This is a genomic window from Pseudoxanthomonas composti (assembly GCF_004122095.1).
Lineage (GTDB): Bacteria > Pseudomonadota > Gammaproteobacteria > Xanthomonadales > Xanthomonadaceae > Pseudoxanthomonas_A > Pseudoxanthomonas_A composti.
The window spans coordinates 281884-338441 of sequence record NZ_SAWZ01000004.1; the positions used below are offsets into that span (position 1 = coordinate 281884).

General features: G+C 67.9%; 49 protein-coding genes (2 of these 49 only partly in view). 14 read left to right on the forward strand and 35 right to left on the reverse strand.

All coding sequences use genetic code 11. From position 1 onward, the window contains the following. From EPA99_RS09685 to EPA99_RS09710, 7 genes are all read right to left on the reverse strand, one after another. Positions 1 to 251, reverse strand: the 5' portion of a protein-coding gene (locus tag EPA99_RS09685) for a VOC family protein (protein WP_241688344.1). 202 nt of this gene lie to the left of the window's left edge; only the first 251 of its 453 coding nucleotides appear in the window; the start codon lies at positions 249 to 251; the stop codon falls past the left edge of the window. 522 nt (positions 252 to 773) lie between these two features. Next, positions 774 to 1112, reverse strand: coding sequence for a hypothetical protein (locus EPA99_RS09690; protein WP_129471011.1), 339 nt, complete (start codon positions 1110 to 1112; stop codon positions 774 to 776). A gap of 153 nt (positions 1113 to 1265) precedes the next feature. Continuing rightward, the gene (locus tag EPA99_RS19190) at positions 1266 to 1667 is read right to left on the reverse strand and encodes a YbbD-related protein (protein ID WP_484573023.1); all 402 of its coding nucleotides are present in this window, start codon (positions 1665 to 1667) and stop codon (positions 1266 to 1268) included. A 1016-nt stretch (positions 1668 to 2683) separates the two neighbouring features. Further along, positions 2684 to 3334, reverse strand: coding sequence for a hypothetical protein (locus EPA99_RS09695; RefSeq protein ID WP_129471012.1), 651 nt, complete (start codon positions 3332 to 3334; stop codon positions 2684 to 2686). Positions 3335 to 3832: 498 nt separating this feature from the next. After that, positions 3833 to 4240, reverse strand: coding sequence for a hypothetical protein (locus EPA99_RS09700; RefSeq protein ID WP_129471013.1), 408 nt, complete (start codon positions 4238 to 4240; stop codon positions 3833 to 3835). A gap of 1069 nt (positions 4241 to 5309) precedes the next feature. Next, a complete protein-coding gene (locus EPA99_RS09705; protein WP_129471014.1) occupies positions 5310 to 5672 on the reverse strand; it encodes a hypothetical protein in 363 nt (120 codons plus the stop codon). Between the two features lie 382 nt (positions 5673 to 6054). Further along, entirely contained in the window at positions 6055 to 6411 is a 357-nt protein-coding gene (locus EPA99_RS09710; RefSeq protein WP_129471015.1) for a hypothetical protein, read from the reverse strand. 76 nt (positions 6412 to 6487) lie between these two features. Between EPA99_RS09710 and EPA99_RS09715 the strand changes: the two genes are divergently transcribed. After that, on the forward strand, positions 6488 to 6760 hold the full coding sequence (locus EPA99_RS09715) for a hypothetical protein (RefSeq protein ID WP_129471016.1): 273 nt from the start codon (positions 6488 to 6490) through the stop codon (positions 6758 to 6760). A gap of 384 nt (positions 6761 to 7144) precedes the next feature. On the opposite strand, the gene EPA99_RS09720 is transcribed toward EPA99_RS09715, so the two are convergent. Continuing rightward, complete coding sequence (locus EPA99_RS09720) at positions 7145 to 7411, reverse strand: hypothetical protein (RefSeq protein WP_129471017.1); 267 nt, start codon at positions 7409 to 7411, stop codon at positions 7145 to 7147. Between the two features lie 442 nt (positions 7412 to 7853). Beyond that, positions 7854 to 8258: a hypothetical protein gene (locus EPA99_RS09725; protein ID WP_129471018.1), complete on the reverse strand. Its 405-nt coding sequence runs from the start codon at positions 8256 to 8258 to the stop codon at positions 7854 to 7856. A 1262-nt stretch (positions 8259 to 9520) separates the two neighbouring features. Between EPA99_RS09725 and EPA99_RS18960 the strand changes: the two genes are divergently transcribed. Further along, a complete protein-coding gene (locus EPA99_RS18960) occupies positions 9521 to 9856 on the forward strand; it encodes a tyrosine-type recombinase/integrase (protein WP_425479195.1) in 336 nt (111 codons plus the stop codon). A gap of 13 nt (positions 9857 to 9869) precedes the next feature. Here EPA99_RS18960 and EPA99_RS09735 read toward each other — a convergent pair whose 3' ends face one another. The 10 genes from EPA99_RS09735 to EPA99_RS09780 all read right to left on the reverse strand — a co-directional run bounded on the left by EPA99_RS09735 (position 9870) and on the right by EPA99_RS09780 (position 24738). Next, positions 9870 to 12593 (reverse strand): bifunctional acetate--CoA ligase family protein/GNAT family N-acetyltransferase, encoded by a 2724-nt coding sequence (locus EPA99_RS09735; RefSeq protein WP_129471020.1) that lies wholly within the window; start codon positions 12591 to 12593, stop codon positions 9870 to 9872. Between the two features lie 75 nt (positions 12594 to 12668). Continuing rightward, a complete protein-coding gene (gene aceK, locus EPA99_RS09740) occupies positions 12669 to 14408 on the reverse strand; it encodes a bifunctional isocitrate dehydrogenase kinase/phosphatase (protein ID WP_129471021.1) in 1740 nt (579 codons plus the stop codon). Between the two features lie 132 nt (positions 14409 to 14540). Further along, positions 14541 to 15509: a hypothetical protein gene (locus tag EPA99_RS09745; protein ID WP_129471022.1), complete on the reverse strand. Its 969-nt coding sequence runs from the start codon at positions 15507 to 15509 to the stop codon at positions 14541 to 14543. Positions 15510 to 15711: 202 nt separating this feature from the next. Beyond that, complete coding sequence (locus EPA99_RS09750; RefSeq protein ID WP_129471023.1) at positions 15712 to 16053, reverse strand: gamma-glutamylcyclotransferase family protein; 342 nt, start codon at positions 16051 to 16053, stop codon at positions 15712 to 15714. Positions 16054 to 16238: 185 nt separating this feature from the next. Then, positions 16239 to 18470 (reverse strand): NADP-dependent isocitrate dehydrogenase, encoded by a 2232-nt coding sequence (locus tag EPA99_RS09755; RefSeq protein WP_129471024.1) that lies wholly within the window; start codon positions 18468 to 18470, stop codon positions 16239 to 16241. Positions 18471 to 18956: 486 nt separating this feature from the next. Beyond that, entirely contained in the window at positions 18957 to 19781 is an 825-nt protein-coding gene (queF, locus tag EPA99_RS09760; protein ID WP_129471025.1) for an NADPH-dependent 7-cyano-7-deazaguanine reductase QueF, read from the reverse strand. Positions 19782 to 19834: 53 nt separating this feature from the next. Next, positions 19835 to 21151 carry a M20 family metallopeptidase gene (locus EPA99_RS09765; protein ID WP_129471026.1) on the reverse strand — a complete coding sequence of 439 codons (1317 nt, stop codon included), beginning with the start codon at positions 21149 to 21151 and terminating at the stop codon, positions 19835 to 19837. A gap of 363 nt (positions 21152 to 21514) precedes the next feature. Further along, positions 21515 to 22510 carry an aldo/keto reductase gene (locus tag EPA99_RS09770; RefSeq protein ID WP_129471027.1) on the reverse strand — a complete coding sequence of 332 codons (996 nt, stop codon included), beginning with the start codon at positions 22508 to 22510 and terminating at the stop codon, positions 21515 to 21517. Between the two features lie 148 nt (positions 22511 to 22658). Next, positions 22659 to 23654 carry an aldo/keto reductase gene (locus EPA99_RS09775; protein WP_129471028.1) on the reverse strand — a complete coding sequence of 332 codons (996 nt, stop codon included), beginning with the start codon at positions 23652 to 23654 and terminating at the stop codon, positions 22659 to 22661. A gap of 22 nt (positions 23655 to 23676) precedes the next feature. After that, a complete protein-coding gene (locus EPA99_RS09780; protein ID WP_129471029.1) occupies positions 23677 to 24738 on the reverse strand; it encodes an aldo/keto reductase in 1062 nt (353 codons plus the stop codon). Between the two features lie 202 nt (positions 24739 to 24940). Between EPA99_RS09780 and EPA99_RS09785 the strand changes: the two genes are divergently transcribed. Then, entirely contained in the window at positions 24941 to 25831 is an 891-nt protein-coding gene (locus EPA99_RS09785) for a LysR family transcriptional regulator (RefSeq protein ID WP_129471030.1), read from the forward strand. Here the strand turns inward: EPA99_RS09785 and EPA99_RS09790 are convergent. Next, the gene (locus EPA99_RS09790; RefSeq protein ID WP_129471031.1) at positions 25828 to 26733 is read right to left on the reverse strand and encodes a LysR family transcriptional regulator; all 906 of its coding nucleotides are present in this window, start codon (positions 26731 to 26733) and stop codon (positions 25828 to 25830) included. The genes EPA99_RS09785 and EPA99_RS09790 overlap by 4 nt on opposite strands. A 122-nt stretch (positions 26734 to 26855) precedes the next feature. Here EPA99_RS09790 and EPA99_RS09795 point away from each other — a divergent pair, with 122 nt between their 5' ends. The 3 genes from EPA99_RS09795 (at position 26856) to EPA99_RS09805 (ending at position 28875) form a co-directional block, all read left to right on the forward strand. Further along, positions 26856 to 27596 carry an SDR family oxidoreductase gene (locus EPA99_RS09795; protein WP_129471032.1) on the forward strand — a complete coding sequence of 247 codons (741 nt, stop codon included), beginning with the start codon at positions 26856 to 26858 and terminating at the stop codon, positions 27594 to 27596. Between the two features lie 106 nt (positions 27597 to 27702). After that, positions 27703 to 28632 carry an SDR family NAD(P)-dependent oxidoreductase gene (locus EPA99_RS09800; RefSeq protein WP_129471033.1) on the forward strand — a complete coding sequence of 310 codons (930 nt, stop codon included), beginning with the start codon at positions 27703 to 27705 and terminating at the stop codon, positions 28630 to 28632. Between the two features lie 27 nt (positions 28633 to 28659). Further along, a complete protein-coding gene (locus EPA99_RS09805; protein WP_129471034.1) occupies positions 28660 to 28875 on the forward strand; it encodes a tautomerase family protein in 216 nt (71 codons plus the stop codon). Positions 28876 to 29232: 357 nt separating this feature from the next. Here the strand turns inward: EPA99_RS09805 and EPA99_RS09810 are convergent, their stop codons facing one another. Beyond that, on the reverse strand, positions 29233 to 29703 hold the full coding sequence (locus EPA99_RS09810) for an AtaL-like protein (RefSeq protein WP_129471035.1): 471 nt from the start codon (positions 29701 to 29703) through the stop codon (positions 29233 to 29235). Positions 29704 to 29741: 38 nt separating this feature from the next. Continuing rightward, the gene (locus EPA99_RS09815) at positions 29742 to 30611 is read right to left on the reverse strand and encodes an SDR family oxidoreductase (protein WP_129471036.1); all 870 of its coding nucleotides are present in this window, start codon (positions 30609 to 30611) and stop codon (positions 29742 to 29744) included. A gap of 98 nt (positions 30612 to 30709) precedes the next feature. Here EPA99_RS09815 and EPA99_RS09820 point away from each other — a divergent pair, with 98 nt between their 5' ends. Further along, positions 30710 to 31600: a LysR family transcriptional regulator gene (locus tag EPA99_RS09820; protein WP_129471037.1), complete on the forward strand. Its 891-nt coding sequence runs from the start codon at positions 30710 to 30712 to the stop codon at positions 31598 to 31600. A 438-nt stretch (positions 31601 to 32038) separates the two neighbouring features. Here the strand turns inward: EPA99_RS09820 and EPA99_RS09825 are convergent, their stop codons facing one another. Beyond that, positions 32039 to 32797 (reverse strand): glutathione S-transferase family protein, encoded by a 759-nt coding sequence (locus EPA99_RS09825; RefSeq protein WP_129471038.1) that lies wholly within the window; start codon positions 32795 to 32797, stop codon positions 32039 to 32041. A 458-nt stretch (positions 32798 to 33255) separates the two neighbouring features. Then, positions 33256 to 34107, reverse strand: coding sequence for a formyltetrahydrofolate deformylase (purU, locus tag EPA99_RS09830; protein WP_129471039.1), 852 nt, complete (start codon positions 34105 to 34107; stop codon positions 33256 to 33258). Between the two features lie 149 nt (positions 34108 to 34256). Between purU and EPA99_RS09835 the strand changes: the two genes are divergently transcribed. Further along, positions 34257 to 35594: a mechanosensitive ion channel family protein gene (locus tag EPA99_RS09835; RefSeq protein ID WP_129471040.1), complete on the forward strand. Its 1338-nt coding sequence runs from the start codon at positions 34257 to 34259 to the stop codon at positions 35592 to 35594. 407 nt (positions 35595 to 36001) lie between these two features. On the opposite strand, the gene EPA99_RS09840 is transcribed toward EPA99_RS09835, so the two are convergent. Then, positions 36002 to 36409 (reverse strand): XVIPCD domain-containing protein, encoded by a 408-nt coding sequence (locus EPA99_RS09840; protein WP_425479191.1) that lies wholly within the window; start codon positions 36407 to 36409, stop codon positions 36002 to 36004. Between the two features lie 142 nt (positions 36410 to 36551). Here EPA99_RS09840 and EPA99_RS09845 point away from each other — a divergent pair, with 142 nt between their 5' ends. Further along, on the forward strand, positions 36552 to 37460 hold the full coding sequence (locus tag EPA99_RS09845; protein ID WP_241688345.1) for an aspartyl/asparaginyl beta-hydroxylase domain-containing protein: 909 nt from the start codon (positions 36552 to 36554) through the stop codon (positions 37458 to 37460). Here the strand turns inward: EPA99_RS09845 and EPA99_RS09850 are convergent. From EPA99_RS09850 to EPA99_RS09880, 7 genes are all read right to left on the reverse strand, one after another. Continuing rightward, positions 37457 to 40645 carry an efflux RND transporter permease subunit gene (locus EPA99_RS09850; RefSeq protein WP_129471041.1) on the reverse strand — a complete coding sequence of 1063 codons (3189 nt, stop codon included), beginning with the start codon at positions 40643 to 40645 and terminating at the stop codon, positions 37457 to 37459. The two genes, EPA99_RS09845 and EPA99_RS09850, sit on opposite strands and share 4 nt — an antisense overlap. Before the next feature lie 38 nt (positions 40646 to 40683). Next, the gene (locus tag EPA99_RS09855; protein ID WP_129471125.1) at positions 40684 to 41670 is read right to left on the reverse strand and encodes an efflux RND transporter periplasmic adaptor subunit; all 987 of its coding nucleotides are present in this window, start codon (positions 41668 to 41670) and stop codon (positions 40684 to 40686) included. 2 nt (positions 41671 to 41672) lie between these two features. Further along, positions 41673 to 42944: a TolC family protein gene (locus EPA99_RS09860; protein ID WP_129471042.1), complete on the reverse strand. Its 1272-nt coding sequence runs from the start codon at positions 42942 to 42944 to the stop codon at positions 41673 to 41675. 57 nt (positions 42945 to 43001) lie between these two features. Beyond that, positions 43002 to 43388 (reverse strand): hypothetical protein, encoded by a 387-nt coding sequence (locus EPA99_RS09865; RefSeq protein WP_129471043.1) that lies wholly within the window; start codon positions 43386 to 43388, stop codon positions 43002 to 43004. 72 nt (positions 43389 to 43460) lie between these two features. Further along, complete coding sequence (locus tag EPA99_RS09870) at positions 43461 to 44336, reverse strand: NAD(P)-dependent oxidoreductase (RefSeq protein WP_129471044.1); 876 nt, start codon at positions 44334 to 44336, stop codon at positions 43461 to 43463. 79 nt (positions 44337 to 44415) lie between these two features. Then, the gene (locus EPA99_RS09875) at positions 44416 to 45516 is read right to left on the reverse strand and encodes an NADH:flavin oxidoreductase/NADH oxidase (RefSeq protein ID WP_129471045.1); all 1101 of its coding nucleotides are present in this window, start codon (positions 45514 to 45516) and stop codon (positions 44416 to 44418) included. Between the two features lie 77 nt (positions 45517 to 45593). Then, on the reverse strand, positions 45594 to 46433 hold the full coding sequence (locus tag EPA99_RS09880) for an oxidoreductase (RefSeq protein ID WP_129471046.1): 840 nt from the start codon (positions 46431 to 46433) through the stop codon (positions 45594 to 45596). 139 nt (positions 46434 to 46572) lie between these two features. On the opposite strand from EPA99_RS09880, the gene EPA99_RS09885 reads away from it, so the two are divergent. Further along, positions 46573 to 47469, forward strand: a complete 897-nt coding sequence (locus EPA99_RS09885; RefSeq protein ID WP_206733738.1) for an AraC family transcriptional regulator — start codon at positions 46573 to 46575, stop codon at positions 47467 to 47469. 405 nt (positions 47470 to 47874) lie between these two features. On the opposite strand, the gene EPA99_RS09890 is transcribed toward EPA99_RS09885, so the two are convergent. Both EPA99_RS09890 and EPA99_RS09895 read right to left on the reverse strand, forming a co-directional pair. After that, a complete protein-coding gene (locus tag EPA99_RS09890; protein ID WP_129471048.1) occupies positions 47875 to 48723 on the reverse strand; it encodes an NAD-dependent protein deacetylase in 849 nt (282 codons plus the stop codon). Then, on the reverse strand, positions 48720 to 49352 hold the full coding sequence (locus EPA99_RS09895) for a TetR/AcrR family transcriptional regulator (protein ID WP_129471049.1): 633 nt from the start codon (positions 49350 to 49352) through the stop codon (positions 48720 to 48722). Before EPA99_RS09895 ends, EPA99_RS09890 begins: the two co-directional genes overlap by 4 nt. Positions 49353 to 49424: 72 nt before the next feature. On the opposite strand from EPA99_RS09895, the gene EPA99_RS09900 reads away from it, so the two are divergent. Both EPA99_RS09900 and EPA99_RS09905 read left to right on the forward strand, forming a co-directional pair. Continuing rightward, a complete protein-coding gene (locus EPA99_RS09900) occupies positions 49425 to 50162 on the forward strand; it encodes an SDR family NAD(P)-dependent oxidoreductase (RefSeq protein WP_129471050.1) in 738 nt (245 codons plus the stop codon). A gap of 299 nt (positions 50163 to 50461) precedes the next feature. Then, positions 50462 to 51187, forward strand: coding sequence for a response regulator transcription factor (locus EPA99_RS09905; protein WP_241688347.1), 726 nt, complete (start codon positions 50462 to 50464; stop codon positions 51185 to 51187). Here the strand turns inward: EPA99_RS09905 and EPA99_RS09910 are convergent. Then, positions 51168 to 52580, reverse strand: coding sequence for a sensor histidine kinase (locus EPA99_RS09910; RefSeq protein WP_241688348.1), 1413 nt, complete (start codon positions 52578 to 52580; stop codon positions 51168 to 51170). The two genes, EPA99_RS09905 and EPA99_RS09910, sit on opposite strands and share 20 nt — an antisense overlap. A 129-nt stretch (positions 52581 to 52709) precedes the next feature. Here EPA99_RS09910 and EPA99_RS09915 point away from each other — a divergent pair, with 129 nt between their 5' ends. Both EPA99_RS09915 and EPA99_RS09920 read left to right on the forward strand, forming a co-directional pair. After that, entirely contained in the window at positions 52710 to 55142 is a 2433-nt protein-coding gene (locus tag EPA99_RS09915; protein ID WP_129471051.1) for a YadA family autotransporter adhesin, read from the forward strand. A gap of 97 nt (positions 55143 to 55239) precedes the next feature. Next, positions 55240 to 56558 carry the 5' portion of a S8 family peptidase gene (locus tag EPA99_RS09920; protein ID WP_129471052.1) on the forward strand. Its footprint extends 649 nt past the window's final position, so the window shows 1319 of its 1968 coding nt (coding positions 1-1319); it begins with the start codon at positions 55240 to 55242; its stop codon lies beyond the right edge, outside the window.

Below are 56558 nucleotides of genomic sequence, written 5' to 3' on the forward strand. Positions count from 1 at the left end.
GAAATAGAAGCCGCAATTGCCGGGGGGATAGCATGGAGCGTCAACTGGATGTCCGGAGAGTGCAGTACGACCAGATCGGATGCTGCATGGACCCGGGACATGCCCAGAAGCGACTCATAGAAACCCGCAAGGCGTGGCAAGTCCTTGGCGTATATGAAAAGGCCAGCTTGTGCGGGACCAGACATTGGGACTCCAGTATTTTCAGATGCCATCACCGTTACTACCACGAGCACGCCGCTTGATGATGACATGACCTACCACCGCCAAGTACATGAGGGCGGCAAGCAAAAAGAACCCAGCGTTGCCAAATACCCACACGCGTCCCGAGCCGCCCTGCGCGATCGCTATGAGAGCCGGCGAAGCGACCCATAGGAATAGCAAGAGCGCGAGTGCAGAGACAGCTGCCAGGGACCAGAACAAGAGCCACCCAACTCGACGTAGCGTGATACTTGACTTGACGAAACGCACAACTGCTGCCCCCTGTTCGTTAGCTCCACGCCCGCCGTAATCTGAAGCCGGCGTGTAACGTCTGAATTAATCAGAACTGCGAAGCGGCCTCGGCTTTGACGAATGGTTGAGCCGCTCGCGCCAGCCTGCTCCAGACATTCGCTGCGGCGCCGCTGACGCCACCAATGACACGCCGCCACTGACGCCAGCCACCCTGGCACCTACACCTGATGTTCTGGTGGGTCGGGCCCGCCGACCGGCCTTCGCAATCACCGCCTGACGCTCAAGCTTAGCGACGGGCGAAGGCCATCCGCTTGAGCGAACGATCAAGTTGTTCGCGAGAGCAGGTCTTCGAGAGCGCCTCTTAAATTGACCAGCTCCTTGGAGCGAAACATCGCAAAGCCGAGATTGATCGGCTTCCACTCTCGGCCATCGAGTAGCCTGACAGCCAAAAAAGGGTATTCAAGAAAGTCATCCGGATTTTCTTCTGTCGTTGGCTTGAACCAACGGCCGGGCTCTAGATTCCGTAGGACCTCTCCGGCGAACGCGCCAAACGCGTACATGGATTTGCCGATCTGATTGATGTCAGCGCCCGCGTGCCTCCACTCATTCAGAACGAAGTCCACCCGCTCAAGACTGGCTAGATCGTACTTGGATAGATCCATTCGGTACTGCTCAAGCGTTAATCGGACCGCATCTTCCGCGTATCCTTGGACAGTCTCTACACTCGGCTGGAAATGAAGGGGGATCACATGAGTCTCCTAAAGCCTGATGCTGGAGTTGAGCCGCGCCGGAGCGGCGTCCATCTGGATGAACTGCTAGTTGGCAAGCACACGCCAGTGAACGACGTGATGTGTGTCGCGCCGGATCGCCACGGTCTCATGCGTAGGTCTGGCTGGATCTGGCGCGCACCTAAAGACCTCGTACACCTTTATGAGCTCCTCCGGCGGAGGAAGCCACTGCCGGTTAAAGGCCGGGCCCGGGCGTCTAGCGTCTACATCTGGGCGGCAGTGAGCCGGTGGATCCCAAGCCTCCGGCGCTGTAAACGCGAGTGCACTTTGGTTGCTGTCCAAATCGTGGACCTCTTGAAGGTCCTTGGCATCGGGTGGGATCCACCCGGGAACCCACCCGCGCTGTACCGCCCCACCCATGACCGCGTCAGACATGCTTGCGTATGAGGAATCCACGACGTCAACAGTGCAGCTTGATGCCAAGAGCACAGCAAGTAGCAAGACCAATGTGCGCAAGAGCTCCTCCTTGCCCTCTAAGACCTAGTGAGTCGACACGCGAAGCGGCTCCGGCTTGGGTGAATCGTCAGACCCCGCACGTCTAGACAGACATGGCGACTGCAAGAAATCCTGAGCCAAACCAGATGAGAAAGCAAAGCCCCGCGCACGGCAGCACAAGCACGCGCGAACAAGCGCCCGCAGCTGCGACAACTGCGACCGCTAGGGTGGAACCCCAGAACATGGGGCGTGCTCCGGTGCCCCAAACAAGCCAGTACGGCGGGCCGATCAGCGAGGCGCCGAGGATCGAACCGGTAGGTAGCCAGTCCGGCTTATGCAATACCAATAGACAGAGCGCGACGTAACAGAGGACAAAGGCAAGCAATGCCGCCGTGGCCACGATGACGAGCAACCGGCTATCTGGTGATGTCGAAGGCCGTGTGGCCATAGTGATCTCTGCTACAGGATCTAGGAAAGGCTAAGTGGAGCGCGCTATGCGGCGGCGCCGGCGTCGATACATTTTGAGCCTATGGCGGGGGTGGAGGGCTGCCACGGCGCACGGCCTCGAGAACCGTGGCCGAACGGAAGACGCCAGACGGCTGGGTATTGATCGTCATCTCCAGTCCTTTTTCCCAAGAAGGCCTCTGCCACAGCCAATAGGTGCATCTGAACAGCGTAGGCGTCAGTTGGGCGCAACTGTCCACGCCTGGGAGCTTCAGGAGTTCGATCTTGCGGCCGGCATAGCGGCGATTGACTGCGCGCTCGACGGCTTCTGGCGCTAGCGCGGTAGACGCTCCAGGCAGCCTCAGCTCCTTCCGAAGTGCGTCGGCAGGACCGACGCAGCCGCAGGCGATGGGCGACCAGCCCACGCCGGCTGCAGCGATGGCAGCCATAGCCAAGGCGGTGAGGCTGACCCCAAACGCTAGTGAACCAGAGGGCATATATCTAACGCCTGGATTGAGCCGAGGCACGAAGGGACTGCGGCTTGAATGAGTCCTTGGCGCTCACCCCTACCACTCCACGGTGACATGCTGGATCTCTTCATCGTTGTAGGCAGCGACGACCGCACGGCCATGGCCGCCACACCATTGAATTGATTGCGTCGCGTAATTGTAACCGGGACCAAGCTGGTGACGCGCAAGCTCAATAGCCTTCTCGTTGGCGGTGCCATGTAGCGTCATCTTGAGCATCGCCGCCAGAAACACAACAAATCCAACGCCAAGGACAAAGGCGTGTCGTGGCGCCGTCGCACTGCGACCACTTGCAAGGAGCGCAGCGATCACTGGGGGAGAGCGCAGTCGCGCGTAAATCCAACCAAGCAGGACAAAGGCTGCAGCAGCCACAAGCCACGGCGTAACAAGCCGCGCTGGGTAGATCTTGGCCTGCGCGATGAGGAGGTCTAAGGGCTGCATGAAAGGGAAGAGTAAAAGGACTGCTCCTGCGAAACTGGCAAGCATGAAAGCTGAAAACCAAGTGACGAGGCGGGCGGCACCTAGACTGCCGCGCATGAGAAAAATGCCAGCCAAGACGGCGAAGATATTGAAGGTAGAGGAATAGCTCTGGCCCTGCGCGAGGCTGTAAATCATGAAGGCAATGTCGACAAGGCCGAATACGGTAAGGGCCAGTCCAGCGCGCTTGAGGATCTCTCGGTGATCTTCCATGAAGCTAACGCCTGAGTTAAGCCAACCAGCGATGGGTACGTCTAGAAGAAACTGCTAGCGCTCACGCCAGCCATTCGAAAAGTGCGTCGTTAGAAGAATGGCCAGTCAGGTCGAGCGGCTCGCCGGAGGCGGGATGCCCGTAAGCAAGTGCGAACTTACAGCATGCCTGATCGAATAGCAGGCAGTCCCCGATGCCCTCAGTATCGTAAGCGAGAAGCTTCATCCGATGAGGGGCAGAGCCCTGCCGTAGTCACGCTGGCCCCAGGCGTCAGCTTGGGCCAAGACATCGGAAGAGGCAACTAGCTGGGCACGAGCACTCGCGCGTTGCCGGGCGAGGTATCCCTCGCGATCTGGCGCACCGTGATCGGGAGTGGCCGACTCACCCGCGAGCGATGCTTCGAGCGCTTTCAATGCCGCTTCCATCCCCATCGGCGCTAACCTCTGAGCTTGGCGAATCCGCTGAGCGGGGTCGCGTTGAGACATTTGCTACTGCTCAACTCAGTAGTGCATGAAATCGAACTCGAACTTCTGTCTCCATGTGTCTTGCTGGCGGACGAACGCGATAAGGATGTTCTCCATCTCGTCTATCGTCTCGGGCGGGTCAATGATCACGGCTTCTGATCGGTTATGGCGATCCCTATACAGTGCGGAAAGCCCATGCCCTGGATCGAGGCTGCCGCTGACTTCCATGGAGATGCCTGGCGAAGTGACGACAACAACCTGATGAAATCCATTGATCCAATCAACGCTACGTAGTGCTGCGTGGATCGCATCGTTAGAGATTGTGGGGGATGAAACGGCAGGGTCATCCCCGAAGTTCGGAACGACGTGAATCCCTACCTCGGACTCCGCAGGGTCCGATCGCCACGCGTCAGTCTCGAGCTGAGAGCTGACCGGCAGAAGCATGAAAAAGAGACTGGCTAGAAGTAGCTTCATAGTGGACTTGACGCCAGATTGAGCGGAGCCATAAAGCAGGCTCGGCTTGGATGAGTTGCTATGTACTGCCGCGCGTGCTCATGATACCGAAGGAGTAGGCCTCGAAAGCAAAGTCCTCGCCAAGGGAATAGAACACTGCGCCACCTTGCTCCTTGAAGCAATAAAGTAGGTCAAGTGCTAGAGATGAAGCGAGGCAAAGTGCTTGAAACGAGCTCCGGCCATGAGCATCGCGAAGCCGACCGTGGAGTGGCGTTAGCGCCACCGGGCAAGCCCACTCATGCGGGTCGTCCCCAACTTGGTAAGGCGTGCCAATCTCGATGCAGATCTCGAATGCCTCCTCGCCAGCGCGCTGTCCCCATAGCCTTTCGCAGGCGATCCCCGGATTCACGAGTGGCGCCTACCACCAGACTCAAGCCGTCGGAGCGGGCTCGGCTTGAGCAAATTACCAGCGCCATGGCCGGACAAGTAGACGGGCGAGCCCAGAGACACGGCATACTGCTCCGCGGACTGAAACGGCCAGAACATCGCATCCCCATAGGAACTCAGTTGCCGATCATACCCACGGCCGGCACGGCCGAACGTAAGGGTGCTGCGGATCCGGAGCATGAAGAGAGCCGACATGGAATGAATTGGCCAACTATAGGGCAAGCCGGACTTCAGAAAGACGATACAACGAGCGTGTAGCTGTCGATGCTCAGGGGTGAGCTTACGTTTACCAGTTAGCCGATACTCACGGTGGTCCGAGTACAGCGGCCAAAAGCCGCGATGGAAAATCTCACTGATCGCCGGATCGTCAGATCTTGGCTGGCGTGCCTCAAATTGGTCGTTTGTGATGCAACCAGCGAGCAATGCACGAGCGGCTGGAGCTAACTGGGAGCGCGCTTGGTGGTCGATCATGCGTGTTAACGCCTAGGTTAAGCCGACTGGCGAATGGGTTCGGCCTGGATCAGTTGTTAGACCTCTCCGCCCGGGAGCCCATCCGCCACAAGCTTAAGTCATGTGACCGCCTCCGGGGGAGCCTAAGCAGCCTGCAGAGCGGTCAATTTCGTGCGCGGCAGAAGGCTAAAATCTTAATTAAGTCGGCCCTCAAGGCGGGCTGGGATTGAATGGATTGCCAGGGTTCAGTGGTTGAAGGGTCTCCCAGCGCAGTATCCCAAAGCACAAAGCCGTCTGTTTCAGGCGATCGCAGGAGAAGCAATGGCGCTATATCCACGTGCCAACGGCGAAAGATCACCAGAAGTTGCCGCACGGTCTCGGACTGCCCTGGAGAGCTGAGGGTCAAATGCACCGTGGTACCAATGCCGCGAATGGTCTGGCACTCAGGTAGCGAGCCAATCCAGCGAAAGAACTGGTCTTCGTCGGCTTGGGCAAAAAAGGTTGGACCTTCAAAGGAAATGATCACCGCGTCAAACACCTGAACTACGTGATCCGAGGGCAGCTTGCACTTGAATGAACTGCTAGTGTCTCCTCAAAGGAAGAGAAGAGGCCACAGTAGCGTAGTTGCCGCGAAGAACAAAAATGGAATCGCTGCCAGCTCTGACTTTGCGAAAGAAGCACAGCTCAAGAAGAATGACCCGAAGGCTAGTGGCACAATCAAGGCAAAGCCGAGGGGGGAGGATGCTAGGAAGATCAGCGCAGCGCAGGAAAGAAATGCGATACCGGAGAACGCAAATAGAAATTTGCGATACGAACGAATTCGTTCCACGAGTCCTTTCAGAGCGCGCATAGGCACCTAACGTCTGAGATGAGCGGAACCGCGAAGCGAGTCCAGCCTGGATGACCTGTTAGGGCCGCCAGACATTGAGACTACTGGCGCCGAGGAGCCAGTACCCAGCAGCTGCCGCCACCGCGGTGCACACGGCCATGAAGGACCAGTGCTTGGCGTGGACTGCGGCGCGACGCTTCGCGAGCTGATAGAGCCACAGGCCGGAAAGGAAAAGAACTGCCAATAGCGTCGAGAAGAGCAGGCCGGCTTCGATGCTCAGACTGATATGTCCGTCATCAGAGTAACCGGCGAACTTGTACCACTGCCAGATCGCAGCTAGCAGCCGCTCAGCTACCGGAATGCACAGGGCCAAGGCAGCTGCGAGGGTCACAAGAGACGTGACGGCGATTGCTTTGTTGAAGTTGTCGCCTTGCATGATGCGGACATGACGCCTGAGTTTGGCTGAGCAGCGAAGCGGCGCGGGCTTGAATGAACCGTTAGGTACGTGCCCGATGGGCTATCACCAGCCGGGTGAGCAGATTGAAACCGAACTCGGCAAGCTCAGCCTCCGACATGTCCTCCAGACGCTCAAGGTCTGCCTGATGGAAGTACTTCCAGGTAAACAGAGCCCTATGTTTCCATGGGCCCTTCCCGAGGCCGTTCGCATTCGTTACATCGTCCATGACGATGCGAAGCTTGCCGCTTGGCAAAGCGAGGACGCTGCAGGCAACCCCGACCGAGCCCCGCCTTTGGTGATCTGCTTCATTACTCAGCATGGCACCTAACGCCTGAATAAGCCGACCCGCGACGCGGCTTCGGCTTGGATGAACTGTTTGGCAGTGAGTAGCCGGAAAGGTTGGCTGGCGCAACCTTGCTCCCCAGCATGCCGCAGGGACCGAGTGTGCCACAGCTTGCGAGATGGAGCTCGTCCAGCGCTGCCGTACCCGTGATGCCAGCGAAGCCATATGTATTGAGTGCAGCGCGGCAACGACGTACTAGGGCGAGACCACGGCCTGCCGCAGTCCTGCTGCGGTGGTGAGTGCTGCCTGGAGCCGGCCGCATGCGCACCAGTGAATCCATCGAAGCGGCGGAAGTCCAAACACTGTGCTCCACCATCGCCTAACCTGAGTAACGACGCGCCACGAAGCGGCGCCGGCTTGAACGAATCGTCAGGCACCGCCCACAGGCACATCCATGCCGGGTTCAAGCGCCAACCCTTTGACCCGAAGATTTCCCGGAGCGCTGTACTCATCGACATAGATCTCGATGTCACCTATGCCTCCTTCTCCCGAGCAATCGGCAGAGATGTGGAAGTGCTGCTCTGGATCGTTGCGCAACTCATTGAGCAGAACGATCAGGCGATCGATCTCCTTGGCAGTAAGGCCGAGACTGATGCCGTACCACCCGTTGTTCCAATTCTCTATCTCACCGACCATGGACCTTGATCCGCCTGCCTAACACCAATGTTGAGGCGCGCCGCAACGCGGGTTCGGGTTGGATGAAGAGTCAAGTCGCACTACATGCCGCCCGTGTAAAAGAGAAGATAGCAGGGTAATGCAACTGTAGCTAACACGTAGATCGAGTATGAAATAGACCGAACCGCACGGTAGCGACTCACAAACCACGCGACAAAAACAAACAAAAATACCGAAAGAGGAAAGTATAGGTAGTAGGTTGTCCGCGCAGAAAGCATGTCAGCGGATATACCTTGCAGTTTGGCTTGCTGCGCAAAATCCAACCCGGAGAGTACGAGAAGTCCCCACGCTCCTGCGAGAGCGGCTGCAAGAAAATAAGAAAATCTCATTCGGCTTAACTCCGAAATCAAGCGGACTCCACCGCGGCAGCGGACAGTTAGGCTTGAATGTATTGTCAGCCACGTCACTCACTCCGGTGATAGAAGGAGACGCTTTTGACCGAAGGCGGAAGGTGCTTGAACGTGAATCGTGAGTTGAACTCACAGTAGCAGGCCGCAACTGCATCTGCCGCATAAAGCGTATAAGAGAGGGTGAGGTCGCTGCCATCGAGCTCGTAGCGTGGCTCTTTGACGGCTAGCCCGCACTCGCCAGGGTCTTGGACGAAGAACGATGGGCTGCCGCCCCGCTCGGTCTTGACGATTGCGACAATGGGCAGGTCGGCAGGCCAGTCTCCAGGGCAACCCAGGAACTCGAACGCCATGCCATAGGGGTCCTCTGGGTCGGGACGCGGCTTGTTGATCTGCCAAGCCAGCGTGGAAAACCCGATGGTGAGGAGAACCAGTCCTAGAAGTGGGAGCTTCTTGCTCATAGGCGCTAACTCTTGATTTGAGTCAACCTGCAAGGCGGGTCCGGCTCAATTGAATTGCTAGGTGCACGTTCACCACATCGAGGCATGAGCATGGAGCCACCAAATAGTCCCGGCAAGTGCAGCTAGGCCCGTGACCTCTACCAGGATGCTTGCCCAGAGTGCGGTCTCATCAATCTCTCGGATCCCAGTGTCCGGAAAGCGACCAAGAGTGAAGGCTCTCCAAATCAACCAGCCGATCGACCAACCGACAGTCCGAATCGCGAACTCATAACCTAGCCACCACAAGGCACGTGCAATCCACAATGCGGGTCGGAAAAGATCGATTAGATCGAGCACAAAAGCTCCTGGGTGCACCAAACACCTGAGCTAAACAGCGCGAGAAGCGGCGTCGGCATGAATGAGGAGTTAGGCCTGCGAGCGATGACGCATGGAGTGCAATGGCGCAATCTAGAGTGACAAAAATTGCAAGTACAGACGGCCGAACGGCGGCGACAACACCACGACGCACGGCTCCTCTACACCTAGAGCTATCATTTCGCCTTCAGTTACAACAAGCAATTCAACGGTTCCACGTGTCTGGCCATGCTCAAGCAGGACCGAGTCACCCACCTTGATTGGCTTTCCGTCTTGGTAAGTCAGCATCGATGCCCTTCTTGCGCCCCAACGCTTCAATTGAGCCGAGCCGCGAAGCGGCTCCGGCTTGAATGAACTGTTAGGGGCCAGGCTACCAAACTTGATCTTGCCAGCTCTTCTCTTGGATGTCTCGGTACGCACCGGAAAGGAAGTTGCCGCCAAAGAACGCCACAGAAAATGCTAAGGCCAACCAACAAAGAAGAAAGAGCGCGAAGCCAGCCCTGAATAGCAATGGCAGCTCATAGAGCTTTCCGACAGCAGCAAGCGGACCAGCCACAAGTAGCGCAGTCAAGCAAAAAACCCAAGCAACAACAAAGGATTTAGGTAAACGCCTGAACTTTAATGGCCCGTTATAAAACCTTCCCATGGCGCCTAACTACCACTAGTCCCCAAGCCAGGGCGTTGCGCCGATTGTTCAGGTGCGCGCTAAAGCCTGTCAAGTGATTTTCCTGCACGGCGACCAGGGCTTTCGGGACCTTGCGGCGATGTATCTTGCGGCAAGGATGGATTGTCAATCCGGCGCGATCTTTGATGCATGAAATATGGCTTGCAGGGTGCGGGCAAATGCGGCACCCATGGTCAGGAGAAAGCGACGCCCGTTGCTGGGAGAACTACACCGTCGGTGAATACTGAGGCATGACAGCCCGCGGACGCGGCAGGCATCTGTGGCCTGTGTACGACGCTTCGTGCAGGTCAACCGACCTCGCGGTCTTGGCGAGAAGGGCGCGGGGGAGGTAGAAGCGTTTCTCACCGCGCTGGCCAATGAAGGCCACGCCGTACCGGTGACTGCGCATACATTCCGTGACAGCTTTGCCACGCACCTGATCGAGGCGGGCGATGACATTCGCGCTGCCCAGGAACTGCCCGCCTACGAGGATGTCTCAGCCAAGCAGATCTACACGCGCGCGCTAGACCCCGGCCGCCATGGCGTGCTCAGCCCGCTGGACCGCTCACCGTCGCGCTAACGCTTGCCCGGTTTCAGCGCACCGGCGCGCTGGCCGCGCGTGCCTCCTGCACCGACAGCACCACGTTGGCCACGGTGGGCTCGTCCGGGTCGGTGCTGACCTTGAAGCCCAGGGTCTGGCACATGTCCAGCATGGTGCGGTTCTCGCGCAGGACCTGGCCTTCGACCACGTTGAGGCCGAGCCATCCTGCGTACTCGATCATGATCTGCATCAGCTTCCAGCCGATGCCGTGGCCCTTGAGGTCCGAGCGGATCAGGATGCCGTACTCGCCGCGGTCGTAGTCGGCGTCGGCGTGCAGACGCACCGCGCCGAGCATCTGGCCGCTGCGCGGGTCGATGGCCACCAGGGCGATGGAGCGGGCGTAGTCCAGCTGGGTCAGGCGCGCGATGAACTCATGACTGAAGTGCTTGACCGCCTGGAAGAAGCGCAGGCGCAGGTCCTCGTCGGTGACGCGGGCGAAGAAGGCGCGGAACAGCGCATCGTCCTCCGGCCGCACTGGCCGCACGAAGGCGGTGGTGCCATCGCTGAGGGGAATGTAGCGTTCCCACTCCTTCGGATACGGAAAGATCGACAGGCGCGGATGGCCGCGGCCCTTGTGCCCGCTCTCGGAAGGGGCCACGGCGATACGGGCATCGAGCGCGATGACGCCATCGCGGTCGGCCAGCAGCGGGTTGATGTCCAGTGCACGGATCTCGGGCAGATCGGTGGCCAGCTGCGCCAGCTTGACCAGCACCAGCGCCACGGCGCGCTCGTCGGCGGCGGGCACGTCGCCGTAGGCCTTGAGGATGCGCGAGACGCGGGTGCGGCCGATCAGCTCGTGGGCCAGCCGCAGGTCCAGCGGCGGCAGGGCCAGGGCCTTGTCGTCGATCACTTCCGTGGCCGTGCCGCCGCGCCCGAACACGATGACCGGGCCGAACGTGGCGTCGTCGGCGATGCCGGCGATGAGTTCGCGCGCCTTGGGCCGCAGCAGCGTGGGTTGCAGCACCACGCCGTCGATGCGCGCCTTGGGCCGCGCGGCGCGGGCCCGGCCGAGAATGCCATCGGCGGCCTCGCGCACGGCCTCCACGCTGGTCAGGTTGAGCCGCACGCCATCGATGTCGGACTTGTGCGGGATATCCGGCGAGAGGATCTTCACCGCCACGGCCGAGCCGGCCTGCAGCATCGTCGCGGCCAGGCGCGCGGCCTGCTCGGCATCGCCCGCCAACTGCAGAGGCGCGACCGGAATGCCGTAGGCCTCCAGCACCGCCTGCACCGCCAGCGGGTCCAGCCAACGTCGGCCGGCCTGCAGAGCGGCCTCCACATGCTGGCGCGCCGCAGCGCTGTCCACCACGAAGTCCTCCGGCAGGCTGGGCGGGGTTTCCATCAGCGCGGTCTGGGCCTGGCGGTAGCGCACCAGGTGCATGAAGCCATGGATGGCGTCGGACTCGGTGGCGTAGCTGGGAATCTGAGCGGCATTGAGCGTGCCGATGGCCGCATCGTCGTTGCCCAGCCACACGGCGAACACCGGCTTGCGCCGATAGCCCCCGCTGCGCGCGCCCAGGCTGCGGGTCAGCGCCTGGGCGGCGTCGGCCGAGGAAGTAAAGGCGGTAGGCACGTTGACCACCATCAGCGCGTCGTTGTCCGGATCGGCCAGCAGCGCCTCGATGGCCTGGGCGTAGCGCTCGCCGTCGGCATCGACCACGATGTCCACCGGGTTGGCGCGCGACCATTCCTGCGGGATCGCCTTGTCCAGCCTGGACACCGTATCGGCCGACAGCGTGGCCAGTGTGCCGCCCAGCGCGGCCAGCTGGTCGGTGGCCAGCTGGCCCACGCCGCCGCCGTTGCTGAGGATGGCCAGGCGATGGCCGGGAAAGGTGCCCAACCGGCCCAAGGTTTCGGCCGCGGCGAACAGCTCGTCCAGTGCGCCCACGCGCAGCAGGCCCGCGCGGCGGAACGCGGCGTCGTAGACCGCATCGGCGCTGGCCAATGCCCCGGTGTGGGTCTGCGCATCCCGCGCCGCCGACGCTGGCTGGCGGCCGGACTTCACCACCACGACCGGCTTGGAGCGCGCGGCGGCGCGCGCGGCGGACATGAACTTGCGCGCGTCCTGGATGTGCTCGACGTAAAGCAGGATCGCGCGGGTGCGGTAGTCGGTGGCGAAGTAATCCAGCAGGTCGCCGAAATCCACATCCAGCGTATCGCCCAGCGAGACCACCGCGGAAAAGCCCACCGAGCGCGCCACCCCCCATTCCACCAGGGCGGCGGCGATGGCGCTGGATTCGGAGATCAACGCCAGGTCGCCCGGCTGCGGGCAGTGCGCGGCGATGCTGGCGTTGAGCTTGGCGTGCGGGGCGATCACCCCCAGGCAGTGCGGCCCGAGGATGCGCAGGCCCTTGGCGCGCGCGGCCGATTCGGCGCGCGCGGCAGGCGATCCGGGCCCCTTGCCCAGTCCGGCGGTGAGGATGATGGCCGCCGCCACGCCCAGGCGCGCGGCCACGGCGACTACGCGCGGCACGATGCGCGCCGGGGCGGTGATCACGATCAGGTCCGGCACCCAGCCCAGGTCGCCGAGGTTGCGCACCGTTCGCACGCCATCGATCTCCGGATAGCGCCGGCTGACCCAGCCGAGCTTGCCGGGAAAGCCTGCGGCCTGCAGGTTGCGCACCACCGCGCGCCCGGCCGAGCGCTCGCGCGTGCTGCCGCCGACGATCGCGATGGATTGCGGCCGGAAGACGGACTTGAGGCGGTAGGTGCTCATGCGGTGGCCAGGGCTGGGCGTTACAAGGTCAGCGCGTACCTTACAGGCCCACCGCGAAAGCGCACGTCCCCCGGCTCAGGCCAATCGCAGCGCGGCCGGGTACGGTGGCGTGTCCGGGTAATCGCCCACCGCCAGGCGCTGTTGCAGCTCGCGCCACCACTGCGGGCGGAACAGCTGCCCATGCACGCGCCGGAGCGCTTCGAGCTGCGCGGCGGGCAAGCCCATGAACAACGGGAAGCGCTCGGGAAAGACATCGCGCGGGGCCACGTGGAACCAGGGCTCGTCGGCCATCTGTTCTTCCGGCGTGGTCGGCGTGGGCCAGTCGCGGAAGTTGCAGTCGGTCACCAGGCACAGCTCGTCGTAGTCGTAGAACACCGCGCGGCCCTGGCGCGAGACGCCGAAGTTCTTCAGCAGCATGTCGCCGGGGAAGATGTTGTTGCTGGCCATGTCGACGATGGCCTGGCCGTAGTCGATGGCCGCCGCCCGCGCCGCTTCCGGCGTCTGCTCGCGCAGGTACAGGTTCAACGGACGCAGCCGGCGCTGGACGTAGCACAGCGCGATGATCAGGTCCTCGCCCTCGATGCTCAGGCTGCCGGCGCAGCTGTCCTGCAGCTCGGCCAGCAGCGCCGGACTGAAGCGCGCGCGCGGGAAGCGCAGCGAGCGATAGGGCTGGGCATCGAGCAGGCGGCCGACGCGGTCCAGGTGGAACACCAGCGCGTACTTGCCCTCCACGTCCTTGCGGCTCATCTGCTTGGGCCAGGCGAAGCGGTCGCGGATCAGCTTGAACACCAGCGGATAGGAGGGCAGGGTGAACACCGCCATGACCATGCCGGGGGTGCCCTCGGCATGCACCAGCTGCTCGTCGGGCTGCTCGGCGAAGTGCCTGAAGAAGGTGCGGAAGCGCTCGGTCTTGCCCTGCTTGGCGCGGCCGAGCACGGTGTACAGCTCGTCCAGCGGCTTGTGCGGCAGCACGCTCTGCAGGAACACCACCGCATCGCCCACGGTCGGCAGGTCGGCCTGGAAATAGCTGCGCGAGATGCCGAACAGATGCGCCACATCCGCGCGCTGGCTCAGCACGGCTTCCACCTTGAGCCCCTGCGGGGTGTGCACCAGGGCGATCACGCACGGCGAGAAGCGGTGCTCGCCGAAGACGCGACCGACCAGGTAGGCGCGGCGCTCGCGATAGAACACGGTTTCCAGCAGTTCGATCTGCCGCAGCGGTTGCGGGCCCCAATGCGCCAGGTCGTCCTGCAGCCGCACCACCACCGCCGCCGCGCAGCGCAGGCGATGCGCGTAGGGCACGTCCAGGCGCACGTCCTGCAAGGCCTGGGCAAAGGCATCGGCCGGGCGCCGCTCGGACACGGCATAGGTATGGCGCGCCACCGGGTGGGTGATGGCGGCGGTGGGCTCGATGTCCAGCGCCACGAATTCCACCGTGGCATCCACCCCGCGCGTGCCGAAGAAGCGCCGGGTCAGCGTGTTGTAGAAGGTCTTGTACAGCTCCTGGTCGATCAGCCCTTCGATCCTGTGCGCAAAGCCGCCGCGGATGGCACGCCACAGCGCGCGATCGTGCGCGTGCCCCAGCAGCACTGCCTGCAGGCGCAGGCGGCATTCGGCGATGCACTGGTCGTACAGGGCGATGCGCTCGACCGCATCCTGGCGCGCGCCGGCCCAGTCGCGCTGCTCGAAGCGTCGCCGCGCGCGCCGGGTGATCTGGGCGAAGCGCGCGTGGTAGTCCTCGAAGGCTTCGAAGATCGCGCGGCTCACCGCCTGGGCGCGCTGCTGCTGGTCGGGGTCGAGGGGCGGGGCGGACATGGCCGCAGTCTAGTGACTGTGGCGGCCGACGCGGCTGCGCCAAACGTCCAACGTCATGGCCGCGCGGCCTGTGCCGTTCGTCTTGCTGGCGCGTTGGCGGCGTCCAGCCGCGCTGCGCCGCGCGGCGCTCCTTCAGCGCCCGATGCGCGTGCGCAGGTTGCGCCAGGTATCGGCCAACCGCTGCCCGGTGCCACCGGCAGCACCGCCACTGGCGGGATCGGATTCGGGCGTGGCCGCTTCCAGGTTGGCATAGCCGCTGAGGTAGGCGGCATTGAACAGCGCGAACACCGCCCCCGGGTCGATGCCCAGCCTGTGCGAGGCTTCGCGCGCGCGGCAGGCCTGCTCCAACAGCAGCGTGCACAGCCTGAAGTCGTCGTGGCGGTGCGCCAGCACGCGGAAATCCGGCCAGCGCCGCAGCTTGAGCACCGAGGACTCGTCCATCGGCGCCATCAGCGTCGGCTCCAGGTGCATGCGCAGGGCCGCCTGCCATAGCAGCGGCACCAGCGCGGTCTTCTGCTGCGCGCCCAGGGGGGTGTGTGCCGGGTCCAGTGGGCTCAGCACCACCGTCTGCGGGCTCTGGCCGATGGCCGCGCCCAGCAGTTGCGCGGGAATGGCATCGACCTGCAGCGGCGTGGCGGTGAGGCTGTCGAAGCCGAGCACGAACAGGTCCTTGCCATCGGCCCGGAGCAGCCAGCTGCCATCGCGCGCGGCCAGGTGCTGGCGGACCTGCACGCTGATCGGCACCGGTTCCGGCGCAGCGGCCGGCTGCGGCGCGCTGGCGCGCGCCGTTCCGGGCACCGACGCACCGGCACGCTGACCGATCCGCTGCAGCGCCAGGGCGATGTCGGTCTGATCCATCGGTTCTGATTGCGGGGCCTGCGCATCGGCCAGGGTGCCATCGGCCTGCAGCACCCATAGCGCCATCTGCGGCCGGTGGGAGACCAGGCGCCGGGCCAGGCTGCGCATCAACATGCTGTCGGCGACCACGAGCAGGTCGCACTGCGTGGCTTCTTCGCAGCGCTCCACCGGCTGGCCGACGCCGGCGCCGATCTGGCGAAGGCGCGCCAGCAGGGCCTGTTCCATCGGTGTGTCCGTCCCCATGACCGAAACTCGGGCCATTGCGCTCCTGTATCGCGGTGCCGTGTGCGTGGTCTGGTCCAGGCGGGCGTGCCTGCCGCGCGCATGATAGTGGGGCCGGCGATGATGCCGGCGTCGTCGCGCCTGGCACCTGGCGCCACGGTGTGTCACGCCTAGATCGCCATCACGCGTTGCGCCGCTGCGGCGGGCGCCAGGCCAGCCGGGCTCAGGCCTGCACGTAGACCCAGGCCATCGCGCCTGAGCGCAGGGCCACCTCGACCCGCACGTAATCGTCCACCTCGTAGGCATCGGCCGCGGCCAGCTCGGCGGGCGTGATCTCAAACACCTGCCCTTCCACCGCATCGTCCGGATTGCCGCTGGGCGCGACGATGGGATGGAAGCGCTCGCCACTGCTGGCCAGCACCTGCGGGTCGGTGATCTCCACCAGGCTGCGCGCATAGCCGGGCAGCGCATCGGGGCGGCCCTCGAGCAGGCGGCCGAACTGCGCCTGCTGGACCGAAGCCAGCTGCAGGGTGCCGTAGGAGAACAACAGGACGGTGTCGGTCATGGCAGATGCAGGTGAGGGCCGTGTGGTGGACGCGGCTTGAAAGTGGACCCGAGCCATCAGCCGCGCCAAGGCGTTACCGGGAACGCCCCATCGCCGATGAATCGGCTCCCACACAGGCAGGCATGGAAACAGAACGGGCCGCCTTCCACAAAGGAAAGCGGCCCGCGAAACACGCCTAAACCGACTTACTTGCCCAGCAGGGCCAGCGCGTCGTTGAAGGTCTTGCTCGGACGCATCGCCGTGGCGCACTTGGCCAGGTCCGGGTGGTAGTAACCGCCGATGTCCTGCGGCTTACCCTGGGCACCGTTGAGCTCGGCCACGATCTGGTCCTCCTGCTCGGTCAAGGCCTTCGCCAGGGGCGCGAACTTGGCCTTCAGCTCGGCGTTGTCGTCCTGCGCGGCCAGGGCCTGGGCCCAGTACAGCGCCAGGTAGAAGTGGCTGCCGCGGTTGTCGATCTCGCCGACCTTGCGGGCCGGGGATTTGTTGCTGTCCAGGAACTTGCCGTTGGCCACGTCCAGGGCCTTGGCCAGCGTAGTGGCCGCGGCGTTGTCGTAGGTCTGGCCCAGGTGCTCCAGCGAGGCGGCCAGCGCCAGGAACTCGCCCAGCGAATCCCAGCGCAGGTAGCCCTCTTCGACGAACTGCTGCACGTGCTTGGGCGCCGAACCGCCGGCACCGGTCTCGAACAGGCCGCCACCGGCCATCAGCGGCACGATGGACAGCATCTTGGCGCTGGTGCCCAGCTCCATGATCGGGAACAGGTCGGTCAGGTAATCGCGCAGCACGTTGCCGGTCACCGAGATGGTGTCCTGGCCCTTGCGGATGCGCTCCAGCGAGAACTTGGTCGCCTCCACCGGCGAGAGGATGCGCAGGTCCAGGCCACTGGTGTCGTGGTCCTTCAGGTAGGTCTGGACCTTGGCGATCACCTGGGCATCGTGGGCGCGGTCCTTGTCCAGCCAGAACACCGCCGGCGTTTCGCTCAGGCGCGCGCGCGTCACGGCCAGCTTGACCCAGTCCTGGATCGGCGCGTCCTTGACCTGGCACATGCGCCAGACATCGCCGGTTTCAACTGCGTGCTCGAACACCGTGGCGCCGGCCGCATCGGTCACCACGACCTTGCCTTCGCCGGGAATGACGAAGGTCTTGTCGTGGCTGCCGTATTCCTCGGCCTTCTGCGCCATCAGGCCCACGTTGGGCACCGAGCCCATGGTGGCCGGGTCGAACGCGCCATGGGCCTTGCAGTCCTCGATGGTGGCCTGGTACACGCCGGCATAGCAGCGGTCCGGGATCACTGCCTTGGTGTCCTGCAGCTTGCCTTCGGCATTCCACATCTGGCCGCTGTCGCGGATCATCGCCGGCATCGAGGCATCGATGATCACGTCCGAGGGCACGTGCAGGTTGGTGATGCCCTTGTCCGAGTTGACCATGGCCAGGCCCGGGCGCTTGGCGTACTCGGCCTGCACGTCGGCCTTGATGGCCTCGGCCTGGTCGGCTGGCAGCTTGGCGATGACGGCGTACAGGTCGCCGATGCCGTTGTTGGGATCGAAACCCACCGACTTGAGCGCTTCGGCGTGCTTGCCCAGCACGTCCTTGTAGAACTCGCCCACCACGATGCCGAACAGCACCGGGTCGGAGACCTTCATCATCGTCGCCTTCAGGTGCACCGAGAACAGCACGTCCTGCGCCTTGGCGTCGGCGATCTGCGCCTGGATGAAGCTGGCCAGCGCCTTGCGGCTCATCACCGCCGCGTCGACGATCTCCCCGGCCTTCACCGCCACCTTGTCCTTGAGCACGGTGGTGCTGCCGTCGTTGCCGATGAAGCTGATCTTCAGCGCGCCGGCCTCGGCGATGGTGGTGGACTGCTCGCTGCCGAAGAAGTCGCCCGATTCCATGTGCGCCACATGGGTCTTGGAATCGGAGGACCACTTGCCCATGCGGTGCGGGTGCTTGCGCGCGTAATTCTTCACCGACAGCGGGGCGCGGCGATCGGAGTTGCCTTCGCGCAGCACCGGGTTGACCGCGCTGCCCTTGGTGCGGTCATAGCGCGCCTTGATGTCCTTTTCGGCGTCGGTCTTGGGCTCGTCCGGATAGGCCGGCAGCGGATAGCCCTGGTCCTGCAGTTCCTTGATGGCGGCCTTGAGCTGCGGCACCGAGGCGGAGATGTTGGGCAGCTTGATGATGTTGGCTTCCGGCGTGGTCGCCAGCTCGCCCAGCTCGCTCAGGTCGTCGGCGATCTTCTGCTCGGCGCTCAGCAGGTCCGGAAACTGGGCCAGGATGCGGCCGGCCAGCGAGATGTCGCGGGTCTCGACCACGATGCCGGCCGTGTCGGTGTAGGCATCGACGATGGGCAGCAGCGACTGGGTGGCCAGGAACGGCGCTTCATCGGTCAGCGTGTAGATGATCTTCGGCGTATGGGACATAGGTACGTCAACGGTCCTTTGAGCGGTGTTCAACGAAAGACGGGCGGCCCGCTGGCGTTGGCGGCAGGCACGCGGCGATGCGCGGAGAAACGCGTCATTGTCGCGCGTTCGCCGGGTGGCGGCAAAACATCGGTTGCCACTGCAACGGCTGTGTTTGTGTAAGCACCGCGTGATGGCGCGCGGGCAAAAGAAAAAGGCGCAACCCGGGGAGAGGTTGCGCCTTTGAGTGTGGCCCGCTCCGGGAGAGAGAGCGGAGCGGGCCACCTTGCCCGATGTCGCGCCTTGATCAGCGCATGGTGCATTGCGTTGGCTGCTGTCGTATGACAGCGGACCCCTTCGGGAAGTTCACGCGTGCGCCGAACCTGTTGGGGACGCTTCATCTTCGTGGGCGCAAGCGTTACGCACAGCCAACATTAGCGCGGCGCTGGCCCGTGCCGACCGCGCAGCGACCATCCAGCGATGACCGGACCGGCGCCGGAACGGGCGTTACTGCCTGACCTCGCGAACGGGAGGCGGCAGCGTCATGCCTGGGGTGGCCCGGCAGGGGTTGATGTCCAGGCCTCCGCGACGGGTGTAGCGCGCTTCCACGTACAGGCACTCCGGCTCGCAGGTGCGCAGCAGGTCGGCGAAGATGCCTTCCACGCATTGCTCGTGGAAGCCGCTGTGGTTGCGGTAGCTGACGATGTAGCGCAGCAGGCCGGCGCGGTCGATGCGTGCGCCGCGGTAGCGCACGATCAGCGTGGCCCAGTCGGGCTGGCCGGTGACCGGGCAATTGGACTTGAGCAGGTGGCTGACCAGGGTCTCCGCGGCCGGGGTGTCGGCCTGCACCGACAGGTAGCCGGGGTTGGGCGGGCCGTAGTCGTCGATCTCCAGGTCCTGGTGATCCAGCACCACGCCGGCGTCGGCCGATTCGTCGCGCGGCAGCGGCGGCAGGCCCAGCAGCACCGCCACCGGCGCGCCGGCACGCGCCGACAGGTCCGTGGCGATGCGCTCGCGCACGGCCTCGGCACTGTTGAAGCGCTCGCCGTTGAGCGAGTTGAGGTAGAGCTTGAGCGACTTGGACTCGATCAGGTGCTGCGAATCGCACGGCACGGTGAGGGTGGCCGTGCCCACCTGCGGCTTGCCCTTGATGTCCAGCCAGCCCAGCTCGTAGGCATGCCAGCGGTCGTGCCCGATGAAGGGCAGCGCCTGCGGGTCCAGGCCGAGCTGGCGGCGTGCGCCCTCGCGCGGGATCGGGAACAGCAGGGAGGGGTCGTAGTGGGCCGGGTAGGCGACCTCGCGGCCCAGCATGGAATCGGCAGGCGTACTCATGCGCGCAGTGTAGGTGGCCGGGTGCAATGGCGGATGAGCAGCCGGGCGGAGCGTCAGCCGGCCCCTTCCCCGTGCAGGAAATCCAGCGAGACCTGCAGCATCGCGCGCAAGCCCACGTCCAGCGCCGATTCGTCCACCAGGTACTCGGGCGAGTGGTTGCTGGGGGCGGTGGCAGGGTCCAGCCCGGCGCCGGTGGAGCCGACGAAGAAGAACATGGCCGGCACCTGCTGGCCGAAGTAGGAGAAGTCCTCCGCGCCCAGCTGCAGCGGCGGCTCGTAGACGTTGTCCGGACCCAGGGCCGCCTGCAGGCTCGGCCACATGCGCGCGGTCAGCGCCGCATCGTTGATGGTCACCGGGGTGCCGGCGATGTCCGGCACCTTGGCCTCGACCGTGGCGCCATGGGCGGCGGCGACGTGCTCGGAGACGTTCTTCAAGTCCTTGAAGATCTGCTGGCGCACGCCTTCGTCGAAGGTACGGATGGTGCCCACCAGGCGCACCTGGTCAGGGATGATGTTGAAGCGCACCCCGCCACGCACGCTGCCGAAGCTCACCACCGCCGGCAGCTGGGCGATGTTGGTGCGGCGGCTGACGATGTGCTGGGCCGAGGAGATCAGCTCGGCGCTGGCGGCGATGGGGTCGATGCCGGCCCACGGCGCCGAGCCATGGGTCTGCCGGCCCTTGACGGTGATGTCGAAGCGGTCGGCCGCGGCCATCAGCGGACCGCCGCGCACGGCGACCTTGCCGGCCGGTACCGAGGAGAACACATGCAGGCCGAAGATCGCATCGGGCTTGAAGTCCTTGAACAGCCCCTGCGCCAGCATCACCTCGGCCCCGCCTTCCTCGCCGTCCGGCGGGCCTTCCTCGGCCGGCTGAAAGATCAGCATCACCTGGCCGGGCAATTGGTCCTTCATCTTCACCAGCGATTCGGCCACGCCCATCAGGATGCTGATGTGGGCATCGTGTCCGCAGGCGTGCATCACCCCGACCTGCTCGCCGTTGAAGGTGGTCTTGACCGTGGAGGCGAACGGCAGGCCGGTCCGCTCGGTGACCGGCAGCGCGTCCATGTCCGCGCGCAGGGCCAGCCTGGGCCCGGGCTGGCCGCCTTCGATGATGGCCACCACGCCGGTGGTGGCGATGCCGGTCCTGGGTTTCAGGCCCAGGCTTTTCAGGTGCGCGGCGATCTTCTGCGCGGTGCGGGTCTCGCGGTTGCCCAGCTCAGGATGCGCGTGGAAGTCCCGCCGCCAGTCCACCACCTTCTGCTGCAGCGCGCGCGCGGCGGCATCGACCTCGGGGCGTGGCGTGGCGGCGTGGGCAGTGGCCACCGACAGGGCCAGCAGTGCGGACAGCGTGGTGAGGCGGAAACGGGCCATGGGGAAACTCCTGATGGGGGGCGCCGGCTCGCTCTGGCTGACGCGTCATGGTGTCGCCGCGCATGCGGTCGCGTGTCTGAGCCTAAACAGCTTCCGGGGGCTAAGCCAAGATCATGGGCCGGCGTGGCCATGCATCGTGAGCTGGAGCGCCCGCTGATGCAGCTTGCGGAGTCGCTGGGGAAATAGTTGTGGGAGCGGCTTCAGCCGCGAAGGGGGTTTACCGGTAAGTCCCTTTCGCGGCTGAAGCCGCTCCCATAGAAGATCCCAGCGCCGCTCGCGCAGCTGCGGTTACGCCACGCTCGCAGCATCCTCTGCAGCCGCTGCCAGGCGCTTCCCGCGCAATGTTCGGCGTATCGCTGCGTGTCAGCGGTGGAGCTGGGCCATGCCGCCTTGCGGGTAGCGCTGGCCCGAGGCGGCGCCTTGCGGGAAGACCGCGGCGATGGCCGCCAGCTCGCTGCGATCGAGCACGATCTCCAGCGTGTCCAGGTTCTCGTCCAGGTAGGGGATGCGCTTGGTGCCGGGAATCGGCACCAGGTCATCACCCTGCGCCAGCACCCAGGCCAGCGCCAGCTGGCCGGGGGTGACGCCCTTGTCCGCGGCGATCGCCCGCACCTTCTCCACCAGGGCCAGGTTGGCGGTGAAGTTCTCGCCCTGGAAGCGCGGGTGGTTGCGGCGGTTGTCGTCCTCGTCGAAATCCTCCGGCGTGCGGATCGCGCCGGTGAGGAAGCCGCGGCCCAGCGGCGAGTACGCCACGAAGCCGATGCCCAGCTCGCGCACGGTGGCCAGCACGTCGTTGTCTTCCGGATCGCGCGACCACAGCGAGTACTCGGTCTGCAGCGCGGTGATCGGATGGGTGGCGTGGGCGCGGCGCAGCGTGGACGGTGCGGCCTCGGACAGGCCCAGGTAGCGCACCTTGCCGGCCTCTACCGCGCGCGCCATCTCACCCACGGTGTCCTCGATCGGCACGGCCGGGTCGACGCGGTGCTGGTAGTACAGGTCGATATGGTCGGTGCCCAGGCGCCTGAGGCTGGCATCCAGGCTGGCGCGCACGTACTCGGGCCGGCCGCTGACGCCGCTGGGGCGCGAGGCGCCGGGTTCGAACACGAAGCCGAACTTGGTCGCCAGGAACACCGCGTCGCGCCTGCCGGCGATGGCCTTGCCGACCAGCACCTCGTTGGTGTGCGGGCCATACATGTCCGAGGTGTCCAGCAGGGTCACGCCACGCTCCAGCGCGTGGTGGATCACGCCGATCGCGCTGGCGTCGTCGACGCGGTTGCCGTAGGACTGGCTCATGCCCATGCAGCCCAGCCCGAGGGCGGAAACGGTGGGGCCATCACGGCCGAGGGTGCGGGTCTTCATCGGGCAATTCCTGGTGATGCGGGTGGGGCGAGGCCTGCGCGAAGGCGCAGCGCGCTCGCCATTGTCCGCGCAGCGGTGCGCCTTTGCGCGGCATGCCGGCAACGCGTTGCGATCCGCACCGTTCCACGGGTAGATCGCCCGGCGCCTGTCAGCGGTTCAAGGTGGACATCATCGAGGCCGGATAGCGCGTGCCCGCCACCGCATCGCGCGGGAACACCGCATCGATGGCGGCAAGGTCGGCTTGGTCCAGCACCAGGTCCAACGCGCCCAGGTTCTCTTCCAGGTACTTGAGCCGCTTGGTCCCGGGGACGGGCACCAGGTCATCGCCCTGCGCCAGCACCCAGGCCAGCGCCAGTTGGCCCGGCGTGCAGCCCTTGTCGGCCGCAAGCGCGTTGACCTTGTCCACCAGCGCCAGGTTGGCGGCGAAGTTCTCGCCCTGGAAGCGCGGGCTGTTGCGGCGGTAGTCGTCCTGATCGAAGTCCTCCACCGAGCGGATCGCGCCGGTGAGAAAGCCACGGGCCAGCGGCGAGTACGGCACGAAGCCGATGCCCAGTTCGCGCACGGTGGTCAGCACGCCGTTGTCTTCCGGCTCGCGCGACCACAGCGAGTACTCGGTCTGCAGCGCGGTGATCGGATGGGTGGCGTGCGCGCGGCGAAGCGTGTCCGGACCGGCCTCGGACAGGCCCAGGTAGCGCACCTTGCCCTGCTCGACCAGGCGCGCCATGGCGCCGACGGTCTCCTCGATGGGCACGTTCGGGTCCACGCGGTGCTGGTAGTACAGGTCGATGTGCTCCACGCCCAGGCGCTTGAGGCTGCCTTCGACGCTGGACTGCACGTACTCGGGGCGGCCGTCGACCCCGCGCACGGACGGGTCGTCGGGATCCAGGCGGATGCCGAACTTGGTCGCCAGGAACACCGCATCGCGTCGGTCGGCGATGGCCTTGCCGAGGAGGACCTCGTTGGTGTGCGGCCCGTATATGTCGGCGGTGTCGAGCAGGGTGACGCCGCGCTCCAGGGCGCGGTGGATGACCGCGATGGAGGCGGCCTCATCGCCGCGTCCGCCGTAGAAGGCGCTCATGCCCATGCAGCCAAGGCCCAGGGCGGAAACGGTGGGGCCGTTGCGACCCAGCGTGCGTTGCTTCATTGCCAGACTCCTGTGGGGAAGATCAGAGGCGCGGCTGCAGCCGCGTGGTGCCGAACAGATTGCGCTGCACCAGTGGCGAGCGCAGGAATTCGTGCGGAAAGGGCGCCGGGCCTTGGCTGGCATCGTCCAGGCGCGCGCGCTGGGCGGGCGTGAACTGCACCTGCAAGGCGCCCAGGTTGTCCTGCAGCTGGCCCAGGGTGCGCGCGCCGATGATCGGGACCGCGCCCGGTCCGGGTCGCTGCAGCGCCCAGGCCAGGGCCACCTGCGCGGGACTGTCGCCGCGCTCCTGCGCAACGGTGCGCACCACCTCGGCAATCTCCAGAGCGCGTGCGTTGAGCGCGCCATTGGCGATGGCGACCTCGCGGCGGGTGCCGGTGGGCCCGGGCTCGGCTGGCGGGCTGAGATCGCCGGCGCCGTACTTGCCGGTCAGCACGCCGCCGCCCAGGGGCGACCAGGCCACCACGCCCAGGCCCAGCGCGTCGGCCATGGGGATCAACTCGTGTTCGACGCTGCGCTGGAGCAGGCTGTATTCGATCTGCAGGGCCACCAGCGGGCTCCAGCCGCGCAGGTCGGCCAGGGTCTGCATGCGCGCCACTAGCCAGGCCGGCGTATCGCTGATGCCGGCGTACATGACCTTGCCTGCACGCACCAGGTCGTCGAAGGCGCGCATCACTTCCTCCACCGGCGTGGTGCCATCCCAGGCGTGCAGGTACAGCAGGTCCAGGTAATCCGTCTGGAGCCGCTTCAGGCTGGCCTCGACCCCGCGCAGCATGGCGCGGCGATGGTTACCGCCGGCGTTGGGGTCGGCCGCCTCCATGCTCAGGCTGTACTTGGTGGCCAGCACCACGCGCTCGCGGCGGTGCTGCAGCAGCCTGCCCAACAGCGTCTCGGCACTGCCGAAGGTGTAGAAATTGGCGGTATCGATGAAGTTGCCGCCGCGCTCCAGGTAGGCGTCGAGGATGCGGCCGCTCTCGGCCTCATCCGCGCCCCATCCCCAGTCCTGGCCGAAGGTCATCGTGCCCAGCGCCAACGGGCTCACGCGCAGGCCGGAGCGGCCGAGCAGGCGGTAGTGGTCGAGGGGCATGGGGGTCTCTCCTTGGGGGCTGAGGGATCAAAGGGCCAGGAACGAGAAACGAGGAACGAGGAACGAGCGGGGGTGTGCGGCGCGCTTCACTCGTTCCTCGTTCCTCTCCACCCGTTCCTCGCTCCACGGCCCAAAGGGTCGGCCGATCCGCCATGCGGATAAACTGGCCTAATCCGAACCTGCCTTGAAGGTCAGCTTCACAATGGCCAGCAGCCCCCTCCCCGCCGTGGTCGCCTTCACCCGCGTGGCCCACCACGCCAGCTTCAGTCGCGCGGCCGATGAGCTGGGCGTCAGCCCCTCGGCGCTGTCGCAGACGGTGCGTGCGCTGGAGGCGCAGGTGGGGGTGCGGCTGCTGCACCGGACCACGCGCCGGGTGGGGCTGACCGAGCACGGCGCCCGCTTCCTGGAGCAGGTGCGGGTTGGGCTGGAGCGGATCGACGCGGCCTTTCAGGACCTGGATGCGGTGCGCGACACGCCGGCCGGGCGCCTGCGCATCACCTTGCCGCGCCTGGTGGCCGAGCGCCTGGTGATGCCGCGGCTGCCGGCCTTCCATGCGCGCTATCCGCAGGTGCAGGTGGAGTTGTTCATCGACCGCTACATGGTCGATCTGGTGGCCGAAGGCTTCGACGCCGGCATCCGCCTGGGCGAATCGCTGGCGCGCGACATGGTCGCCCTGCCGATCGGGCCCATGCACCGGCAGGTGGTGGTCGGCACGCCGGACTACTTCGACCGTTACGGGGTGCCGCAGACGCCGGCGGATCTGGTGCATCACGCCTGCCTGCTGCACCGGCTCACCAGCGGCCGCCTGATGCCCTGGGAATTCACCCGCGATGGCCGCGATTTCGAGGTGGAAGTGCATGGCCCGCTGATCAGCAACGACAGCGAGATCGCCTATGCGGCCGCGCGTGGCGGCATGGGTCTCACCCAGTGCTTCAGCGAGCTGGCCCAGGCCGACCTGGCCAGTGGCGCGATGGTCAGCGTGCTGCAGGACTGGCAGCTGCCCTTCGCCGGTTTCCACATCTATTACCCCGCCCGCGATCAGCTGCCGCCCAAGCTGCGGGTGTTCGTGGAGTTCCTGCGCGAGGGGCTCTAGGCCGGCTCGCCCAGCGTATCGGCATACACCTGCCTCACCCAGTCCACGAAGGCGCGCACGCGTGGCGGAGGACGGCGGCTGGGCAGCAGCAGATGGACGGGGATGGGCGGGGCCGGCCAGTCGGCCAGCACTTGTACCAGCGTGCCGCTGGCCAGCTCGTCCACCACGCCGATGCGCGGGATCTGGATCAGCCCCAGGCCATGCACCGCCGCCGCCACGTAGTTGCGCGTCTCGTTGACCTTGAGCCAGCCGCCCAGGTCGAAACGCTGTTCCTTTCCTTCGACCAGGAAGGCGAAGGGATAGTCGATGTCGTGGTTGGCCGCGAAGAAGCCCACCGCCCGGTGTTGCGACAGCTGCCCCGGGTGGGTGGGCGTGCCATGGGCGGCCAGATAGGCCGGGCTGGCGCACACGACTTCATGCACGGTGCCGACGCGGCGCGCCACCAGCGAGGAATCGCGCAGCGATCCGCTGCGCAGCGCGCAGTCCACGCCCTCGCGCACCAGGTCCACCAGCCGGTCGCCGCTGCCGATCACCAGCTCGATGTCGGGGTAGCGCGCGTGGAAGTCGTGCAGGCGCGGCAGCACCACCTGCACCGCATGGCTGCCGTGCATCTCCACCCGCACCCGCCCGCGCGGCTGGGCCGCGACATGGCGCAGCGCGCCTTCGGCTTCCTCCAGCTCGGCCAGCAGGTGCACGCAGCGCTCGTAGAAGCGTTGGCCATCGTCGGTGGGCCGCACCTGGCGGGTGGTGCGCTCCAGCAAGCGGCTGCCCAGGCGCGCCTCCAGCTGCTTGATGGCGTGTGTGGCGGTGGCGCGGGGCAGGTCCAGTTCGGCCGCGGCGCGGGTGAAGCTGCCCAGCTCGACGATGCGGACGAACAAGTGCAGGGAATCGAAGCGGTCCATGGCCGGCATTGTTGCGCCAGCTTGAATGGTTATGGCAAGTCGCGGGTGTTTATCCATCCGGCGCCAATAGCCAGACTTTCCACATCCCGCCGACCCGCTCGGCACACGATGAGGACCTGGCCATGAGCTCGCATTTCAACACCACCGCGCTGGTCACCGGCGCTTCCCGTGGCATCGGCCGCGCCATCGCCGAGCGCCTGGGGCGCGATGGCTTCAACGTCGTGGTCGGCTACGCGGGCAACGCGGCCAAGGCCGAGGAGACGGTCAGGGCCATCCAGGCCGCTGGCAGCCAGGCCCTGGCGGTGCAGGCCGACGTGGCCGACCCGGCCGCGGTGTCGGCGATGTTCGACCAAGCCGTGGCTGCCTTCGGCGCGGTGCAGGTGGTGGTCAACAGCGCCGGCATGATGCCGATGGCCAAGATCGACCCGGACAACCTGGCTGCGTTCGACCAGGTCATCCAGACCAATCTGCGCGGCAGCTTCCTGGTGCTGGGCGAGGCGGCCAAGCGCCTGGTGGAGGGCGGCCGCATCATCGCGGTGTCCACCAGCGTGATCGCCAGGAACTTTCCGAGCTACGGGCCCTACATCGCCTCCAAGCTGGGCACCGAAGGTCTGGTGCGGGTGCTAGCCAATGAGCTGCGCGGGCGCCAGATCACGGTGAACGCGGTTGCACCCGGCCCGGTGGCCACCGAGCTGTTCCTGGAAGGCAAGAGCGAAGAAGCCATCGCGCAGATCGCCAAGCTCTCGCCGATGGAGCGGCTGGGCGAGGTGGAGGATATCGCCGGGGTGGTGAGCTTCCTGGCCGGCCCGGACGCGGGCTGGGTCAACGCCCAGATCCTGCGCGCCAACGGCGGCTTCGCCTAAACGCCGGCGGGCCCGGGCGTGTTCGCAAGCCCGGCCCGCCTGCCCATGCAACGTCGTACCCAACCCGGTGGCGCCCGCAGGCGCCGCCCACGAGGAGGTCATGTCCATGCGCAAGTCCGACCCATCCCAGGTGATCCTGATCACCGGCGCCTCCAGCGGCTTCGGCGCGCTCGGCGCGCGTGCGCTGGCCGCGGCCGGCCACACCGTCTATGCCAGCATGCGCGACACCGCCGGCCGCAACGCACCGCAGGTGCAGGCCGTGCGCGAGCACGCCGCCCAGCACGGCGTGGACCTGCGCGCGCTGGAGCTGGACGTGCAGTCGCAGGACTCGGCCGATGCGGCCATCGCCCAGGTCATCGCCGAGCACGGCCGCCTGGATGTGCTGGTGCACAACGCCGGGCACATGGTGTTCGGCCCGGCCGAGGCCTTCACGCCCGAGCAGTACGCCCAGCTCTACGACATCAATGTGCTGGGCACCCAGCGCGTCAACCGCGCCGCGCTGCCGCATCTGCGCGGCCAGCGCGAGGGACTGCTGCTCTGGGTCGGCAGCACCAGCACGCGCGGGGGCACCCCGCCGTTCCTGGCGCCGTACTTCGCGGCCAAGGCGGCGATGGATGCCCTGGCCGTCAGCTATGCCAGCGAACTGGCGCGCTGGGGCATCGAAACCAGCATCCTCGTGCCGGGCGCCTTCACCCAGGGTACCAACCACTTCGCCCACAGCGGCAAGCCGGCTGATGAGGCGCGCGCGGAGGACTACGAGACCGGCGCCACGCAGGGCCTGGCCAGGCAGGCCAGCGACGGACTGGCAGCGGCCGAGCCGCCCGGAGCCGATGTGGCCGACGTGGCCCGCGCGATGGTGGACATCGTCGATACCCCGCGCGGGCAGCGCCCGTTCCGCGTGCATGTGGACCCCAGCGATGACGGCGCGGCGGTGGTCAACGCCGTGGCCGACCGGGTGCGCGCGGAGTTCCTGCGCCGCATCGGCTTGGGCGACCTGCTGCGGACGCGCCATGCCGGCGACCAAGCTTCGCTCTGATCCACCAATCCCAAGGAGTTCAACCCTATGCCATTTGCCAACTACAAATTTCCCGAAGGCCTGCTCGATGCCGCCCGCAAGGAAGACCTGATCCACCGCACCACCGCCCTGTTCGTCGAGTACTTCGGCGAAGGCGTGCGTCCCTACAGCATGGTGCTGGTCGAGGAAGTCACCGACGGTGGCTGGGGGCGGGCCGATGAGACCTTGACCCTGGCCAAGATGGGCTTGCCTGCGAAGAAGTGATGACCAGACTCTGGCTCGAGCGTTGAGCTGTCGTCTGGATGGCTTTCATCGTTGCCATGCGCCGCGGGGGCCCGAGGCATCCAGGTGGACAAGCTTCGCGTCATCCACCCTACGTAGGGTGGATGACGCTCTTTCATCCACCATCGCCGCGAACGGACATCACGCGCATCGTCAACAAGCGCGTAGGATGGATGGCGCCTTCCATCCACCACCGCCGCCCAACGGAAAGCCGGGGTGAGGTGGCGTGCCGGCTTGCCGGTGGTGATTGCACGCATGTTTCCGCCCTGGGCCGGTCGAACCGCTGCGATCACCTCAGCCGAGACGCGGCAGCTCGTCGCGCCCAGGCTGCCTAGCGCTTCAGATCGTCCCCTCGGCCACCAGCTCCCGCGTGTGCTTCAGCGTGGAGGCGATGGCGGCGGCGAAGCCGTTCTCGCTGTCCATCCAGGCCTGTGCCGCCGCCACCTCCGGCGCGTCGGGCGCTTTGCCGGGCAGCCCGATGTAGGCGTAGAAGCGCAGCTGCAGTTCGCCGTGGTCGCCTTCAACCAGCTCGTTGACGATGACGCCTTCGCGCGGGCTCTTGACCTGGAAGAAGCTGAGCTTGCTATCGGTGAAGCTGATGATCTCGGTGATGTCATCGCCCAGGATGGTGGCTTGCCGCACCAGGTGCGAGGAGCTTTCTTCGATGATCGCCGAATCGGTGCATTCGCCCGGCGGGAAGAAGCGCTGCGGTTCGCGTGCCTTGTGCATGAGGCCGGCCCACAGCTGCGCGCGGGTGAGGGGAACCTGGCCGGGTGCGTTCACTGGCAAGGTGGCGGAGGAATAGATCATGTCGATGTCCTCAAGAAAGGAGTGCGTCAGTTCGGGCTTCACGCCGCCGAGGCGATGCCTGCAACGAAGTCGCGATAGCTGCGCAGCGGGCGTCCAAGCAACTGCGCAAGGCGTTGCACGTCGCCGGCCTCGGGCACCATGCCGTCGCTGAGGAAGCGCTCTGCCATCTGGCGCATGTCGTAGGCCATCCAGGCGGGCATGAACTGGCGCAGGTTCTGCTCGAACGCGGGGGTCTGGTCGCCGCCGTAGGCGATGTGCCGGCCCAGCACCTCGGACCAGGTACGCGCGGCGTCCTCGCCGGTGAGCGTGTCCGGGCCCACCAGGTTGAGGCGGGTCAGCGGCTGGTCTTCTGGCGCCTGGTCCCGGGCCAGCAGCTCGATCGCGGCGATCTCGCCGATATCGCGCGCATCGATCATCGCCAGGCCCTTGCCGCCGATCGGCATCGGATACACGCCATGGCCCAGGATCACATCCTTGACCGTCCACTCGTTGTCCATGAAGTAGGCGGGGCGCAGGACGGTGGCGCTGAAGCCCATCTGCTCGATCATGCGCTCCACGCCGAACTTGGCGGCGAAGTGCGGCACATTGACGTAGCGGTCGCTGTGGATGACCGACAGATAGACCACGCGCCTGATGCCCACCTCGCGCGCCACGTTCAGCGCGACCAGCGCCTGGGTGAACTCATCGGCCGCCACGGCGTTGAGCAGGAACAGCGTGGTCACGCCCTGGAAGCCTTCGCGCAGGGCGTCCACATCCAGCAGGTCGCCTTGCACGAGGTCTATGCCCGCGGGCAGCTGCGCGGTGTCGGGGTTGCGGGCCAGCGCGCGCACTCTGGCGCCACGCTGGATGAGTTGCTGGACGACATGGCGGCCGACATGTCCGGTGGCGCCAGTGACGAGGATGGTCATGGGGATCACTCCGATTGGGTTGGGTGGCCCATGGTTATTGATCCGTTTGCGGCCCGATAGCCCGTATAGTTGGACATCCCGTCTCTCTGGTGGAACACATGGACTTGCTGGCGCTGGCCGACTTCAACCTGGTGGCGCGCCATGGCGGCTTCGGCCGTGCGGCCAGGACAGCCGAGCGACCCAAGGCCACGCTGTCGCGGCGCGTGGCCGAGCTGGAGGCCAGCCTGGGCGTGCGCCTGTTCGAGCGCGGCTCACATAGCCTCAAGCTGACCCAGGAAGGCCGCGCCCTGTTCGAGCGCACCGACACCTTGTTGACCGAGCTTGGCGAGGCCACCAGCGCGGTGGCCGCCGGCGGGGCGACTCCGCAGGGCAGGCTGCGCATCAGCGCGCCGATGCTGTTCTCGCAGATGGCGCTGGGAAAGCTGTCGGCGCAGTTCGCCTTGCGCCATCGGCAGGTGCGCTTGGAGATCACCACGGAGGACCGCCCCGTGGACATGATCGAGGAGGGCTATGACCTGGTCATCCGGGTCAACCCCGACCCCGACGAACAGCTGATCGGACGCGTGCTGCTGCGCGATCATTTGGTGGCGGTGGCCAGTCCAACGCTGCGCAAGCCGCCGCAAGGAGCCGCCGTGCCGGCCATCGTGCGCGCTTCCAGCGGGCAGACCCGCTGGGACCTGCTGACGAAGCAGGGCGCGCGCGCCATGGAGATCGATCCGGTGCTGCGCCTGGCGTCGCTGGTCATGATCCGTGACGCCGCCCGGAGCGGGATCGGCGCGGCGGTGCTGCCCTTCTCTCTGGTCGCCGGCGATCTGCAGGCGGGCAGGCTGGTGCACTGGGGCGAGATGCGCTTGCCACCCATCGAGATCTGGGCGCTGTACCCCTCACGCCGCCTGCTCAGCGCGCGCGTGTCGGCCTTCCTGGAGTTCCTCAAGGCCGCGTTCCCGAACGGCACGCCGGAGGAGCTGGCCGCCTACGCTCAGGATTGACGGTGCGGGCGTTCCGACTTCGCTGCGAAGCGGCTATGGGGCGGATTGCGCATCCGTCGATCGATCAGCGCGATCGGCGTGGCCATAGGTGTTGGCTTCGCAAGACGGGCGTGTGGCTGATTCTTGATCGGCATCGGAGGTGTGGTGGACAAGCTTCGCGTTGTCCACCCTACGTGGGATGGATGACGCTCTCTTCATCCGCCATCGTTGTGGACCTTGGGACGTGTTTGCCTGGTTCTTGCTCGGTCGTTGCCGGAGCCGTGGTGGACAAGCTTCGCGTTGTCCACCCTACGTAGGGTGGATGACGCTTTGCTCATCCACCATCGCCATGAGGAAAAAACCGGGGTCGGAGTGCACTTTTCGAGCTTGGTCGTGCCCGTTCCGCAGGCGCGCATCCTGGGCTGCTCGGACGCCCTGCGGGGTGGGCGTTCGCGCGCCTCAGTCCAGCCGCATCACGCCACGGCGTGGGCTGGCGCCGCCCACGGTGGTCTCGCTGAGTGGCTCGCCCAGGGAGGCCAGCAGGGGGCGTTGTTCGTGCAGCGGCACGCGGGCGATGGTGTCTTCGATCCTGGCCAGCGCGACGAACGCGGGAAGGGCGAGCACACGATCGAGCCAGGCGGCGGTACGCGGCCAGCGCGCGGCATCGACCTGCACGCGCACGAAGGCGGCGTTGCGGAAGAAGCTCGCGACCGAGATGTCGGCGATGCTCAGCTGGTCGCCGAACAGATAGCCCTGCGCCGGCACCTGGGGTTCCAGCCAGTCCAGGCACGCGGGCAGGGCGACATCGCGCGCGTGCTCGTAGCGCGCCTGGTCGGTGTCTTCCTTGAACAGGATGCGCTTGAGCCCGCGCTGGAAGAACATGCCCCACACGATCACCTCGCCCAGGCGGGTGTCGGCGTATTCCTCCAGCCAGCGCGCCTGCGCGCGATCGCCCGGGTCCTGCGGATACAGCGAGGGCGCAGGGTGCAGGTCTTCCAGGTATTGGCAGATCACGGTGGAGTCGTTGATGACGCGATCGCCGTGGATCAGCACCGGGATGCGGCGCAGGGGACTCAGGCGTTCGAACTCGGCATTGCCCACGAACGGGGCGATGGGATCGATGCTGTAGTCCAGGCCCTTCAGTCGCAGGCAGACCAGCACCTTGCGCACATAGGGCGAGAGGTAGTTGCCGATGACGTGGTAGGTCGGTGCAGGCATGCGCGGCTCCCGGAATCGCTTGGAAGCGCAAGCCTAACGCGCGCAGCGGTTTGAAGACTGCGCGTGGGCAGACCAACGGATGTCGTCGGCACCCGGAACCTTGTGGGAGCGGCTTCAGCCGCGAAGAAGCCTTATCGGTAAAGCCTCTTCGCGGCTGAAGCCGCTCCCACAGGATCTCCTGTAAGCATGACCGCTGATGTTCAAGCCAAGAGAGACGACCACCACAGCGGCCACATCAACGCCCGCGCAGCTTCTCCACGGCCAGCTTGATGCCCACGGCCACCAGCGCCAGGACCAGTCCCGCGGCGATGGCGATCAAGGCCAGGCCCAGCATCTGCCACAGGCTCATCGGGTGTCTCCATGTGGCGCGCTGTTCATCGGCGCACAGTGTGCCCGAGTGGGTGTTCAAAATCCGCTGCGCGCTGATCGGCCGGCTTGCGCGATGCCCGCGCGGGCTGTCAGCGGAACACCACCGTGCGATGCCCGTTGAGCAAGATGCGGTGCTCGACGTGTCGGCGCACGGCGCGCGCCAGCACCAGCGATTCGATGTCGCTGCCCAGCCGCACCAGGTCGCGCGGGGTCATGGCATGGTCCACGCGGGCCACGTCCTGCTCGATGATCGGGCCCTCATCCAGGTCGCTGGTGACGTAGTGGGCGGTGGCGCCGATGATCTTGACCCCGCGCGCGTGCGCCTGGTGGTACGGCTGGGCGCCCTTGAAGCTGGGCAGGAAGCTGTGGTGGATATTGATCGCGCGGCCGGCCAGCGCGGCGCACAGCTGCGGGGAGAGGATCTGCATGTAGCGCGCCAGCACCACCAGGTCGATCCGCTCGCGCTCGACCAGCGCCAGGATGGCCTGTTCCTGCGCCTGGCGGTTGAATGCATCCACCGGCAGGTGATGGAACGGCACGCCGTAGGAGGCAGCCAGCGGCGCGAAATCGGCGTGGTTGGATGCCACCGCGGCGATCTCCACCGGCAGCTGCCGGCTGTGCGTGCGGAACAGCAGGTCGTTGAGGCAGTGCCCCTGCTTGCTGACCAGCACCAGCAGGCGCGCGCGACGGCGGGCGTCATGCAGCTGCCAGTCCATGGCGTAGTCCTCGGCCAGCGGCGCGAAGCGCGCGCCCAGCGCGGCGACCGCTTCCGGTGCCGGCACGTCGAAATGCACCCGCAGGAAGAAGCGCTGGCCTTCCTCATCGCCGAACTGCTGCGCATCGAGGATGTTGCAGCCCAGCTCGAACAGCAGGCCGGACACGCGGTAGACGATGCCGGTGCGGTCCGGGCAGGACAGGGTGAGGATGTGGTCATGGCGCATATGGCGAAATCTTAGGCGGGGAATCGGCTGCGCACGACGGTTTCAGTTGCGTCCTTCGCGGGCAGCCGGTGACCGGCACGCGATGCGAGCGGCTACCATGGCGCCCCCCGCAGCCGGTCGTGTCCGGCCGCCGCCGTCGACCAAGCCCCATGACCACGCCCAACCCCCACACGCAGGCCGGGCGCCTGCCGCTGGAACATCTCCTGGAACCGCTGCAGCAGGCCTTGGCGCCGTACCCGGGCGCCTACCCGCTGGCCATGATCGCCGCGCTGCTGCTGGTGGCCTGGCTGGCCGACTGGGTGACCAAGCGGGTGCTGCTGCGCGCCCTGCTCAAGCTGCTGTCGCAGGTCAACGGCTGGCTGCGCGGGCAGGAGGGCGGCGCGCCGCTGCGGCTGCGGGTGATCCCGCGGCTGGCGCACATCGTGCCGGCGCTGGTGGTGCAGGCCGGGCTGGCCTGGATCCCGGACCTGCCCGAGAAACTGCAGGCGGTGCTGCGCGCCGGCTGCAAGGTGTTCATCGTGTGGATGGTGGCCCTGGCCATCTCCGGCGCGCTGGACATGTTCAACGAGGCCTACGAGCGCCGCGCCGATGCGCGCAACCGGCCGATCAAGGGGCTGCTGCAGGTCAGCAAGATCGTGATGTTCGTGCTGGCCGGCCTGTCGGTGGTGGCCACATTGTCGGGCGTGTCGGTCAGCCACATCGTCGCCGGCCTGGGCGCGATCATGGCGGTGCTGATCCTGGTGTTCCAGGACACGCTGCTGTCGCTGGCGGCCAGCCTGCAGATCAGCAGCGATGGCCGGGTGCGGGTGGGCGACTGGATCGAGATGCCCAGCCAGAACGCCGACGGCACCGTCACCGACATCGCCCTGCACACCATCACCGTGCAGAACTGGGACATGACCATCTCCACGGTGCCGACCAAGAAGCTGATCAGCGAGTCGTTCAAGAACTGGCGCGGCATGTACGAGGCCGGCGGCCGCCGGATCAAGCGCTCGTTGCAGCTGGACCAGCACAGTGTGCGCTTCCTGGACGGCGCCGAAGTCGAGCGGCTGCGTCAGTTCCCGCTGCTGGACGCCTGGGTCGATCAGAAACAGCAGGAGTTCGCCGAGTGGAAGGCGCGCTTCACCGAGCGGGGCCTGACGCCCACGCTGGAGCGGCGCCTGACCAACCTCACCGCGTTCCGCGCCTATGTGGACCAGTACCTCAGGCACCATCCCAAGCTGAAGCCGGAGATGCTGATGTTCGTGCGCGAGCTGCAGCCCGGCGCCAACGGCGTGCCGGTGGAGATCTGGTGCTTCGCCAGCGAGACCGGCATCGTCGGCTACGAGGCCATCCAGGGCGATGTCATCGACCACCTGCTGGCGGTGTTGCCGCTGTTCGACCTGCACGTGTTCCAGGTCTCCAGCGACGCGATGCTGATGCGCGATGGCCAGGCCACCAGCGGCGAGCAGCGCCGCATCCTGGCGGCGATCACCGGAGGCGGTTGAGCTGCGGCGTCGGGTGGGCGACGCGAAGCTTGTCCACCACGGTATGCGCGGCGGCTGCGGTAGGCGTGTCGTTGCGCCTGGATTGTCTGTCTTGCGGCGGCGGTGGATGAAGGAGCGTCATCCACCCTACGGCTCCCCATGTTCTCGATTCGCGGCGGTGGTGGATGGAAGCGCGCCCTGACGTAGGGTGGACAACGCGAAGCTTGTCCACCGCGGTGTCCGCGGCGGCTGCGGGTGGGGTGCCGTCGCGACCGGGGTGTGCGTCTTGCGGCGGTGGTGGATGAAGGAGCGTCATCCACCCTGCGATCGTCCACGTGTCCGGTTCGCGGCGGCGGTGGATGGGAGAGCGTCATCCACCCTACGTCCACGTTGTTCGTCTTTGCGCGGTGGTAGCTGCGCGTGCGGCCTCAGCCGCCCTCTGCACGCTGCGCGGCCAGCTCCCGGTATACCGCGTCCAGGCGCGCCAGCGAGGCCTCGCGCGGCATGTCCACGGCCTCCTGGGTGGTGCAGTGCGCGCGCAGGTGCGCCGGGTCGTCCAGCTCGCCCTGCACCACGAACACCAGCTCGCCCGATTCCACCTCGCCCAGGTGGCGGCTGAGCACAACGTGGTCCACCCGCTTCAGTCCGGCCCCGCGCGCCAGCGGGATCAGGCGCAGGACCATGCGCTCGCTGATCGCATCCGGCTCACGGCCGCACTCGGCGTCCAGCGCATGCACGCCGCGGCGAATCTGCAGGTAGAGGCGGTGATCCGGGTGCTCGGCGTGTTCAGGTCCGATCACCGCGGCCTCGGTCGCCACCTGGGGCACCTCGGTCACGGCGCGGTCATCCGGGCGGACGGGGGGAGCGGGGCCAGCTGCATGCGTTCTTCCCTGACGGTACGCGGTGAGGTTGGCACCTTAACGAGGCCCCGCGGTTGCCTCAAGCCCGCGTCCTCGGGCGTACAATCCGCAGGTGCAGTTGACCATCAAACTTGCCCTGGCCTGCGCGCTGGTGGCCTCCGTCCTCTACATCCACTACCGCGGGCGCGTGCGCGCGCGCTGGTCGCGCCAGCTGCTGGACCATTCCAGCTTCATGGCCCCGGTCAACGTGCTGATGTACCTGTGCTCGCGGGTGCCGACCACGCCGTTCATCGACCCGTCCCAGGCCTTCCCGCAGCTGGAAGTGCTGCGCCAGCACTGGCAGGTGATCCGCGACGAAGCCCTGGCCCTGCGCGAGGCCAACGGCATCGCCGCGGCCAGCAGCTACAACGATGTCGGCTTCAACTCGTTCTTCCGCCGCGGCTGGAAGCGCTTCTACCTGAAGTGGTACGGCCCGGCGCACCCCTCGGCCCAGCGCCTGTGTCCGCGGACCGTGGCCCTGCTGGAGGGCCTGCCGCAGGTGCGCGCGGCGATGTTCGCCCAGCTGCCGCCGGGCAGCGAGCTGCGACCGCACCGCGACCCCTACGCCGGCTCGCTGCGCCTGCACCTGGGGCTGATCACGCCCAACGACGATGCCTGCTTCATCGAGGTCGACGGCCAGCGCCACAGCTGGCGCGACGGGCAGTGGACGATGTTCGATGAGACCTACATCCACCACGCCCGCAACGACACCGACCAGGACCGGGTGATCCTGTTCTGCGATATCGCCCGCCCGCTGCGTTTCGGCTGGGCCAACGCGCTCAACGGCTTCGTCTCGCGCACGCTGCTGGCCGGCGGCGCCTCGCCCAACCTGCCGGGCGATCCCACCGGCGGTGTCAACCGCTCGTTCAAGTACCTCTACGCCCTGCGCCTGAAGGCCAAGGCGCTGCGTGCGCGCAGCGCCCTGGCGTATCACGCGATCAAGTGGGGCATGGTCGCGGCGGTGGTGGTGCTGGTCATCAAGGTCTAGCCGCGGCCAGCATTGCGATAGGCCCAGCGATACAGCAGCGGCAGCACCAGCAGCGTCAGCACGGTGGAGGAGACGATGCCGCCGATCACCACGGTGGCCAGCGGCCGCTGCACCTCGGCGCCGGCCCCGGCATTGAAGGCCATCGGCACGAAGCCCAGCGAGGCCACCAGCGCGGTCATCAGCACCGGCCGCAGGCGGCCCAGCGCCGCTTCGCGCACCGCCTGTTCCAGCGCCAGGCCGCGCGCGCGCAGCTCGCGCACAAAGCTCACCAGCACCAGGCCGTTGAGCACGGCCACCCCGGACAGGGCGATGAAGCCGATGCCGGCCGAGATCGACAGCGGCAGGCCGCGCAGGGCCAGCGCCAGCACCCCGCCGGTCAGCGCCAGCGGCACGCCGGAGAACACCACGGCCGCATCGCGCGCCGACCCGAAAGCCCAGAACAGCAGGGCGAAGATCAGCGCCAGCGTGGCCGGCACCACCAGCCCCAGGCGTCGGCTGGCCGAGACCAGCTGTTCGAAGCTGCCGCCGTAGGCAATCCAGTAGCCGGTCGGCAGCGCGACCTTGGCCTCCACCGCCGCGCGCAGGCGCTGCACGAAGCGGCCCAGGTCGCCTTCGCGCACGTTGGCGGTGACCACGATGCGGCGCTTGCCGTCCTGGCGGTTGATCTGGCTGGGCCCCTCGCTGGTTTCGATGCGCGCCACCTCGCGCAGCGGCACCGTCCGCGGCGCGGTGCCGCCCCAGCGGGCGGCGTTCCACCCGCCCAGGCGGCCGGCCTCGTCGGCCTCGTCGCCGGCCAGCGCCGGCGCCAGCGAGATCGGCAGGTCGGCCAGCGCGGCCGGATCCGAGCGCAGGGCTTCGGGCAGGCGCACGACGATGTCGAAGCGGCGGTCGCCTTCGAACAGCTGCCCGGCCACTTCCCCGCCGATGGCCGTGGCCACCGTGGCCTGCACGTCGCCCACGTTCAACCCATAGCCGGCCAGAGCGGCGCGGTCGGGCCGCACGGACAGCAGCGGCAGGCCTTCGGTTTCCTCCAGGCGGACATCGGCCGCGCCGGGCACGCCGCGCGTGACCGCCTCGATGCGCGCGCCGACCTCGCGCAGCGTGGCCAGGTCGTCGCCGTACAGGGCGACGGCCACGTCCGCGCGCACGCCGGAGATCAGCTCGTTCATGCGCATCTGGATGGGCTGGGTGAACTCGTAGTTGTTGCCCGGCAGCTCGCGCACCGTGGCCTCGATCTCCCGGATCAGCGCGGCCTTGGGCTTGCGCGGGTCGGGCCACTGCGGGCGGGGCTTGAGCATGATGAAGGTGTCGGCCACCGAGGGCGGCATCGGGTCGGAGGCCACCTCGGCCGTGCCGATGCGCGAGAACACGCGCGCCACTTCCGGGAACCGCGCCACGCGCGCCTCCACCTTGCGCTGCATGTCCACCGACTGGCTCAAGGAGGTGCCGGGAATGCGCATGGCATGCATGGCGATGTCGCCCTCGTCCAGCTGCGGCACGAACTCGCTGCCCAGGCGCGTGGCCAGCACGCCGCTGAGCGCGAGCAGGGCCAATGCCCCCAGCATCACCCAGCGCCCATGGCGCAGGCTGGCCTCCAGCAGCGGCTGGTAGCGCCGCCGCAGCCAGCCCATCACCCGGTTCTCGCTGGTACGCACGCGCCCGCCCAGGCATAGCGCGATGGCCGCCGGCACGAAGGTCAGCGACAGCAGCATCGCCCCGCTCAGCGCCAGCACCACGGTGATGGCCATGGGGTGGAACATCTTTCCCTCCACCCCGGTCAGGGCGAAGATCGGCAGGTACACCGCGGTGATGATGCCCAGCCCGAACAGGCTGGGCCGGATCACCTCGGCGCTGGCGCTGGCGGTCTCCTCGAAGCGTTCGGCATCGGTCAGCACCCGCCCCAGCGCCTGCTGGCGCTGGCCGAAGCGATGCAGGCAGTGCTCGATGATGATCACCGCGCCATCGACGATCAGCCCGAAGTCCAGCGCGCCCAGGCTCATCAGGTTGGCCGACACCCCGCCGCGGGCCATGCCGGTCAGGGTGAACAGCATCGATAGCGGAATCACCGCTGCGGTGATCAGCGCCGCACGCAAGTTGCCCAGCAGCACGAACAGCACCACCACCACCAGCAGCGCGCCTTCGATGAGGTTCCTGGCAACCGTGGCGATGGTGCGCTCGACCAGCGCGGTACGGTCGTAGGTGGCTGTCACGCGCACGCCCGGCGGCAGGCTGCGCTGGGCCAGGGCGAGCCGGTCGGCCACTGCCTGCGCCACGGCGCGGCTGTTGGAACCCACCAGCATCATCACCGTGCCCAGCACGACCTCGTGGCCGTTCTGGGTGGCCGCGCCGCTGCGCAGCTCGCGCCCTTCGGTCACCTGGGCCACGTCGTGCACATGGATCGGCACGCCCTGGCGCCGCGCCAGCACGATCTCGCCCAACTGCTTCAGGTCATCGACCTGGCCGGGTACCCGCACCAGGAACTGCTGGCCGTTGCGCTCCAGATAGCCCGCGCCGAGGTTCTGGTTGTTGTTGCGCAGCGCCTGCACCACATCCTCCAGGGTCAGACCCAACGCTCGCAGCCGGGCCGGATCGGGGGTGACGTGGATCTGCCGCGCATAGCCGCCGATGGCGTTGATCTCGGTCACGCCGGGCACCGTGCGCAGCTGCGGACGGATGACCCAATCCTGCAGCGTGCGCAGGTCGGTGGCGGTGTAGCGCGTGCCATTGGCCTTGCGCGCATCGGGTGCGGCATCGACCGTGTAGAGGAAGATCTCCCCCAGCCCGGTGGCGATGGGGCCCAGCTGCGGGTCGATGCCGTCGGGCAGCTGCGCGCGCACCTGCTGCAGGCGCTCGGCGACCTGCTGCCGCGCGAAGTACAGGTCGGTGCCTTCGGCGAACACCACCGTGACCTGCGACAGGCCGTAGCGCGAGAGCGAGCGGGTCATCTCCAGCCCGGGCATGCCGGCGATGGCCGTCTCCACCGGGAAGGTGATGCGCTGCTCGGCCTCCTGCGGCGAATAGCCCGGCGCGCCGGTGTTGATCTGCACCTGCACGTTGGTGATGTCCGGGGTGGCATCGATGGGCAGCTGGGTGAAGCTCCAGGCGCCCACGGCGACCAGCACGGCGGTCAGCGCCAGCATCAGCCAGCGGTGGCCGATGCTGGCGCGCAGGATGAACTCAAGCATGCGCCCGTCCTCCTGCAGCCCGATGTTGCATGGCGCGATCAATGTTCATGCGCGGCGCCCGCCTTGCCGATGTCGGCCTTGACCACGTAGCTCTGCGCGATGACCACCTGCTCACCGGCCCGCAACCCGGACAGCACGGCGACCTGCGCCGCATCGCGCTGGCCCAGTTCGACCGGGCGCGCCTCAAAGCGGTCCTGGCCGCTGCGCACGAACACCACGTCCCGGCCTTGCATGTTCTGCAGCGCCGCCAGCGGCACCACCAGGGCCGCCGGCGTGGTGGCCACCACGATGCGCGCCTTCACGGCTGCACCGGGGCGCCACAGGCGGTCCGCGTTGCGCAGCAGGGCGCGCGCCACCGTGCTCTGGCTGGCGGTGGCGGTGCCGGGCAGGATGCGCTCCAGGGTGGTGTCGGCGCTGACGCCGTCGGTCATGCGGGTGACGGTGACCGGCACGCCGGCGGTGATGTGCTGGGTGTCGTTGCCGAAGATGTGCAGGTCCACCCACAGCGTGGACAGGTCGGCGATCTCGAACAGCGGTGCACCCTCGGCCGCCGCCCCGCCCAGCTGCGCATGGCGCGCGGTGACCACGCCGCCAATCGGCGCGCTGACCGTGTAGGCGGTCAGGCTGAGGTTGCTCTCCACCGTGGCCAGGGCCTGGCCGGCGCGCACGGTGTCGCCCACATTGGCACGCAGCGTGCGCACCGGCCCCGGGAAGCGCGCCACGGCCTGGGCGGTGCGGCCGTCCACCGGCGTCAGCAGGCCCTGCACTTCATGCGCGTCGGCGATGGTGCCGGGCCCGACCGGGGCGACGCGGATGCCGGCTTCCTGGGCGATCTCCGCGGGAATCACCGTCCTGTCGGCGTGGGCCGCTTCGGGGCCTTCTGCTTCTTCGGCGTGATCGTCGTGGCCTTGGGCATGCTCCTCACCGGCTGCCGCCGACGGTGCGGTCTTGCCGCAGGCGCCCAGCAGCAGCGCGCCGAGCAACAGCAGCGGGATGTGGACACGGGAATGCATGTTCATCGCCATGTTCATGGCGCGGTCTCCTGCGAGGGGTTGGGCACGACCAGGGGTTGTCCGGTCAGGCGCTGGAGTTCGATCAATGCGGTCTGGGCCTGCGCGGCCGCTTCGAGCTGGCGCTGCAGCGCCTGGATGCGTTGGCCTTGCAGCTGGGCCCATTCCAGATAGCTGATGGCGCCGGCCCGCCAGGCGCGCTCGGCCGCATGCTCGGCCTGCTGCAGCCGCGGCAGCACGTCGCGGCCCAGGCGCTGCACTTCCAGGCGCGCGGTCAGGTAACGGCCGTGGGCTTCGGCCAGCGTGGCGTGCAGTTGCAGCAGCAGCGCCTCGCGCTGCACCGTGGTCAGCGCCAGCTCGGCCTGCGCGGCGCGGATCTCAGGCTCGGCGCGGACGGCATTGCCCAGCGGCAGGCTCAGCGCGGCCACCAGCGCGGTGGCCTGCTGTCCCTGCAGGCGTCGCACGCCCAGCTGCCATTGCAGGTCGGTGGCGCGCTCGCCTTGCGCCAGGCGCAGCTGCGCCTCGCGCACGCGCGCCTGGCCGGTGACGATGGCCAGCTCCGGTGTGCGCTGCAGCCACTGCGCCAGCGCGTCGAAGGCTTCCAGCTCCGGCAAGCCATCCAGATCGCCGGTCGCGGTGTCGAAGTCCGGCTCACGCGCGTTCCACAGCGTGGCCAGGTGCCGGCGCGCGGCACGGGCCGCCTCGGCCGCGCGGTCGCGGTCCAGCTCGGCCTGGGCCAGCTGCGCCTGCGCGGAGAACAGCACCGACTCGGGCGAGGCGCCGGCCTGCAAGCGCGTGCGTGCGGCCTGCACGGCGCGCTGGCGCTGGTCGATGTCCAGCAGCGCCAGGGCCTGCTGGCGCTGCGCCACGACGATGGCCTGGTAACGCCGGGCGACTTCGGCCAGCAGGTCCAGCCGCGCCGCTTCGCGCTGCGGCGCCAGCGCATCGAGGTTGGCCTGGGCCAGGGCGCGGCGCGCGTCGAGCTTGCCGCCGCGCTCCAGCACGCCCGACAGCGACAGCGTCAGCTCGGCCTGGTCGAAGCCGCGCGCCTGCCCGCTGCCCAGCACGTTCTCGGCCTGCGCGCCGAGGATGAGCGGCGGGCGCAGCGCAGCGCGCTCGCCACGGGCCTGCAGGACCTGCCGCTCGCCCTCGATCAGGCGCAGCGCAGGATGGGTGTCGGACACGCGCGCCAGCGCTTCGTCCAGGCTCAGGGGAGCCGGCGGCCGGTCCTGCGCATGCACGCAGGACACGGCCGCGAGTGCGGCCAATGCCGCCCATCGCAACCACATGGGGATTCTCCGAACACGATGACGTAAGCCACGCCGCCGACGGCGACGCGGTGGCGGTCAGGCCGTGATCGGAGGGCGCAGGGCCAGTTCGGTGGTTTGCGAGCGCATCGCGAATACCGCGCCCGACGGAGGCGCATGCGGCGGCAGCGTCGTGGCAGTCAGCACGAAACGCGAGGGGATGGCGACCAGGTGGCCGCAGCAGTGCGCCGCATGCATCAGCGCGTGCAGCAGGTCGCCGGCTTCGTCGGCATCGGCGCCATTGGCGCTGGGATCGGTGTGATCCTGCACCGCGTGCAGATGGTCCTGGCTGGCGCTGGCCGTTTCATGCAGGTCGCCGATGGCCGCCAGCACCGGATTGCTCAGCACCGCCAACAGCAGCAGCGCCAGCGCGGGCAGGCGCAGGACGCGATGCAGGAAACGCAGCGGGCGTGGAGACGGTGGCATGGCGCGGCCGATGCTAGCCAGGCGATGCGGCGTTAGACAATCACGCGGCCTGCGGCGGCGTCATGCCCTCGCTCACTGCTGACCGGCGCGACGCGCACTGACCTTGGCCAGGGCCGCCCAGTCCAGCGCGCCGTCGCCCTGGGCGATGCCCTCCAGCAGGCCATCGCGCAGCGTGCTGGCCAGCGGCATCGGGACCTGGGTGGCCTCGCCGGCGGTCAGGGCCAAGCGCACGTCCTTCAGGCCCAGGGTCATCTTGAAGCCGGCCGGCGTGTACTGCTCCCTGGCGATCAGCCCACCATAGCCCTGGTAGGCCGGGGCGGCGAACACGGTGGAGGTGAGCATCTCCAGGAAATCGGCGGGCGCCACGGCGTGCCCGCGCACCAGCGCGCTGGCTTCGGCCATGGTGCCGATGGCGCTGGCCAGGCAGAAGTTGGTGGCCAGCTTGACCGCATTGGCCTGCTCGGGGGCCTCGCCAAAGCGCCAGGTCCGGGCGCCCAGCACGTCCAGCAGCGGCTGCACGCGCTCGATCGCGGCGGCCTTGCCGCCGGCCAGGATGTTGAGCTTGCCGGCCGCGGCCACATCGACCCGCCCCACCACCGGCGCGGCCACATAGTCCACGCCCCGCGCGGCATGGCGCTCGGCCAGTGCGCGAGCGTAGGCCACCGACACCGTGGCCAGGTTCACGTGCACCGCCCCTTCGGGCAGGGCGTCGAGCAGTCCGCTGTCGACGATGACCTCGGCCACGGCCGCATCGTCGGCCAGCATCGACAGCACCACCGGCGCCACGGCCGCATCCAGCGGGGCATCGCAGGCGTGCGCGCCGTCCTGCAACAGCGCTTCGCGCGCCTGCGGGCTGCGGTTCCACACGTGCACCGTGTGCCCGGCCTTGAGCAGGTTGCGCGCCATCGGCGCGCCCATGGTGCCGAGGCCGAGGAAGGCGATGTCCATGCAGGTGTCCGGGTCGAGGCAAGGGGCGGGCAGTGTGCGCGCGGCGATGTTTCCCGCGCGGCAAGGCCGCACGGCGGCCTCAGCCGAACAGGTCCTTGGCGCTGCGCGGCTGGCAGCGCAGGTACTGCGGGGCCGCCTTGACCTGCGCGCCCAGCTTGGCGGCGGCATGCCAGGGCCAGCGTGGGTCGTAGAGCACGCCGCGGGCCAGGGCCACGGCGTCGGCCTTGCCCTCGGCGACGATGCGCTCGGCATGCAGCGGATCGGTGATCAGTCCCACGGCGACCACCGGCATGGACTGCAGTTGGCCCTTGATGTCGCTGGCGAAGGGCACCTGGTAGCCGTCTTCCAGTTTGATCTGCTGGCGTGGGTCCAGGCCGCCGCTGGACACGTGCAGGTAGCTGCAGCCGCGCGCTTCCAGCGCCTGGGCCAGGGCGATGCTCTGCGCCACGTCCCAGCCGCCTTCGACCCAGTCGCTGGCCGACAGGCGCACGCCCACCGCCACGGTGTCGGGCACCGCCGCGCGCACCGCATCGAACACCTGCAATGGCAGGCGCAGGCGGTTTTCCAGACTGCCGCCGTAGGCATCGCTGCGGTCGTTGCTCAGCGGGGACAGGAACTGGTGCAGCAGGTAGCCGTGGGCGGCATGCAGCTCGATCAGCTCGAAACCCAGGCGGTGCGCGCGCTGCGCGCTGGCCACGAAGGCGGCGATGATGGCCTCGATGCCGGCCTGGTCCAGCGCCTGCGGGACCGGCCCGGCCTCGTGGAACGGGCGCGCGCTGGCGGACACGGTCTGCCAGCCGTGCTCGGCATCGGCGGCGATCGGCGCACCGCCATGCTCCCAGGGCGTGTGGGTGGACGCCTTGCGGCCGGCGTGCGCCAACTGGATGCCCAGCGGCATCGGCGACCAGCGCCGCAGGCCCTTCACGACCACGCGCATGGCCGCCTCGCTTTCATCGTCGTACAGGCCCACGTCGGCCCAGCTGATGCGGCCGCGCGGCTCCACCGCGGTGGCTTCCACGATCAGCAGGCCGGCGCCGGACTGGGCCAGGTTGCCCAGGTGCATGGCGTGCCAGTCGCTCATGCGGCCATGCTCGGCCGAGTACTGGCACATCGGCGCGATCACGATGCGGTTGGCCAGGGTCAAGGGGCCGAGCGAGAGAGGGGTGAAGAGCTGGCTCACGGGAAGTCCCACGAAGAAGGAGCGCGCATTGCAGCGCGCTCCGGGGTTGGCTTCAACAGTGCCCTTGGATCAGAGCATCACGCCCATTGCCCGTCGACGGAGGAGGACAGCGCGGCCCAGGCCTGGCGGTCCTGCTGCAGCTGGGTCAGCCGCTGGTCCGTCACCTCCAGCGCATCGCTGCCGGCGGAGAAGCGCTGCGGCGGATTGGGAGCGGCGGCCAGTTCCAGGAACGCGGCCGCCAGCCTGGCCGGGTCGCCGGATTGCTGGTGGCTCTTCTGCTCGTAGTACTCGCGCAGCTGCTGCGACAGCGCGGCGTAGTCCTCGATGGCGCTGTCGGCGAAACGCACCGAGGTCGGGTCGAGGAAATCGGTGCGGATGAAGCCCGGGCCGACGACAGTCACGTGGATGCCCAGGTCCCTGACCTCGTCGGCCAGCGAGGCGGAGAACCCCTCGACGGCAAACTTGCTGGCGCAGTACAGCGTAGCCGAGGCGAAGCCGGCGATGCCGCCGATGGAGGACACGTTGAAGATATGGCCGCGGCGCTGGGCGCGCATGACCGGCAGCACTGCGCGGGTGACGTCGAACAGGCCGAAGACATTGGTGTCGAACTGCGCGCGGGCATCGTCGGCGTTGGTTTCTTCGAACAGGCCGAGGTAGCCGTAGCCGGCGTTGTTGACCAGCACGTCGATGCCCTCGAAGCGGGCCTTGGCCACTTCCACCGCCGCGCGGATCTGCGCCGGGTTGGTGACATCCAGGTCCAGCGGCAGCAGGTTGGCGTGCTCGCCCAGGGCGGCGGTGATGTCGCTACTGCGGCGCGAGGTGGCGGCCACGCGATGGCCGGCGGCCAGCGCTGCGCGTGCCAGCTCGCGGCCGATGCCGCGGCTGGCGCCGGTGATGAACCAGGTCTGGGTCGTCATGATGCGATACCTGTGTTTGGGAAGGTGCGTACAGCCTGGGCGTGGGCGGCCCGGCGGCGTGAGCGCGTTCCTGTCCGATGCTTGCCCGATCCTGCCAGCGCTGCGCGGAATGCACGCCGGCCTTGCTAAGGTCGCCGCCATGCAAAACGACCTTCCCGCCCTGTCGCCCCTGCGCGCGCTGTTGCTGCGCCACGCCGCCGAAGGCATCACCGAGACCGCCGTCCCCGGCCTGCGCCTGTACCGCTCCGGCGCGACCACCACGCCGGTTCCGGTGGTGTACGAGCCGATGCTGTGCGTGGTGGTGCAGGGGCGCAAGCGGGTGATCCTGGGCGAGCGCGTGCACTACTACGATGCGGCCCATTGCCTGGTGGTCTCGTTGGAGTTGCCGGTGGTCGGCGCGGTGTGCGAAGCCAGCCAGCAGGCGCCTTACCTGGCGCTGTCGGTGGCGCTGGACCGGGCGGAGCTGGCTTCGCTGCTGCTGCAGCTGCCGCCGGATCGCACGCCGGTGCCGGCCAACGTCGCGCTGGAGGTCAGCACCATGTCCGCGCCCCTGGCCGATGCCAGCCTGCGCCTGGTGCAGCTGCTGGAGTCGCCGCGGGACATCGCGGTGCTGGCGCCGCTGGTGCGGCGCGAGCTGCTGTACCGGCTGCTGATGGGGCCGCAAGGCCCGATGCTGCGGCAGATCGCCCATGGCGAGGGGCGCCTGGGCCAGGTGCAGCAGGCCATCGCCTGGATCCGCGAGCACTACGACGAGCCGCTGCGCGTCGAGGCGCTGGCCACGCAGGTGGCGCTGAGCAACTCATCCCTGCACCGGCACTTCAAGGCCGCCACCCAGCTCAGCCCGCTGCAGTACCAGAAGCAGGTTCGGCTGCAGCAGGCGCGCGAACGGCTGATGGCCGAGCAGACCGACGCGGCGTCGGTGGCCTACGCGGTAGGCTATGAGAGCGCCTCGCAGTTCAGCCGCGAGTTCAAGCGCCTGTTCGGCCATCCACCGGCCGAAGCCGCCAAGCGTTGGCGACAGGAAGTGGCGGTGTGAGGGCGTTGGCTGGCAGTAGATCCACTGTTGGAGCCGCTCCCACAACAGCAAGCGCCTCTCCGCGAAGCAGCTCCGCCAGCAACGCTGCTCAGATGCAGCGACCGATGTAGCGAGCAGCGCATCTTCATTGCCGACGCGACGCCGGTAGCGGCTGCCCCATTGGATCGCCGTGTCCGGGCTGTCGCCCGAAGAAGCATCATCGGCGCGGATCTCGTGCGATGGCGGGTCGCGATCCGCCCTACGCGCTGTGAGAGCGGCCCGAGGCCATCTCGAGCCGCTCCGACAAAGAAGCAGGGCGCCTCTCACAACCGGTAGCGACTCTAGCTCCGCTGTCTTATCCGGCTATTCCGAAACACTTGGGTTCGAGCAGCTGCTCAGACACACGGCTGCAGAGCGCTTGCGTCGCTATGCCGATGCCCTCAAAAACCCCAAGGCCTCGGCGCAGTCATGCTGCACCTTCAGGGCGAGCAGGTCATCGGCACGGGTGCGGCCCAGGGTCAGTGCGGCGATCGGCGTGCCGGCCGCGTGCGCCCACTGCGCGAAGCGGAAGCCGGAATAGACCATCAGCGACGAGCCCACCACCAGCATCGCATCGCTGTCGGCCAGCGCCGCCTGCGCGGCCTGGACGCGCTCGCGCGGGACGTTCTCGCCGAAATACACCACGTCGGGCTTGAGGATGCCGCCGCAATGGCTGCAGGCCGGAATGACGAAGCTGGAGAACTCCACGTCCTCCAGGTCCGCATCGCCGTCCGGCGCGATGCCGGCCTCCAGGCGCTCCCAGCCCGGGTTGCGGGCGATCAGCTCGGCCTGAAACTCCACGCGCGGGGTACGCCGCTCGCAGCCCATGCAGCGCACCACGTCCAGGCGCCCGTGCAGGTCGACCACCTCGCGGCTGCCGGCGGCCTGGTGCAGGCGGTCCACGTTCTGGGTCAGCAGCAGCGAGATCTGGCCACGCTGCTCCAGTGCGGCCAGCGCGTGATGCACGCCGTTGGGCTGGGCGGCCAGGAACCGCGGCCAGCCCACCAGGCTGCGCGCCCAGTAGCGCTGGCGCGTGGCCAGCTCGCCCATGAAGGCCTGGTAGGTCACCGGCTGGGCACGCTTCCACTGGCCATCGGCATCGCGGTAGTCGGGGATGCCCGAGCCGGTGCTGCAGCCGGCGCCGGTCAGCACGAAGATGCGGGCGTGGCGCTCGATGAAGGCCTGCAGGGCGGCAGGCGCCTGCGCAGGGGCCGCCGCGGCCGCCAGCGCGCTCATGTCGGCACCCTGGCAGCCGCCAGATAGCCACGGGCCAGCAGGGTGAGCTGCGTGCGCAGCAAGGCCACGCGCGCGGGCGGGGCCCCAGCGTTGAGGACATCGCACATGGGCCCGATCAGTGCGCCCAGCAGCACGCCGGCCACGGCCTGCGGATCGTCGAAGCGGGCATCGGCCGTGGCCGCCAGCAGGGCGGCGATCGCCGTTTCCATGCGCAGCTTGGCCGCGGCGATCAGTTCGGCGCCGCCGTGCATTTCGGCGATCGCATACAGCGCCAGGGAGATCTCGGCATGTTCCAGCTTGGCGCTGACGAAGGCCTCGACCAGGGCGTCGGCCGCATCGGCCAGCGCTGCCCCGCGCATCCGGGCGCTGGCGTCCTCCACTGCGCCGGCCACTGTGCCCAGGTGCCATTCCAGCAGGCCGGCCAGCATCGTGCTGCGGTTGCGGTAGTACTGGTAGAGCGTGCCGACCGACACGCCGGCCCGTTCAGCCACGCGCGTGGTGGTGGTGCCGTCCAGGCCATGGGCGATCAGAACCTGAAAGCTGGCCTGGCGGATGGCGTCCACCGTCGCCTTGGACCGCGACTGGAGCGGCTGTTTACGGGCTTGCAGGGCGTCGGGCAGGGCGCTCATCGAATGCGAATTCCCACGCGTCAGGATGCTGCATATCTTGGGTGTCCCCGAACACAACACAAGGACACCGCCATGACTGCTGCAGATCACACGCACGCCACCCACCCCATCGCCCTGGTCACCGGCGGCAACAAGGGCATCGGCCTGGGGCTGGTGAAGCAGCTGGCGCAGGCCGGCTGGACCGTCTACCTGGGCAGCCGCGACGCGGCCCGCGGCCAGGCCGCCCGCGACAGCCTTCCAGCCGAGCTGGACGTGCGCGTGCTGGCGCTGGAGGTGACCGAGGCGGCCACCCTGCAGGCCGCGGCCGACAGCGTGCGCCAGCAGAGCGGCCGGCTGGACGTGCTCATCAACAACGCCGGCATCTGCCCGGACATCGAGCCGCCCTCCAAGGCCACCCTGGACTCGCTGCGCAGCACCTACGAGACCAATGTGTTCGGCCCGGTGCTGGTGGTGCAGGCGATGCTGCCGCTACTGCGCGCCGGCACGCTCAAGCGCATCGTCAACGTCTCCAGCGAGCTGGGCTCGGCCACCCTGCATGGCGATCCCAACTTCAAGTACGGCTTCGTCAACGGCCTGAGTTACTGCTCTTCCAAGAGCGCCCTCAACGCCTTCACCGTGCTGCTGTCCAAGGAGCTGTACGCCGAAGGCTTCGCGGTCAACGCGGTCAATCCCGGCTACACCGCCACCGACCTCAACGGCCACAGCGGCACGCTCAGCGTCGAACAGGCTGCCGCCACCGTGGCCGGCGTGGCGATGTCCGAGCTAGGCACCGGCAGCTTCTTCACCGAGGGCGGCCGCCTGCCCTGGTGAGGGCGCGCGGGCCGGCACCTGCCATGCGGCAGGCGCAGGCCAGGCGTTGGCAGGGCCGCATCGCGCTGCGGGGCTGCGCTGGCCGCGGGAACCCTTCACGCGCGTGCGCATGGGGCACGGCGGGTACCGCGGCGCGGGGTTTCCGCCGCCTGCCGTCGGGCGGGATGGTCAATTGCTCCCGTGCAGCCCATCCGTGATACTCCGGTCGACCCGCAGGATGCGGGGCGCACAGCGCCTTGAGGCCGTGTGCCGTCCGTTCACCGCCGCATCGAAACCCTGTCGTCCACGTGAGTTCGCCCGTGCCATCGCCCGCTACCGCTTCGATCGCGCCCCTGCGCCTGGCGCTGCTGGAGGACGACGACGTCTTGCGCGACCGCGTGCTGCTTCCCGGGCTGGCGCGTCATGGGTTCGAGGTGGTGCCGATGCGCACGGCGGCCCAGCTGCAGGCGGCGCTGGCCCAGGGCAGCTTCGACCTGATCGTGCTCGATATCGGCCTGCCCGATGGCGATGGCTTCAGCCTGACGCGCGAGCTGCAGGCCGGGCGCCCCGGCATGGGCATCGTGATCCTCAGCGGACGGGACACCTCGCCGGACCGGGTGCGTGGCCTCAGCCAGGGCGCCGACGCCTACCTGACCAAGCCGGTGGAGATCGAGATGCTGGCCGCGACCTTGTTCAGCGTGGCGCGCCGCCTGTCGCGGCCAGCGGTCACGTCGGATCACGGGACGCCGGCCTGGCAGCTGCAGGACGACGGCTGGTGCCTGTTCTCGCCGCAGGGCAAGGCCGTGGCCCTGACCCAGTCCGAGCGCCGGGTGCTGCTGTGCCTATGGCGCACGCGCGGCAAGCTGGTCTCGCGTGAGTCGTTGCTGGCTACCCTCGGTGGCGAGCTGGGCCTGGAGATCGACCCGCACCGCCTCGATGCGCTCCTGCACCGGCTGCGGCAGAAGGTGCAGGAGCGCGCCGGCCTGGCCTTGCCCCTGACCGCCGTCCGCGGCGCCGGCTACCTGTTCAACCCGCAGGGCCCGTAAGCGGCGCGGCGGCCTGCGGAAGCCGCAGCGTGAAGCGCGTGCCCTGGCCCGGCGCGCTGTCCACCCACAGGCTGCCACCTCCCTGCTGGGTCAACTCCTGCGCCACCGCCAGGCCCAGGCCCGTGCCCTGGCCGGCCGGCTTGGTGGTGAAGAAGGGCTCGAAGGCCTGGCGCATGACCTCCGCGCTCATGCCCACCCCGGTGTCGGACAGGCGCAGCGCCACCTGACCCTCCTCCAGCCCCACCTGGATCGAGAATGTCCCGCCGTCGGGCATGGCATCGCGCGCGTTGGCCGCGAAGTTGAGCATCACCAGGTCGAACTGCGCACGGTCCAGGTGCACCACGCAGGGCAGGGCCGGCGTGCTCAGCTCGACCGCCACCGAGCTGCCGAACAGCTGCCGCAGCATCGGCTGCAGCTCGCTCAGCGCCGCGGCCACGTCGAAGTCGCTGGGCACGGCCAGCTCGCGCCGGCTGAAGCTCAGTAGCTTGCGGCTGATCGCCACGCCGCGCTGGGCGGCCAGTTCCACCCCTTCCAGCGCCTGGGCCATGGCCGGGGCATCCGTGGCCGGGTCGTAGTCCAGCTCATGCAGGCGATGACGCTGGGCGGTGTAGCCGATGATCGCGCCGAGGATGTTGTTGAAGTCGTGCGAGACGCCGCTGGCCAGCTGGCCCACCGACTCGATCCGCTGCAGGTGCAGCAGCCGCGCCTGCACCCGTTCGCGCTCGCGCATTTCAAGGCGCAGCCGCTCGGCCGAGCGGCGGGCGCTGAACAGGCCCTCGCGCAGCGCCTCCACGGTGCGGTCCAGCACCAAGGTGATCATGAAATAGCTCATTGCCAGCGAAGGCAGGTTCTGGAAGGGGTTGCCCGAGCCATTGGGCGCCTGCCCTTCCGGGCTTTCCATGCCCAGCCAGAACATCAGCGGGATGCAGACATAGACCGACCACAGCGCCCAGCGCCCGATCACCAGCGCCGCCAGGGTCAGCAGCATCATGGGATAGGGGTCGAAGGCCTGCAGCTGGTAACCGAAGGCGATATTGGCCGCGATGCCCGAGCACAGCGTGACGCCGATGAACAGCGCCGTGGCCGGCTTGACCTTGCCGCGCCGGATCAGCCACACCCCCGTCCAGGCCGCCAGCGTCATCGCCGCATCGGTACCGATGTCCACGGCCAGCTGCGTGGGATCCATCTGGATCCGCCCGGCGGTCAGCAGGTGGTAGGCCTTGTTGAGCGGGATCTCGGCGCCGAGGAAGAGCAGAAGCACCTGCAACGCCGGCGCGTTGCGACGATCGATCGGATCGGCGGCCGGCACCCTGCGCAGCCATGCCATGGCCTGACGCAAGCGCGGCCCGCGCCAGGGCAGGCGCCAGGACCGGCTGGCGTCGGAGATTCCCATGGGCCGTGAGTCTAGCGTGAGCCAGCCATGAGATTGCCGGCATTGAGCGCGCGCGGCGGCTGTCGGTAAATCCATCCACGCGTGCCGTGCGGGGAGCCGGCGCGCACTCCCTCTTCCGGACCGACCACCATGCCCAGCCTTGTCACGCCGTCCCTGCGCCGTGGGCGCACTTCGTCCCCTCGCATCCTGCGCGCCGTGTCTTGCAGTCCGTTGACGGCCGCGTTGCTGCTCTCGTTGGCCTTGCCGGTCGCCGCCGCCACGCCCGCCATCGATGCGCAGGCCCAGCCCGCCGCCCAGGCGAGCCAGGCCGATCCGGCGGCGCCGACCGCTAACTCGCAGGCCGATGAGCAGGACAGCGTCCAGGGGGCCGCGGTTGGCTCCAGCTACTTCGCCGCCAGCGGCGCCGGCGACGGCAGCGACGATGCGATGGCCACCGGCACCAACGCCGTGGCCGTTGGCGCCAGCGCCGAGGCCACCGGCAACTTCGGCGTGGCGATCGGTTCACGGGCCACGGTGACCGATGCCTATGGCATCGCCATCGGCCACAACGTCACCGCGGGCAACACCGCCATCGCCATGGGCGACGGCGCACAGGCCACCGGCCAGTCGGCCGTGGCCATCGGCGGCAGCTTCTTCGGCAGCGCCTTCGGCGACTCCGATGGCGCGCGTGCCACCGGTTTCGGTGCGGTGGCCATGGGTGCCTATGCCGAGGCCGCAGGCAACAACGCCACCGCCCTGGGCTGGTCGGCCACCGCAATGGAAGACGGGGCCGTGGCCGTGGGCAGCTCGGCCAGCGCGCAGGCGCAGTACGCGACGAGCTTCGGTAGCTCCAGCGCTGCGACCGCCGCGGCCTCCATGGCCTTTGGCTACGCCGCCCGGGCCGAAAACGACGCGGCCGTGGCGATCGGCACCTTCAGTCTGGCCGAAGGCTTCGCCGGCGTGGCCCTGGGCTACAACGCCACCGCCTCGGGCGATGGCGGCACCGCGCTGGGCGAGGGGGCACTGGCGCAGGGCCAGCAGAGCGTGGCCATCGGCGCCAGCAACGCCAGTGTGTCGGCGCAGGCCAACGGACTGGGCTCGGTGACCGTGGGCGCAGGCTCCTGGGCGCTGTCCGATTACGGCGTGGCGATGGGCTTCGACAGCCACGCCGATGCGATGTACGCCACCGCCCTGGGCGCGCAGGCCATCTCTACCAGCGACAATGCCACCGCGCTGGGCGCGCAGACCTTCGCCGATGGCGAGGAGGCCACCGCGGTGGGTTACATCGCCAGTGCGTCGGGCCTGGGTGCGGCGGCGTTCGGTTCCGGCGCCAGCGCGCTGGGTGCTGGCGCGCTGGCGCTGGGCACCAACAGTGCGGTCACCGGCGTCAACAGCGTCGCCCTGGGTGCCGGCAGCTTCGCTGACCGCGACAACAGCGTGGCCATCGGCGTGGCCGGTGCCGAGCGCCAGCTCACCCACCTCGCCGCCGGCACCGAAGCCACCGATGCAGTCAACCTCTCGCAGCTGCACGCGGTGGCCGATACCTTGATCCTGGCCGGCGGCGCGACGGTGCAGGGCATGGGCCAGATGGCCACGGCCTTGGGCGGTGGCGCAGCCTACTCATCGGCCGGTGGCTTCGTGCTGCCACGCTACGCCCTGCAGGGCGTCGGCTACAGCAACGTCGGCGATGCGCTGACTGCGCTGGATGGCGCGTTCTCGGGCCTGTCCCAGCGTCTGGCCTGGCTGGAAACATCGGGCGGCGGCGGCGCCGGCGGCGTGGCGGTCGGCGGCGGCAGCGCCGATGGTGCCAGCGTGGCCGAGGGCAGCAATGGCGTGGCCATCGGCGCCGGCGCGTCCAGTGGCGGCCAGAACGGCATCGCCGTGGGTGGCGATGCCTATGCGGCCGGGCCCAACGACACCGCGATCGGCGGCAACGCCAAGGTCAACGCCGATGGCAGCACCGCGGTCGGTGCCAATACCCGCATCGCTGCCCAGGCCACCAATGCGGTGGCCATCGGCGAGGGCGCCGCGGTCGACGCCGCGTCCGGCACCGCGCTCGGCCAGGGCGCTTCGGCCACGGCCAGCGGCGCGGTGGCGCTGGGCCAGGGCGCCATCGCCGACCAGGCCAACACTGTCTCGGTGGGCCGTGCCGGCAGCGAGCGCCGCATCACCAATGTCGCCGCCGGCACCGCCGCCACCGATGCGGCCAATGTCGGCCAGATGCAGGCCGGCGATGCGCGGGCCCTGGCTACCGCCAAGGCCTACACCGACCAACAGGTGACCGTCATGGACGATCGCTTCACTCAACTCACCGACAACCTCGGCCACCGCTTGTCCGCGCAGGACAGGCGCATCGACCGGATGGGCGCCATGGGCTCGGCGATGATGAACATGGCCATCAACGCGGCCAGCTCAAGGAGCGCCAATGGCCGCATTGCGGCCGGCGCCGGCTGGCAGAACGGCCAGAGCGCGCTGTCGGTGGGCTATGCCAAGGCGATCGGTGAGCGCGCCTCCTTCAGCATCGGCGGTGCATTCAGCGGCAGCGACAGGTCCGCCGGCGTCGGCTTCGGCATCGACCTGTAAGCACGGGCGCTCCCACATCGCGCTGCTGTCCTTTCGCCACACCCTTCCTGTTTTCGAACCGGCCGCGACGCAGCGGCCGCTCCCTGCGAGGCCCACGATGAACCCAAAGTCCACCTCTCTCCGCCGCAGCGTGCTGGCGCTGTCCCTGGCTGCCGCGGCCTGCCCCGCGATGGCGCAGGTCTCGCGTTTCGGCACCCTGCAGACCGGCGTGGCCAGCGAGCCGGTCGCCGCCTACGACGGTCTGCTGGTCACCTATCGCACCGGCAGCAGTGAGCGAAGCAGCGCCACGGCTGCCGCCGCCCGCTTGAACTCGGCACTGGCTACCACCGCCGTGCGCAGCCAGTGGAATGTGCAGTTCCGCCAGGCGCCGCCAGCGTTGAACCGGGTGCGCCGGATCGCCACCGGCGCCGATCTGGTGCGCCCGGCACGCGCGCTGAACCAGGAGCAGCTCAACAGCCTGATGCAGGCCCTGCGCGCCGACCCTGCCGTGGCCCATGTCGAGCCCAACCTGCTGCTCAAGCCGATCCGCGCCACCGCCCAGGCGATCCTGCCACCGGGTCAGTCGCCGAACGATCCAGGCGCCGTCGTGCAATGGCACATGCGCGCGGCCGACGGCCATGCCGAGTACACCGAAGCCGACGGCAGCACCGTCAACTTCCCGAACTGGGGTGGCATCAACGCCATCCCGGCCTGGCAGCACGGCGATGGGGAAGGGGTGGTGCTGGCGGTGATCGATACCGGCATCACCGCGCATCCGGACCTGGATACGTCGCTGGCCGATGCAGGCTATGACTTCATCAGCAGCGGCTTCATGTCCGGGCGCGCCAGCGACGGTCGCGCCGCCGGTGGCTGGGACCTGGGCGACTGGACCAGCGAGGACAAGTACCTGGTCGAAAACGGCGGCTGCGCGCAGAGCTACGAGCAGTCGGACAGCTCGTGGCATGGCACGCACGTGGCCGGCACCGTGGCCGAGCTGACCAACAACGGCGTGGGCATGATCGGCGTGGCGCCCAAGGCCAAGGTGCTTCCGGTGCGCGCGCTGGGCCACTGCGGCGGCACCACGGCCGATATCGCAGATGCGATCACCTGGGCCTCGGGCGGACACGTCGACGGCGTGCCGGACAACCGCTATCCGGCCGAAGTGATCAACATGAGCCTGGGCGGCTATGGCAGCTGCGCCGCCGACAGCGTCACCGCCACGGCGATCAAGAACGCCATCGCGCGCGGCACCACCGTGGTGGTGGCGGCCGGCAACGACAACAACGATGCCAGTGCCTACACCCCGGCCAGCTGCCCGGGCGTGATCAACGTCGCGGCCACCGGCATCACCGGCAAGCGCGCCTATTACTCAAATTACGGGAACACCATCACCCTGTCCGCACCGGGCGGCGGCGGCTACACCAACGACGACCCGAG

Excerpts from the sequence above, each read along its gene's own strand:
- EPA99_RS09690 (WP_129471011.1), bottom strand. The coding sequence starts at position 1,112 with ATGGATCTATCCAAGTACGATCTAGCCAGTCTTGAGCGGGTGGACTTC.
- EPA99_RS09695 (WP_129471012.1), bottom strand. The coding sequence starts at position 3,334 with ATGGAAGATCACCGAGAGATCCTCAAGCGCGCTGGACTGGCCCTTACC.
- EPA99_RS09700 (WP_129471013.1), bottom strand. The coding sequence starts at position 4,240 with ATGCTTCTGCCGGTCAGCTCTCAGCTCGAGACTGACGCGTGGCGATCG.
- EPA99_RS09710 (WP_129471015.1), bottom strand. The coding sequence starts at position 6,411 with ATGCAAGGCGACAACTTCAACAAAGCAATCGCCGTCACGTCTCTTGTG.
- EPA99_RS09715 (WP_129471016.1), top strand. The coding sequence starts at position 6,488 with ATGGGCTATCACCAGCCGGGTGAGCAGATTGAAACCGAACTCGGCAAG.
- EPA99_RS09720 (WP_129471017.1), bottom strand. The coding sequence starts at position 7,411 with ATGGTCGGTGAGATAGAGAATTGGAACAACGGGTGGTACGGCATCAGT.
- EPA99_RS09725 (WP_129471018.1), bottom strand. The coding sequence starts at position 8,258 with ATGAGCAAGAAGCTCCCACTTCTAGGACTGGTTCTCCTCACCATCGGG.
- EPA99_RS09735 (WP_129471020.1), bottom strand. The coding sequence starts at position 12,593 with ATGAGCACCTACCGCCTCAAGTCCGTCTTCCGGCCGCAATCCATCGCG.
- aceK (WP_129471021.1), bottom strand. The coding sequence starts at position 14,408 with ATGTCCGCCCCGCCCCTCGACCCCGACCAGCAGCAGCGCGCCCAGGCG.
- EPA99_RS09745 (WP_129471022.1), bottom strand. The coding sequence starts at position 15,509 with ATGGGGACGGACACACCGATGGAACAGGCCCTGCTGGCGCGCCTTCGC.
- EPA99_RS09750 (WP_129471023.1), bottom strand. The coding sequence starts at position 16,053 with ATGACCGACACCGTCCTGTTGTTCTCCTACGGCACCCTGCAGCTGGCT.
- EPA99_RS09755 (WP_129471024.1), bottom strand. The coding sequence starts at position 18,470 with ATGTCCCATACGCCGAAGATCATCTACACGCTGACCGATGAAGCGCCG.
- queF (WP_129471025.1), bottom strand. The coding sequence starts at position 19,781 with ATGAGTACGCCTGCCGATTCCATGCTGGGCCGCGAGGTCGCCTACCCG.
- EPA99_RS09765 (WP_129471026.1), bottom strand. The coding sequence starts at position 21,151 with ATGGCCCGTTTCCGCCTCACCACGCTGTCCGCACTGCTGGCCCTGTCG.
- EPA99_RS09770 (WP_129471027.1), bottom strand. The coding sequence starts at position 22,510 with ATGAAGACCCGCACCCTCGGCCGTGATGGCCCCACCGTTTCCGCCCTC.
- EPA99_RS09775 (WP_129471028.1), bottom strand. The coding sequence starts at position 23,654 with ATGAAGCAACGCACGCTGGGTCGCAACGGCCCCACCGTTTCCGCCCTG.
- EPA99_RS09780 (WP_129471029.1), bottom strand. The coding sequence starts at position 24,738 with ATGCCCCTCGACCACTACCGCCTGCTCGGCCGCTCCGGCCTGCGCGTG.
- EPA99_RS09785 (WP_129471030.1), top strand. The coding sequence starts at position 24,941 with ATGGCCAGCAGCCCCCTCCCCGCCGTGGTCGCCTTCACCCGCGTGGCC.
- EPA99_RS09790 (WP_129471031.1), bottom strand. The coding sequence starts at position 26,733 with ATGGACCGCTTCGATTCCCTGCACTTGTTCGTCCGCATCGTCGAGCTG.
- EPA99_RS09795 (WP_129471032.1), top strand. The coding sequence starts at position 26,856 with ATGAGCTCGCATTTCAACACCACCGCGCTGGTCACCGGCGCTTCCCGT.
- EPA99_RS09800 (WP_129471033.1), top strand. The coding sequence starts at position 27,703 with ATGCGCAAGTCCGACCCATCCCAGGTGATCCTGATCACCGGCGCCTCC.
- EPA99_RS09805 (WP_129471034.1), top strand. The coding sequence starts at position 28,660 with ATGCCATTTGCCAACTACAAATTTCCCGAAGGCCTGCTCGATGCCGCC.
- EPA99_RS09810 (WP_129471035.1), bottom strand. The coding sequence starts at position 29,703 with ATGATCTATTCCTCCGCCACCTTGCCAGTGAACGCACCCGGCCAGGTT.
- EPA99_RS09815 (WP_129471036.1), bottom strand. The coding sequence starts at position 30,611 with ATGACCATCCTCGTCACTGGCGCCACCGGACATGTCGGCCGCCATGTC.
- EPA99_RS09820 (WP_129471037.1), top strand. The coding sequence starts at position 30,710 with ATGGACTTGCTGGCGCTGGCCGACTTCAACCTGGTGGCGCGCCATGGC.
- EPA99_RS09825 (WP_129471038.1), bottom strand. The coding sequence starts at position 32,797 with ATGCCTGCACCGACCTACCACGTCATCGGCAACTACCTCTCGCCCTAT.
- purU (WP_129471039.1), bottom strand. The coding sequence starts at position 34,107 with ATGCGCCATGACCACATCCTCACCCTGTCCTGCCCGGACCGCACCGGC.
- EPA99_RS09835 (WP_129471040.1), top strand. The coding sequence starts at position 34,257 with ATGACCACGCCCAACCCCCACACGCAGGCCGGGCGCCTGCCGCTGGAA.
- EPA99_RS09850 (WP_129471041.1), bottom strand. The coding sequence starts at position 40,645 with ATGCTTGAGTTCATCCTGCGCGCCAGCATCGGCCACCGCTGGCTGATG.
- EPA99_RS09855 (WP_129471125.1), bottom strand. The coding sequence starts at position 41,670 with ATGGCGATGAACATGCATTCCCGTGTCCACATCCCGCTGCTGTTGCTC.
- EPA99_RS09860 (WP_129471042.1), bottom strand. The coding sequence starts at position 42,944 with ATGTGGTTGCGATGGGCGGCATTGGCCGCACTCGCGGCCGTGTCCTGC.
- EPA99_RS09865 (WP_129471043.1), bottom strand. The coding sequence starts at position 43,388 with ATGCCACCGTCTCCACGCCCGCTGCGTTTCCTGCATCGCGTCCTGCGC.
- EPA99_RS09870 (WP_129471044.1), bottom strand. The coding sequence starts at position 44,336 with ATGGACATCGCCTTCCTCGGCCTCGGCACCATGGGCGCGCCGATGGCG.
- EPA99_RS09880 (WP_129471046.1), bottom strand. The coding sequence starts at position 46,433 with ATGACGACCCAGACCTGGTTCATCACCGGCGCCAGCCGCGGCATCGGC.
- EPA99_RS09885 (WP_206733738.1), top strand. The coding sequence starts at position 46,573 with ATGCAAAACGACCTTCCCGCCCTGTCGCCCCTGCGCGCGCTGTTGCTG.
- EPA99_RS09890 (WP_129471048.1), bottom strand. The coding sequence starts at position 48,723 with ATGAGCGCGCTGGCGGCCGCGGCGGCCCCTGCGCAGGCGCCTGCCGCC.
- EPA99_RS09895 (WP_129471049.1), bottom strand. The coding sequence starts at position 49,352 with ATGAGCGCCCTGCCCGACGCCCTGCAAGCCCGTAAACAGCCGCTCCAG.
- EPA99_RS09900 (WP_129471050.1), top strand. The coding sequence starts at position 49,425 with ATGACTGCTGCAGATCACACGCACGCCACCCACCCCATCGCCCTGGTC.
- EPA99_RS09910 (WP_241688348.1), bottom strand. The coding sequence starts at position 52,580 with ATGGGAATCTCCGACGCCAGCCGGTCCTGGCGCCTGCCCTGGCGCGGG.
- EPA99_RS09915 (WP_129471051.1), top strand. The coding sequence starts at position 52,710 with ATGCCCAGCCTTGTCACGCCGTCCCTGCGCCGTGGGCGCACTTCGTCC.